The 47,012-nt window shown below is 70.4% G+C and carries 39 protein-coding genes and 2 pseudogenes; 19 read left to right on the top strand and 22 right to left on the bottom strand.

Annotated features, from left to right (window positions below):
* The 5 genes from FM051_RS45235 to FM051_RS45215 form a co-directional block, all read right to left on the bottom strand.
* On the bottom strand, positions 1 to 2,231 hold a 2,231-nt coding region (locus FM051_RS45235), incomplete at its 3' end, for a non-ribosomal peptide synthetase (RefSeq protein ID WP_238413135.1).
* Between the two features lie 42 nt (positions 2,232 to 2,273).
* The gene (locus FM051_RS45230) at positions 2,274 to 2,915 is read right to left on the bottom strand and encodes a class I SAM-dependent methyltransferase (protein WP_158853324.1); all 642 of its coding nucleotides are present in this window, start codon (positions 2,913 to 2,915) and stop codon (positions 2,274 to 2,276) included.
* Between the two features lie 5 nt (positions 2,916 to 2,920).
* A complete protein-coding gene (locus FM051_RS45225; protein WP_158853304.1) occupies positions 2,921 to 4,930 on the bottom strand; it encodes an amino acid adenylation domain-containing protein in 2,010 nt (669 codons plus the stop codon).
* 39 nt (positions 4,931 to 4,969) lie between these two features.
* Entirely contained in the window at positions 4,970 to 6,046 is a 1,077-nt protein-coding gene (locus tag FM051_RS45220; protein ID WP_202919392.1) for an ornithine cyclodeaminase family protein, read from the bottom strand.
* 27 nt (positions 6,047 to 6,073) lie between these two features.
* A complete protein-coding gene (locus tag FM051_RS45215; RefSeq protein ID WP_158853302.1) occupies positions 6,074 to 8,023 on the bottom strand; it encodes an AMP-binding protein in 1,950 nt (649 codons plus the stop codon).
* Positions 8,024 to 8,327: 304 nt separating this feature from the next.
* Here FM051_RS45215 and FM051_RS45210 point away from each other — a divergent pair, with 304 nt between their 5' ends.
* The 14 genes from FM051_RS45210 to FM051_RS45145 all read left to right on the top strand — a co-directional run bounded on the left by FM051_RS45210 (position 8,328) and on the right by FM051_RS45145 (position 30,774).
* A complete protein-coding gene (locus FM051_RS45210) occupies positions 8,328 to 9,092 on the top strand; it encodes a thioesterase II family protein (RefSeq protein WP_202919391.1) in 765 nt (254 codons plus the stop codon).
* Complete coding sequence (locus tag FM051_RS45205; protein ID WP_158853300.1) at positions 9,089 to 12,229, top strand: condensation domain-containing protein; 3,141 nt, start codon at positions 9,089 to 9,091, stop codon at positions 12,227 to 12,229. Before FM051_RS45210 ends, FM051_RS45205 begins: the two co-directional genes overlap by 4 nt.
* A 25-nt stretch (positions 12,230 to 12,254) precedes the next feature.
* A complete protein-coding gene (locus FM051_RS45200; RefSeq protein WP_158853298.1) occupies positions 12,255 to 12,458 on the top strand; it encodes an MbtH family protein in 204 nt (67 codons plus the stop codon).
* Positions 12,459 to 12,498: 40 nt separating this feature from the next.
* Complete coding sequence (locus FM051_RS45195) at positions 12,499 to 16,956, top strand: non-ribosomal peptide synthetase (protein ID WP_158853297.1); 4,458 nt, start codon at positions 12,499 to 12,501, stop codon at positions 16,954 to 16,956.
* 114 nt (positions 16,957 to 17,070) lie between these two features.
* On the top strand, positions 17,071 to 18,135 hold the full coding sequence (gene gntD / locus FM051_RS45190) for a guanitoxin biosynthesis L-enduracididine beta-hydroxylase GntD (protein ID WP_202919390.1): 1,065 nt from the start codon (positions 17,071 to 17,073) through the stop codon (positions 18,133 to 18,135).
* Positions 18,136 to 18,182: 47 nt separating this feature from the next.
* Positions 18,183 to 20,630, top strand: a complete 2,448-nt coding sequence (locus FM051_RS45185; RefSeq protein WP_238413134.1) for an amino acid adenylation domain-containing protein — start codon at positions 18,183 to 18,185, stop codon at positions 20,628 to 20,630.
* The gene (locus FM051_RS45180) at positions 20,627 to 21,922 is read left to right on the top strand and encodes a hypothetical protein (RefSeq protein WP_158853293.1); all 1,296 of its coding nucleotides are present in this window, start codon (positions 20,627 to 20,629) and stop codon (positions 21,920 to 21,922) included. The genes FM051_RS45185 and FM051_RS45180 overlap by 4 nt, the downstream gene beginning before the upstream one ends.
* Positions 21,919 to 22,803 carry a prephenate dehydrogenase/arogenate dehydrogenase family protein gene (locus FM051_RS45175; protein WP_158853291.1) on the top strand — a complete coding sequence of 295 codons (885 nt, stop codon included), beginning with the start codon at positions 21,919 to 21,921 and terminating at the stop codon, positions 22,801 to 22,803. Before FM051_RS45180 ends, FM051_RS45175 begins: the two co-directional genes overlap by 4 nt.
* A gap of 57 nt (positions 22,804 to 22,860) precedes the next feature.
* On the top strand, positions 22,861 to 23,208 hold the full coding sequence (locus FM051_RS45170; RefSeq protein ID WP_158853289.1) for a chorismate mutase: 348 nt from the start codon (positions 22,861 to 22,863) through the stop codon (positions 23,206 to 23,208).
* Between the two features lie 474 nt (positions 23,209 to 23,682).
* On the top strand, positions 23,683 to 25,833 hold the full coding sequence (locus FM051_RS45165; protein WP_338019535.1) for an AfsR/SARP family transcriptional regulator: 2,151 nt from the start codon (positions 23,683 to 23,685) through the stop codon (positions 25,831 to 25,833).
* A complete protein-coding gene (gene ssuE, locus FM051_RS45160; RefSeq protein WP_274383885.1) occupies positions 25,817 to 26,407 on the top strand; it encodes an NADPH-dependent FMN reductase in 591 nt (196 codons plus the stop codon). Before FM051_RS45165 ends, ssuE begins: the two co-directional genes overlap by 17 nt.
* Entirely contained in the window at positions 26,400 to 28,721 is a 2,322-nt protein-coding gene (locus tag FM051_RS45155) for a M28 family peptidase (RefSeq protein ID WP_158853286.1), read from the top strand. Before ssuE ends, FM051_RS45155 begins: the two co-directional genes overlap by 8 nt.
* The gene (locus FM051_RS45150; protein WP_238413132.1) at positions 28,718 to 30,145 is read left to right on the top strand and encodes an aldehyde dehydrogenase family protein; all 1,428 of its coding nucleotides are present in this window, start codon (positions 28,718 to 28,720) and stop codon (positions 30,143 to 30,145) included. Before FM051_RS45155 ends, FM051_RS45150 begins: the two co-directional genes overlap by 4 nt.
* Positions 30,146 to 30,252: 107 nt before the next feature.
* A complete protein-coding gene (locus FM051_RS45145; protein ID WP_158853284.1) occupies positions 30,253 to 30,774 on the top strand; it encodes a hypothetical protein in 522 nt (173 codons plus the stop codon).
* A gap of 57 nt (positions 30,775 to 30,831) precedes the next feature.
* On the opposite strand, the gene FM051_RS45140 is transcribed toward FM051_RS45145, so the two are convergent.
* Entirely contained in the window at positions 30,832 to 31,392 is a 561-nt protein-coding gene (locus FM051_RS45140) for a CGNR zinc finger domain-containing protein (protein WP_202919389.1), read from the bottom strand.
* 96 nt (positions 31,393 to 31,488) lie between these two features.
* On the opposite strand from FM051_RS45140, the gene FM051_RS45135 reads away from it, so the two are divergent.
* On the top strand, positions 31,489 to 32,355 hold the full coding sequence (locus tag FM051_RS45135) for an alpha/beta fold hydrolase (RefSeq protein WP_158853282.1): 867 nt from the start codon (positions 31,489 to 31,491) through the stop codon (positions 32,353 to 32,355).
* Positions 32,356 to 32,469: 114 nt separating this feature from the next.
* On the opposite strand, the gene FM051_RS45130 is transcribed toward FM051_RS45135, so the two are convergent.
* The 4 genes from FM051_RS45130 to FM051_RS45115 all read right to left on the bottom strand — a co-directional run bounded on the left by FM051_RS45130 (position 32,470) and on the right by FM051_RS45115 (position 35,302).
* Positions 32,470 to 33,552 carry a hypothetical protein gene (locus FM051_RS45130; RefSeq protein ID WP_158853280.1) on the bottom strand — a complete coding sequence of 361 codons (1,083 nt, stop codon included), beginning with the start codon at positions 33,550 to 33,552 and terminating at the stop codon, positions 32,470 to 32,472.
* 374 nt (positions 33,553 to 33,926) lie between these two features.
* On the bottom strand, positions 33,927 to 34,292 hold the full coding sequence (locus FM051_RS45125; RefSeq protein WP_238413131.1) for a DUF6092 family protein: 366 nt from the start codon (positions 34,290 to 34,292) through the stop codon (positions 33,927 to 33,929).
* On the bottom strand, positions 34,276 to 34,830 hold the full coding sequence (locus FM051_RS45120) for a nitroreductase family protein (RefSeq protein ID WP_158853278.1): 555 nt from the start codon (positions 34,828 to 34,830) through the stop codon (positions 34,276 to 34,278). Before FM051_RS45120 ends, FM051_RS45125 begins: the two co-directional genes overlap by 17 nt.
* Positions 34,831 to 34,993: 163 nt before the next feature.
* A complete protein-coding gene (locus FM051_RS45115; protein WP_274383884.1) occupies positions 34,994 to 35,302 on the bottom strand; it encodes a glycoside hydrolase family 6 protein in 309 nt (102 codons plus the stop codon).
* 83 nt (positions 35,303 to 35,385) lie between these two features.
* Here FM051_RS45115 and FM051_RS45110 point away from each other — a divergent pair, with 83 nt between their 5' ends.
* The gene (locus tag FM051_RS45110) at positions 35,386 to 35,628 is read left to right on the top strand and encodes a hypothetical protein (RefSeq protein ID WP_158853274.1); all 243 of its coding nucleotides are present in this window, start codon (positions 35,386 to 35,388) and stop codon (positions 35,626 to 35,628) included.
* A 198-nt stretch (positions 35,629 to 35,826) separates the two neighbouring features.
* Here the strand turns inward: FM051_RS45110 and FM051_RS45105 are convergent, their stop codons facing one another.
* From FM051_RS45105 to FM051_RS45070, 8 genes and pseudogenes are all read right to left on the bottom strand, one after another.
* Positions 35,827 to 37,287: a toll/interleukin-1 receptor domain-containing protein gene (locus tag FM051_RS45105; RefSeq protein WP_158853272.1), complete on the bottom strand. Its 1,461-nt coding sequence runs from the start codon at positions 37,285 to 37,287 to the stop codon at positions 35,827 to 35,829.
* A gap of 151 nt (positions 37,288 to 37,438) precedes the next feature.
* The gene (locus FM051_RS45100; protein ID WP_158853270.1) at positions 37,439 to 38,548 is read right to left on the bottom strand and encodes a glycoside hydrolase family 53 protein; all 1,110 of its coding nucleotides are present in this window, start codon (positions 38,546 to 38,548) and stop codon (positions 37,439 to 37,441) included.
* A gap of 227 nt (positions 38,549 to 38,775) precedes the next feature.
* Entirely contained in the window at positions 38,776 to 39,096 is a 321-nt protein-coding gene (locus FM051_RS45095; protein WP_238413130.1) for a zinc-ribbon domain-containing protein, read from the bottom strand.
* 41 nt (positions 39,097 to 39,137) lie between these two features.
* Positions 39,138 to 39,278 (bottom strand): annotated as a pseudogene (locus tag FM051_RS45090) (class I SAM-dependent methyltransferase); the annotation flags it as partial.
* A 451-nt stretch (positions 39,279 to 39,729) separates the two neighbouring features.
* The gene (locus tag FM051_RS45085; RefSeq protein WP_158853268.1) at positions 39,730 to 40,668 is read right to left on the bottom strand and encodes an SGNH/GDSL hydrolase family protein; all 939 of its coding nucleotides are present in this window, start codon (positions 40,666 to 40,668) and stop codon (positions 39,730 to 39,732) included.
* 238 nt (positions 40,669 to 40,906) lie between these two features.
* Entirely contained in the window at positions 40,907 to 41,089 is a 183-nt protein-coding gene (locus tag FM051_RS45080) for a hypothetical protein (RefSeq protein ID WP_158853266.1), read from the bottom strand.
* A 116-nt stretch (positions 41,090 to 41,205) separates the two neighbouring features.
* Positions 41,206 to 41,637 (bottom strand): GrpB family protein, encoded by a 432-nt coding sequence (locus FM051_RS45075; RefSeq protein ID WP_238413129.1) that lies wholly within the window; start codon positions 41,635 to 41,637, stop codon positions 41,206 to 41,208.
* 127 nt (positions 41,638 to 41,764) lie between these two features.
* On the bottom strand, positions 41,765 to 42,646 hold the full coding sequence (locus FM051_RS45070) for a hypothetical protein (RefSeq protein WP_158853262.1): 882 nt from the start codon (positions 42,644 to 42,646) through the stop codon (positions 41,765 to 41,767).
* A gap of 148 nt (positions 42,647 to 42,794) precedes the next feature.
* Here FM051_RS45070 and FM051_RS52615 point away from each other — a divergent pair.
* Positions 42,795 to 42,970 (top strand): annotated as a pseudogene (locus FM051_RS52615) (carboxymuconolactone decarboxylase family protein); the annotation flags it as partial.
* 143 nt (positions 42,971 to 43,113) lie between these two features.
* Here FM051_RS52615 and FM051_RS45060 read toward each other — a convergent pair.
* Together FM051_RS45060 and FM051_RS45055 are read right to left on the bottom strand one after the other, a co-directional pair.
* Positions 43,114 to 43,584, bottom strand: a complete 471-nt coding sequence (locus FM051_RS45060) for a ribonuclease domain-containing protein (protein WP_158853260.1) — start codon at positions 43,582 to 43,584, stop codon at positions 43,114 to 43,116.
* A gap of 501 nt (positions 43,585 to 44,085) precedes the next feature.
* A complete protein-coding gene (locus tag FM051_RS45055; RefSeq protein WP_158853258.1) occupies positions 44,086 to 44,274 on the bottom strand; it encodes a DUF5999 family protein in 189 nt (62 codons plus the stop codon).
* Positions 44,275 to 44,733: 459 nt separating this feature from the next.
* On the opposite strand from FM051_RS45055, the gene FM051_RS45050 reads away from it, so the two are divergent.
* Together FM051_RS45050 and FM051_RS45045 are read left to right on the top strand one after the other, a co-directional pair.
* Positions 44,734 to 45,108: a hypothetical protein gene (locus FM051_RS45050; protein WP_158853256.1), complete on the top strand. Its 375-nt coding sequence runs from the start codon at positions 44,734 to 44,736 to the stop codon at positions 45,106 to 45,108.
* A complete protein-coding gene (locus tag FM051_RS45045; protein ID WP_158853254.1) occupies positions 45,105 to 46,268 on the top strand; it encodes a sensor histidine kinase in 1,164 nt (387 codons plus the stop codon). Before FM051_RS45050 ends, FM051_RS45045 begins: the two co-directional genes overlap by 4 nt.
* A 165-nt stretch (positions 46,269 to 46,433) precedes the next feature.
* Here the strand turns inward: FM051_RS45045 and FM051_RS51085 are convergent, their stop codons facing one another.
* Together FM051_RS51085 and FM051_RS54255 are read right to left on the bottom strand one after the other, a co-directional pair.
* The gene (locus tag FM051_RS51085; RefSeq protein ID WP_202919388.1) at positions 46,434 to 46,754 is read right to left on the bottom strand and encodes an aldehyde dehydrogenase family protein; all 321 of its coding nucleotides are present in this window, start codon (positions 46,752 to 46,754) and stop codon (positions 46,434 to 46,436) included.
* 118 nt (positions 46,755 to 46,872) lie between these two features.
* The coding region (locus tag FM051_RS54255) for an IS3 family transposase (RefSeq protein ID WP_158853252.1) at positions 46,873 to 47,012 on the bottom strand (140 nt) is incomplete at its 5' end.

Raw genomic sequence — 47,012 nt, 5'->3', positions numbered from 1 at the left:
CTGGGTCCGTAGAGGTTGTGGATGGTGGTGAGGGTGGGGTGGTGGTGGAGTCGGGTGACGAGGGTGGGGGGTAGTGGTTCTCCGGCGAGGTTGAGGGTGTGGGTGTGGGGTGGGATGGAGTTGGTGGCGAGGAGTTCCTGGGCGATCGACGGGACGGTGTTGACCAGGGTGATGTGACGGTATTGGTCCGGATCGTGGATGAGGTCGGTCGCGTTGTTGGGGGTGAGCGTGATCGTGTTGCCGGTGATCAAAGGCGTGAAGATCTCGTAGATCGAGAGGTCGAAACACACCGACGTCGAGGCCAGGGTGTGGGCGAGGGTCTCGTCGGTGAAGGTGCGGGCGGCCCAGGTGAGCATGGCGGTGGTCTGCCGGTGTTCGATCATGACGCCCTTGGGGCGACCGGTCGATCCGGACGTGTAGATCGTGTAGGCGAGGTTATCCGGTTTGGCCCTATTGTCCGGCCGAGTGCTCGGGATATCCGTGGCGTCAAGCTCATCGAATTTCAGAACCGTGCGACCGGGTGCCACGTCGATCTGCAATTCCGTGGTGGTGATGAGAACCGGCGCGTCGGAGTCGTCGAGGATGTGCCTGATCCGCTCGGCCGGGTAGGCGGGATCGACGGGGACGTAACTGCCGCCCGATTTGAGCACGCCGAGAATGGCGACCAGCAGGTTGCTGGTGCGGGGCAGGCACACACCGACGCGCGTTTCCGGACCGACGCCCAGGCCACGCAGGTGGTGGGCGACGCGGTTCGCCCGCTGGTCCAACTCCCGATACGTGAACCTGCCGTCTGACGCGATCAAAGCCAACGCGTCCGGGGTCCGGTCGACCTGTTGTTCCACCATTTCGTGCACGCAGAGGTCCGGGACGGTGATCGGGGCGCCCGTCGACAGTTCCGCGAGCCGAGCCCGCTCCGCGTCGGTGCGGATGTCGAGATCGAGCAACGCGGTGTCCGGTTCGCGGGTGAGGCGTTCGAGCGTCACCGCGAGCCGATCCGCCATCAGCCGCGCGGTGCTCTCGTCGTAGAGGTCGCTGTCGTAGCCCAGAAACCCGGTGATCCCGCCGTCCCGGAGCCAGAGGTAGAACTCCCAGTCGTGCTGTATCGCCGCCGGCACTTGAGCCAGCGGCTCCAGCGCCGCTCCGCCGAGCGTGAACGCCGGCAGTTCGTCCTGCAGCACGCACAGCACGCGGAACAGCGGTGAGCCGCCCGTGTCCGCCTGGCCGACCACGGACTCGAACGGCACGTGCGCGTGTCGGTAAGCCCCGAGGCAGGTGTCGCGCACCGCCCGCAGCAGATCCCGCCCCGTGCCGAGCTCCGCGGAGTCGGTCCGCAGGACGAGCATGTTGACCAGTGGACCGAGCGCCATCGGCGCCCGGTGGCGTTCGCGGGTCCTCGTGGGTGCCCCGACGGCCACGTCCGATTGCCCTGTCACCGCGGCCACGACCCGGTGCAGTGCCGCGAGCAACACCATGAACGGGGTGGCGCCTTCCGCGGCGGCGATCTCCCTGATCCGCTCCACCACATCGCGCCCGAGTTCGACGGGCACCGTGGCCGAGGCGAACCGGGATCGGCCGGTGCGGGGGCGGTCCGTGGGCACCTCGGCGGCCACGTGCCCCTGCAGCCTGTCCCGCCAGTAGCGCAGGTCCTCCTCGGTGGCCTGCATCGCGGGCGGGGGCAACGGCTGCGCCGGGGGAAGCTCGCCCCCCGCGTACGCGGTCGACAGCTCGTGCAGGAAGACACCCAGCGACCACCCGTCGGCGATGATGTGGTGCGCGATCACCTGGATGACGGACTCCTGCTCGCCCACCGGCCAGACCGTCACCCGCCACAGCGGCGCGGTGGTCAGGTCCATGGGCCGTGCGGCCAGGTCCTCTGCCTGCGCCAACGCCACGTCGCGGCGCCGCTCGGGCGACACGTCGGCGAGGTCCACGACCACCAGCGGGACATCCAGGGAGTCCGCGACGACCCGCTGCACGGGTTCACCGGGGGAGAACGCACTGCGCAGCACCGAGTGCCGGTCCACGAGTTTGGCCAGCGCGGACCGCAGCAGCCGCTGGTCGAGTCGTCCGGAGAGGGACCCGACGAACGACAGCACGTTCACCGCGGTCCCGGGGTGGATCTGTTCGAACATCCGGATACCCAGCTGCGTCGGGTGCACGTTCGCCTCGGTCGTCGCCACAGCCGCACGGGCACGCCACCGCCGGACCAGTTCCCGGCCGCTGTTGACCATCTCGCCCACTGGAAAGCTCCTCGATCACTCGGTTGGCGGGTGTCAGTCGGTGTTCGGCAACCTGCGCAGCTCGTAGCGGCGCGCGCGGTAGGTCCCGTTCACCAGGGGGCGCTTGGCGAAAGCCGGACCGTCCACGTAGCGCACGATCTCCGCCACGGGAACCGGTGCGCAGGCGGTCACCTTCCACGCGGTGAACCCGGACACCACCTCGTCCTGGCTGACGTCCCAGCCCTTGGTGTTCTGCTGCTCGAACGCCACGAGCACCATCAGCGCGTCGGGTGCCGCCGCGGCGGTCACCTCGCGGACGTAGCCGGGACGCAGCTCCACCGGAAGTGCGTGATAGCACCCCGCGTCCACGACCAGCGAGTAGCCACCGCCCACACCGATCGCGGCCAGCCGCGTCACGTCACCGTGGACCACACGGAGACGCACACCGGCCTTGGCGGCACGTCGGCGGGCCCTCCGCACGGCGTGCCCGACCAGCTCCACACCGGTCACGTCCCAGCCGTGCTCGGCCAGGTAGACGGAGTTGCGGCCGGGCCCGCACCCGAGGTCCAGCGCCTTGCCCGGCGGCAGGGCTTCCGGCCCCTCGACGAGTTCGACCAGGCGGTCGTCCGGAACGGTCGACGGCGAGATGTTGAACGGCAGCCGGTGCTGCACCTCGTACGCGAAGCGCAGCAGCATGTTCGTCACCTGTGTCCTCCTTGGCGTACGGGGCGGTTGTGGTGCTCGATGCGGTCCAGGGCGGCGGCGAGCGCTTCGGGTGTCGGGTTGTCGAACACGGTCTGCATCGGCAACGGCACCGCGAACGCGGAACGCACCCTGTTCAGGAGCTTCGCGGCGAGCAGCGAGTTGCCGCCACGAGCGAAGAAGTCGTCGTCCGCCCCGTACTCCGGCGTGCCGAGCAGCTCACCGAACAGGTCGCACAACGTCCGTTCGGACTCCGTGGCGGGCGCACGCCCGGTGGGGGTGTCGCCGGGCTCGGGCAGGGCGGAGTGGTCGATCTTGCCGTTCATCGTGCGTGCCAACGACTCCACGGTGACGAACCGCGCGGGCACGTGGTGCGCGGGAACCCGCTGCGACAGGAAGTGGCGCAGTTCTTCGGCGGTCACGTCGCCCACGACGTAGGCCACGAGTTCCAGCCCGTCCCGCCCGGTCCGGGTGACCACGGCGGCCTGGGTGACGACGGGGTGCAGCAGCAACGCCGCCTCGACCTCGCCGGGCTCCACCCGGAAGCCGCGGATCTTGACCTGGTCGTCGGCCCGGCCGAGGAACTCCAGCTGTTCCTGCTCGTTCCACCGCACCAGGTCCCCGGTGCGGTACATGCGACCACCGGTCACACCGGTCGGGTCGGCCACGAACCGCAGCGCCGTCAGCTCGGGTCGGTTCCAGTACCCGCGGGAAACCTGCGCGCCACTGACGTACAGCTCCCCGACCACACCCGGCGGCACCGGGACCAGCCGCTCGTCCAGCACGTAGGCCCGCACGCCGGGGATGACCGGACCCAGCGGCGCGATGGCGGGCCAGACCTCCACCTCCGCCGGCGCCGTCCAGAACGTCACCACGTTGACCTCGGCCGGACCGTAGACGTTGTGCAACCGGAATCCGCTGCGCCGACCGAACTCCCGGATCCAACCGTTCACGTGCAGTGCTTCCCCGCCCTGGAAGACGTCCCGCAGCGACAGCAGGGAGCTGCCGCGCTCGGCGGCGGCGGAAAACAGCGCGTCGAGCACCGCGGTCGGCGCGTACAGCTCGTTGACCTGCCACCGGTCGATCCAGTCCACGAAGGCGTGCAGGTCCCGCCGCAGTTCCTCCGTCGGCAACACGAGGGTCTTGCCCAGCAGCAACGTGGACAGGATCTCCTCGACGGAGAAGTCGAACCCGATGGCGGTGAACTGCGCGGTCCGGGTGCCGGCCGGGGTGGGCAGCGCGGCGCAGTGCCAGTCCAGGAGGTTGACCAGGCCGCCGACCGTCATGCAGATGGCCTTCGGCACGCCGGTCGAGCCCGAGGTGAACACCACGTACGCCGGGTTCTCCGAGCACACCGGTGCGGTCCGTTCGGCGTCGGTGATCCGGTGGGCCGGCGCCGACGCCAGCGCCCGCGCGAGCTCCGGGTCGTCCACCAGCACCCGCTGACCGTCGAACGAACCCAGGCGCTCGGCTCGTTCGACGGTCGTCACCAAGGCGTGCGGTTCACACGCCGCGAGCATCTCCTCCACCCGCGGGTCCGGGTACTCGGGGTCGATGGGCAGGTAGGCGGCGCCCGCCTTGAACACCGCGAGCACGGCCACGATCAGCTCGACCCCGCGGGGCAGCACGAGGGCCACCACGCTCTCCGGGCCGATCGCCGCGGCGATCAACCGGTGGGCGAACCGCGTGGCCCGGCGGTCCAGTTCCGCGTAGGTCAGCTCCCGGCTCTCGAAGAGCAGCGCGGTCGCGGTCGGGCTGCGTCGGACCTGGTCCTCGAACAGCGTGGCCACGGCGCGTGGCTCCGGGGTGCCGCCGCGGTGGCTCAGGGTGTTGGGACGCAGGTCGGTCCAGTAGCGTGCGACGTGCTCCGCGCACATCTGCCGCGACCCCGGACCGAACGCGACGCGCCACCCGTCGGGGACCACCAGACCACCGGGCCACAGCGAGTGCCTGCCCTCGTCGTCAACCAGTACCCAGAACTCGCTGTCGACACGGTCGAACGGATTCATCGCACCTTCCTCGCAGGGATCCAGGCGTTCCGCGTCGGTTCAGTGGCCCTCTACGACCCGCTCGACGGACGCGGCGGAGCCGACGTGCTGTGAGTAGGGGTCCAGCGGATCGGCGGGCCGGTACTCCAGGCTGACCTGGGTGCCCGCGCCGATCTCGACCGCCGCTTCGATCAGCGCGTCGAGCGCCAGGTGGTCCTCCAGGGCGAACCCGGTGGAGTCGAAGACGGTCAGCGTCTCGCGCGCGTCCTGGAACCGGCCCGGGTCGTGGCAGAGCACGGCCAGCCCCGGTCCGATCCGACCGGGTGACAACTGTTGGCACTCGCCCTCCATCAGCGCCTGCGCCGGGTGGTCCGGGATGACCAGCGCCCGGTCCAGGAGCGGCTTGGGCAGCTCGGTCTTCCCGATCAGGTCCGAGCCGACGGCGTTGACGTGCAGGTGGGGACGGCTCTCGCCGTCGGGCAGCACCGGCCCCTCGCCGACGCCGACCGTCGTGGCGGTGGTGATCACATCCGACTCCGCCAGGATGGTCCGCGGGTCGGACTGCACCACGTCGATGCCGAGGAAGTCCGTCCGCCGCTCGAAGCTCGCGCTGTGACCGGGGTCGAGGTCCCACACCAGCGCCCGGTGGATCGGCAGCACGAGGCTCAGCGCGTGCAACTGCGTCACCGCCTGCGTGCCGGCGCCGATCAGCCCCACGGTGGAGCTCTCGGGGTGCGCCAGGATGCGGGAGGCGACGGCCGACGCGGCGCCGGTCCGCAGCGCGGTCAGCACGATGCCGTCGGCCAGCGCCACCATCGTCCCGGTCTTGTCGTCGAACCGCGCCACCGTGCCGGTGATCGTCGGCAGGCCGAACTTGCGGGGGTTGGCGGGGCTGTAGGAGACCGTCTTGATGGTTATCGACTGGCCGATGTCCTGGTGCGGCATCCACTCGGTGACACCGGGCAGAGGGTCCTGGCGCACGAACCCGCCACGCGGCGGCGACAACTCCTGGCCCTCCGCGTGCGACCGGGCGAGGCCCTGATCGAGTCGGGTGATGATCCGGCTCATCAGCTCGGTGCGACCGACGTGCTCTATGACCGCGAGCACGTCAACGGGAGTGATCAGCAAGGTGTCCAACGGACTGGTGTCCTTTCCTCGTCACGGTCACGAAGGTGGTCCGTCTGCGGCGAGCGCACCGATCCGGTCGACGACCTTGTCGCCTGTGATGCCCGCTCGGGCCCAGTCGGCCAGGAGTTGCGCGGTCAACGCACGGGGTGACTGGGCGCTCAGGACCGCGTCGATCGGGACCGGCAGGGTCAGCGCTTCCTCGGTCACGGCGGCGATCTCCGCGGCGCGGATGGAGTCCCCGCCGATCGCGCTGAGCGATTGCGTCGGCGGGCACTCGGGCACCTCGCACACCGCGGCGAACACGGAGGCGAGGAACCGCTCGACCGCCTCCGGCGCCCGACCGGCCGCCTCCGTTGCCCGACCGACCCGGCCCACGGCGTGCCCACCCAGTTCACCGGCCACGTAGCGGGTGCGCGTCAGGTTCCGCTGGATCTTGCCGCTGGTGGTGCGCGGGATCGTCCTCGGTGCGCACAGGACGACGGTGTCCACCCGCGCGCCGGTGGCGGCGAGGACGCGGTCGCGGACCCGGGCCGACAGCGCCTCCGCGTCGACATCGCGTCGGCTCGTCTCCACCACCAGCACGAGTTCCTGGGGGTCGCCGTCCACCGCGAACGCCGCCGCGCCGGGGCGCAACGACGGTTCGTCCTCCACCGCCGCGACCTCCAGGTCGTGGGCGTGGTGGTTGACGCCGTTCTGGATCACCACGTCCTTGCTCCGGCCGGTGACGAACAGGTGGCCGTCCCGGAGGTAGCCGAGATCGCCGGTGCGCAGGTACCGCCGGCCGTCCAGTTCGCCGAACAGTTCGGCGTCGGGTTGACCGGTGTCGTTCCAGTAGCCGCGGCTGATGCTCGGGCCGCGCAGCCAGATCTCGCCCTCGTCGCCCTCCGCGGCGCGCGTGGCGCTGCTCGGCGCCACGACAGCCAAGTCGTGGTCCGCGATGACCGGGCCGCAGTCGACCCGGCCCCGCCCGTCGACGCCGTCCGCGGGCGACCAGTGGCGACCGCTCACGATCAGCGTTGCCTCCGCCAAGCCGTAGCACGGCAGGAAGGCCGAGGAGCGGAAGCCGTTGGCGGCGAACCGGTCGGCGAACGCGGCGAGTGTCCGCGGCCGGATCGGTTCGGCGCCGTTGAAGGCGAGCCGCCAGCTGCGCAGGTCCACATCGGACAGATCGGCGGTCCGGGCACGGCGCACGCACAGGTCGTACGCGAAGTTGGGGCCGCCGGTGTGCGTGGCACCCAGTTCGCTCACCTGCCGCAACCAGTCCAAGGGGTTGCGCAGGAAGTGCACCGGTGACATCAGGCGCACCGGGAACCCGCCGTGGACCGGGGTCAGGATGAAGCCGATGAGCCCCATGTCGTGGTAGGGCGGAAGCCAGGACACGACCCGGGCGGTCTCGTCCAACGCGAAGACCTCGCTGATCGCCCGCACGTTCGCGATCAGGTTCCGGTGTTCCAGCACCACGCCTTTGGGTTGGCTGGTGCTGCCGGACGTGTACTGGATGAGCGCGACGTCGTCCGGGACCGGCGGGGTCGGCTCGTCGGTGGCGCCGGTCCCGTCGAGCGTGATCACCGGCGGCAGCGGTGGCGTGTCCGGGAACGCGGTCAGCGCACCGAGCACGGCCGGGTCGGCCAGCAGCGCGGTGGCCCGCGAATCGGCCAGGACGCGCGCGAACCGCCGGGTGACCCGGTCCGCCGGGCCGAACAGCGGCGGGTAGGCGGGCACCGCCGGAACGCCCGCCAGGAAACAGGCCCACACCGCCGTGACGAAGTCCAAGCCCGGCGGGTACAGCAACAGCGCCGGACCACCGGCGGTGTTCTCGGCGCGCAGTCGGTGCGCGACCGCACAAGCCCGGTGGAACAACTCACCGTAGGTCATCGCCTCGACGTGGCCGTCGTCGTGCAGGTACTCGTAGGCCTGCTGATCGCCGCGGTTCGACACGTGGTCGAGCAACACGTGCACCAGCGTGCTCGGACCGGGTAGGGGCATCTGCGGACTCCTCGCTGCTCGCGTCGCGCGGGGCTGCGCCCTTTTCGCGCGGTGCCCGGATAGCGCATGACGATTTGCACCCGGGCTGCCCGGCCGAATGTAAAGCGGTTCCCTCTCGTCGTGGTCTCACCTGCGTATTCGGATTCTCTCGCCTTTCCGGTAGTTCCTTGACCTGCCCACCAGAGCTGCTGGTAAGCATTGATTGCGGCCGGCGCCGGCGATTGCGATAGACGAGCTCACGGCGCCGACCGAAGCCCGGAACACGTTTTCCGTCCAACCCGATCGCCATCCGACGGAGGTGCGCGTGCGCGCGGCCAACGCCAGGTCGAACTGGCTGATGTCCTTCGCCGAGGTCCCGGATCCGGTGTACGAGCTGGTGTGTCTCCCGCACGCGGGTGGCGGCGGCTCCGTATTCGGCACCTGGCAGCAGCACACCGACCGGCTGCGCATCTCGGCGGTGCGGCTACCGGGGCGGGAACGGCGCTTCGCCGAGCCGGCCATCGCCGACCTCACCGAACTCGTGGAGTCGCTGGCGGGCGGCTTGGAACCGGTGGTCACCGCGACCCCTTATGCCCTCTACGGGCACAGCATGGGCGCGCTGGTCGCCTTCGAAGCGGCCCGCGAACTGCGCCGCCGCGGCCTCCCGCAACCCGCGGCCCTGTTCGTGGCGGGGTGCGAGGCGCCGCACCTGGTCGACTTCGAGCGCGTGCACGACCTGCCCCGCGAGGAGCTGATCGCGTGGCTCATGGCCACCGACGGCCTGGAACCCGAGGCGTTCCAGTACCCGGAGCTGATCGACATGATGCTGCCCACGATCCGAGCCGACCTGGGTGCCGCCGAGAGGTACTCCTACCGGCCGGAACCACCCCTGTCCGTGCCGATCCACCTGCTGCGCGGACGTGCGGACGACCAGATGAGCGTCGACGGCACCTCGGGGTGGGACGCGCACACCTCGCTGCGCTGCGCGGTCACCGACTTCGACGGCGGCCACTTCTTCGTTCGAGAGCACGAGCCCGAGGTCGTGCGGCTGATCGAAGCCGAACTGTGCGGTCGGGGAGGGGCCAAGTGAGCAGTTCGTCCTACGTGGGCGGTGTCGGCAGCGGGCCGGTGCGCGACTACAGCGCCTATTACGTCCTCCCCGCCGCACCGGCGCAGCGCCAACTGTGGTTCCTCTGCCAGCTGGAGGAATCCGCCAACGCCGCCTACAACGTGGTCAGCGCCGTGCGCCTGGCCGGTCGGCTGGACACCGTCCTCCTCCAGCGCGCGCTCAACGCGGTCGTCGCCAGGCACGAGAGCCTGCGCACCGGCGTAGGACTGGTGGACGGTGAACCGCACCAGCTCGTGGTGCCCGAGACGCTGGTGTCGCTGCCGGTGGTGGACTTCTCCGACTCCGCTCCGGCCGAGTTCGAGGCGCGTCTGCGCGGGTTGGCGCGGGAGCAGGCGGAGAAGCCCTTCGTCCTCGACGAACCGCCGCTGCTGCGAGTGGTGCTGGTCCGGGAATCCGCTGAGCGGCACACCCTGATCACCGTCATCCACCACGTGGTCTGCGACGGCTGGTCGACCGAGGTCTTCTACGCCGACCTCGCCCGCGGCTACCGGTCGCTGGTGGAAGGGCAGTCCGGAGCGCTGCCGGAGCCGCCGATCCAGTACGGCGACTACGTCGCCTGGCAGCAGGAGTCCCTCTCCGGCGACCGGCTGCGCGACCTCACGGCGCACTGGCAGCGCGAACTGGCCGGCACCACCCCGTTGAACCTGCCGGTTGACCGGCCTCGCGGCAGCGTCCGGCGCCGTGCGGCGGGCGCCCGGGTGGAGGCGCGGTTGGGCGCGGCCGAGGTGGCCGAACTCGCCGCTCTGGCGGAGAAGTGGGACGCCACGCCGTTCATGCTGCTGCTCGCCGCGTTCAAGACCACCCTGGCGCGGGTCACCGGGCAGTCCGACATCGCCGTGGGCACGCCGGTGGCGGGACGGCACCACCCCGACGCCGAGGAGTTGATCGGGTTCTTCGCCAACACGCTGGTGCTGCGCACCCGCCTACCGGTGGAGGGCGACTTCGGCGACGTGGTCGCCGCGATCCGGGAAACCTGCCTGAACGCGTTCTCCCACCAGCAGATGCCGTTCGACCGGCTGGTGGAAGTCGTAGGACAGGCGCGGGTGCTCGACCGCAATCCCCTGTTCGACGTCATGTTCTCCTTCCAGAACACGCCCGGCGTCGAGCTGGAGCTGCCCGACCTCAGCCTCTCCCCGGTCGCCCTGGACAACGTCGCGGCGAAGTTCGACCTGTGGCTGACCGTGTTGCCCGACGGCGACGGCCTGCTGCTGCGCCTGGACTACGACCGCGATCTCTACACCGTCGAGACCGCCCGCCTGCTGCTGGACCGGCACCGCGACGTGCTCGCCGAGGTCTGCCGCGACCCGCGGGTGCCGGTCGCCGCCCTGCCCGTGGCCGGCGCTGCCGAACGCGCCGCGATCGGGAAGTGGGGGCGCGGCCCGGAGACCGCGTTCGCCGGTACGGTCGCCCGACTGGTCGCCGACCGGGATGGCGCGCTCACCGCGGTCTCGGACGGGACGCGCACGCTCACCCACGCCGAACTGCGCGCCCGGGTGGAAGCGCTCGCCGAGCGGCTGCGCGCCGAGGGCGTGCCGCCCGGCACCGTCGTCACCGTGTCGCCGACACCCTCGGTCGACCTGGTGGTGGCCGTTCTCGCCGCGTTCGAGGTCGGCGCGGCCGTGGCCTACGGCGAGCGCCAGCACCGAGCCGGCGTCTTCGTCCGGAGCGCGGCCGACGAGCCGGACGGTTGGGTGGTGACCACCGGCCCCCGGTTCGATCCCGAGGAGTCGCACGGCCGCCCCGCGCCCGACCTCGCGGCGTGGTGGCTGGAAGCACCCGACTCGCCCGACACGGCCGTGCTGTCCCACCGCGCACTCGCCGCCGCCGTCGCCGCGGTGGCCGACCGGTTGGCCCTGTCACCGGCGGACGACGTCGTCCTGGTCGGCGCCACCCGACCGCACCCGGTGGAGTTGCTGCTCCCCCTGGCGCGCGGCGGACGCCTGATCTTCTCGCCCGACGGCGGCGCGACCGGCGCCGTGGCCGTGGCGACCGCGCCGGTCTGGCGGCAGGTCCTGATCGGCAACTGGGCGCCGCCGCCCGGTGTGCGCGTGGTGTGCCGCGGAGCGGTGCTCGCCGACGACCTCGCCGAGGCGCTGGAGCGCACCGGTCGGGAGGTCCTGTTCTGGCGGGAGACCGGCGGTTCGGCCGCGCCCGCGGGTCTTTCGCCGCTGGAGACGGCCCGTCTGCGACGACTCGGACCGCCGCCGGCCGGCACCACGCGCCAGGTGCTCGACGGAACCGGCGCGCCGACCGCGCTCGGCGTCGTCGGGGAACTGTTCCTGGCGGGTCCGGCGACCGCCTTCGAGCAGACCGGTGAATCGACTGCGCCGCAACGCGGACCACAGGGCATCGGCACCGGTGTGCTCTGCCGCTACACGGCCGTGGGCGAACTGGAGGAAGTCGGTTACACCGACGACCGCGTCGCGGTCGGGGACCACGTCGTCTCGCCGGTGCGCGTCGAACGGTTCCTGTCCCGTGTGGACGGTGTGCGCGCCGCGGCGGTGGTGCCGGGCGAGAGCGGTGGCGAGACCAAGCTGGTCGGTTGGCTGGTGCTGGACGCGGCGCTCGCCGGCGGGTCGCCGCGCGAGCGGGAGGAGTTCGCCGCCGGTGTGCGCGCCAAGGCTGCCTCCGCGCTGGCGCCGCACGAGGTGCCCGCCCTGTTCGGCACGCTCGACGTGCTGCCCCTCCTGGCCGACGGCACGCCCGACCGCGCCGTGCTGTCCGCGCTGCGAGGCCCCGCGCTGCTGGGCAAGGTGGACGACACCGCGCCGCGCAACCGGACCGAACGCGCGGTGATGGCCATCTTCCAGCAGCTGCTGCCGGTGCGGGGGTTCGGCGTGCACGCCGACTTCTTCGCGCTGGGCGGGCACTCCCTGCTCGCCGCCAAGGTCATCGGTCGGGTGCGGGACGACATCGGCGTGCTCGTCCCGGTCCGCGACTTCTTCGCCAAACCCACCGCCGCCGGTCTCGCCGAGGCCGTGGCCGCGGTGGAAGCGGCTCAGCGAAACCGATCTTCCGACAAGGCGAGCGCCCTGCGCGGCCAGCTCGCCGGAATGACCGACCAAGAGGTCGAGCGACTGCTGCGGCAGCTCGGTTGACCCACCACGCAGAGATGAGGAGCAGATGGGCATCGACGACGCCGACACGATCTTCCAGGTCGTGGTGAACGACCAGGACCAGTACTCCATCTGGTTCGCCGATCGCGAGCTGCCCACCGGCTGGACCGCCGTGGGCACCACCGGGACCAAGCAGGAGTGCCTGCAGCACATCGAGGCGGTGTGGACCGACATGCGCCCCCGTTCGGTGCGCGAACGCGTCGCAGGCTGACCACCCCGACCTGACGGCATCTACGAAGGAGTCTTCGAGTATGAGCCAGCAGCACGAGCTGGAATCCATGACGTCCGAGGAGAAGCGCGCGCTGCTCGCCCAGCTCCTGGACGGCTCGGCCGAGGCAACACCGAGCAACCTGTCGCTGGAACAACGCCGCCTCTGGGTCTTGCTCCAGCTCGACGAGAGCAAGCCGTGGCAGGTCAACTCCGCCGTGCGCCTGTCCGGGCGCATCGACCCCGCCGCGATGCAGCAGGCGCTCAGCGCGATCGTGCAGCGGCACGAGGTGCTGCGCAGCACCTTCCGGGAGGTCGACGGTCACCCGCTGGCGACCACCGCGCCGGCCGTCACCCTCCGGCTGCCGGTGGTCGACGTCTCCGCCGACGGCCTGGACGCCGAACTCGCCCGCATCGTCGCCACCGAGACGCGGACGCGGTTCGACCTGGCGAAGGGCCCGCTGGTGCGGGCATCACTGCTGCGCGTCGCCGAGGACGACCACGTCCTGCTGCTGACCCTGCACCAGATGGTCGCGGACCGCCGCTCGGCCAAGCTGCTCACCGACGAGTTGCTCACCCGCTACACCGACCTGGTCGGCGGCACGAGCCCGGCCGTCGACGCCGCGCCCGCGGACTTCCACGGCCTGGTCACCGCACAGCGGGAATGGGTCAACAGCGACGACGCCGTCAAGGACGTCGAGTTCTGGCGCGACCACATGGCCGCGTTGACCCCGCTGGAAATGCCGACCGACCGGCCCCGCCCGTCGATGAAGACCATCCACGGCGACGCGGTCACCGTGCCGGTGCCGGGTGACGTGACCGAGGCGGTCACGGCGTACTGCGACCGCAGCGGCCACGGCCTCTCCGAGGTGCTGCTGGCCACGTACGTCGCGGTCCTGTCGCGGTACTCGCAGCAGCGGGACCTCGCCGTCGGCATCAGCGTCCCGGCGGCCTGGCACAGCGACGGCGGCAACCTGGTCGGGCCGCTGGAGAACACCCTCCCGCTGCGGTTCGAACTCGGGGAGGACGACTCGCTGCCCCGGCTCACCGACCGCGCGCGGACCGTGCGGGCGGAGGCCATGGCGCACGCACGGCTGTCGTTCGACCGCATCGTCGAGGCGGCGCAGCCGCAGCGCGACCTGAGCCACACGCCGCTCTTCCAGCTGTCCTTCACCTTCGAGGACGAGTCGGCCTCGCGCGCACTGCCGGACGCCGTCGCCACCCCGCTCGACCTGCCGACGACCTGGACCCCGCACGACATCGACCTGTTCGCGATCCGACGCGGTGACGTGCTGAGCCTGCGGGCCCAGTACAACACCGACCTGTTCGACCGCGCGACGACGGAGCGGTTCGTCAACCACGTCATCCTGCTGTTGAAGGCGGCCGTGGCGGAGCCGGACCGGCCGTTGTCCTCGATCCCGCTGGTCGCGCCGCACGAGCGCGAGCTGATCGCGCGGTGGAACAACACGGCGGCCGACCACGATCGCTCCCGCACCCTGCACGGGCTCGTGGAGCAGGCGGCGAAGACCACCCCGACCGCCGTGGCCATCGCCGCCGGGGACGACGAGGTCACCTACGCCTCCCTCGACGCGCGCGCCGACGCGTTGGCCGCGGAGCTCGCCTCCCGCGGCGCGGGCCTCGGGACGAAGGTCGGTGTCGTGGTCGACCGCTCCGCGCACGCCGTGGTCGCTCTGCTCGGCGTGCTGAAGACGGGTGCGGCATACGTCCCGCTCGACCCGGGTTACCCGGCGGATCGGTTGGCGTTCATCGTCGGCGACGCCGACATCACCCTGCTGACCGGCCTGCCCGCCGCGCTCGACGCGGTACCCGGCGAGCTCGACGGCGTCGTGCGCGTGCCGATCCCGACCGCCGATCCGCAGGCGCCCGCGCAGCGCCCTGCCGTCCACGTGGAGCCCGACGACCTGGCCTACATCATCTACACCTCCGGTTCGACCGGCCGGCCCAAGGGCGTCGCGGTCGAGCACCGCCAGATCGTGCACGCCACGGCCGCGCGCACCGCGTGCGAGGGCCCCGGCCTGCCCGAGCGGTACCTGGTGCTCGCGCCGCTGACGTTCGACGCCTCCGGCGGCGGTCTCTACTGGACGCTCAGCCGCAGCGGCACCGTCGTGTTCCCCACCGAGCAGGAGGTGCTCGACCCCCGGCAGCTCGGCAAGCTCATCCGCACCCGCTCCGTGACCCACGTGGACGGTGTGCCCTCGCAGTACGCGGTGCTGCTGGAGACCGACCTGGAGGCGCACGACTCGGTGCGCACCACCATCCTGGCCGGCGAGACGCTGCCGCCGAACCTGGTCGCCGACCACTTCCGCCGCTCCCCGAACGCCGCGCTGTTCAACGAGTACGGCCCCACCGAAGCGACCATCTGGGCGTCGGTGCACCAGGTCGGCCCCGAGGAGGCCGAGGCGCAGCGGGTGCCCATCGGCCGGCCGATCCCCAACGCGCGCATCCACCTGCTGGACAGGTGGTTCAACCCGGTGCCGCCGGGCGTGCCGGGTGAGCTCTACATCGGCGGCGAGGGCGTGGCCCGCGGCTACGTCAACCGGGCCGCCATGACCGCCGAGCGGTTCCTGCCCGACCCGTTCTCCAGCCGACCCGGCGACCGGCTCTACCGCACCGGTGACCTGGCCCGCTACCGGGCCGACGGCGCGGTCGAGTTCCTGGGCCGGGCGGACAAGCAGGTCAAGATCCGCGGCTTCCGGATCGAGCTGTCCGAGGTCGAGAACGTCCTGCTGCGCCACCCGCTGGTGGCCGAGGCAGTGGTGACCGTGCGCGAGGACCAGCCGGGTGTGCCGCGGCTGATCGCCTACGTGGTCCCGGTCATCGGGCGCGTGCTGACCCAGGAGACGCTCGTCGGCCACGTGCTGGGGCAGATCCCGGACTACATGGCGCCCAGCCACTTCGTGACGCTGGAGCGGATGCCGCTGACCCGCCACGGGAAGATCGACACCAACGCGCTGCCCGCGCCCCAGGACATCGCGGTGAGCGGTTTCGTGGAGCCGCGCAGCCAGCTCGAGGCCGAGATCGCCGAGACGTTCGCCGCGGTGCTGGGCCTGCAGCAGATCAGCGCCACCGCCGACTTCTTCTCCCTCGGCGGCAACTCGCTGCTCGTGGCGAGGCTGGCGGCGCAGCTCTCCCGCGAGCACGACGTCGAGCTGCCGATCGACGAGATCTTCCGCGTCCCGACGGTGGAGGGCATCGCCCGCGCGGTCGAGGTGCACCAGCGGCAGCGGGACAACGTCGACAGCGCGGCGCTGTACGCCCAGCAGGTCGCGGACTTGCTGGCCGACGTCAAGCTCGACCCGAGCATCAAGCCCGACGGCCTGCCGCACGCCGACTGGTTCTCGCCGAAGAACATCCTGGTCACCGGTGCCACCGGCTACCTGGGGGCGTTCATCGCGGTCGAGCTCGTCGAGCGCACCGACGCCACGGTGCACTGCCTGGTGCGCGGCAGCAGCCCGGACGAGTGCTGGGACCGGCTGGAGGAGACCCTGCGCAAGTACCGCGCGTGGGACGAGTCGTACCGCAGCCGGATCAAGGTCGTCTTGGGCGACCTGTCCAAGCCGTACCTCGGCTTGTCGAAGGAGGAGTTCGAGAACTACGCCGCCACGATCGACTCGATCTACCACAGCGGCGCCATCGTCAACTTCACCTACCCGTACGAGGCCATGAAGGCCGCCAACGTCCTGGGCACCGAGGAACTGCTGAGGCTCGCGACCAAGACGACGCTCAAGGCGTTCCACCTGGTGTCCAGTGTGGACGTCTTCATGGGCACCGGCGCCGAGCGACCCTTCACCGAGGACGACCTCGGCGACCGGCCGGTCAAGGTGCCCACCGGTTACCCGCGCACCAAGTGGGTCGCCGAGAAGATCGTGGTCATGGCCCGTGATCGCGGCGTCCCGGTCACCGTGCAGCGGCCCTGGATGATCACCGGCCACACCAAGACCGGCGCCTCCCACGACACGGACTACCTCTACGTCTACCTCAAGGGTTTCCTCGACCTCGGCATCCTGCCGCTCTACAACGACGTGATCAACGCGGTGCCGGTGGACTACACCGCCCAGGCGATCGTCTACACCTCGCTGCGCGAGGAGAACCTGGGCAAGAACTTCAACATCACCAACCGCGAGCCGACCACGATGCAGCAGTGCTACCAGTGGTTGAGGTCCTTCGGGTACGACCTCAACGTCGTGGACGAGGAGGAGGCCCGCCGCAAGGCGCTCGCCGTGGACGAGGACCACATCCTCTACCCGCTCACGCCCATCCTCAGGGTCGCGTCGATGCGGCACGCCGCACTCGACCCGGACCTCCAGCAACAGGTGGACCCGCTGGACGAGTGCCGCGTGCTCAACGAGGCGCTGGAAGGCTCCGGCATCGAGTGCCCGCCGGTGAACGAGGAGTGGGCGCACTCGTGCTTCCGGTTCCTGGTGGACAACGGGTACCTGCCCGCGCCCGAGGAGGTCGCGAAGCAGAAGGCGCACAGCTGACCAGTGCACCAACCACGTCGGGTGCACCGCGGGCGGGCCCGAACCCGCCCGCGGTGCGCCCGCCCCGGACGGGCCCGGCCCGCGGCCGGAGCGAGCACCCGCACTCTGAGAGGGATGAAGATGAACGGCACCTCCACGACGACACGGCCCGGGGCCGTGCGGAACTCGTCGCACACCATCCGCTACCTCGACCTGGACCCCATCGACACAGCGCACGTCGATGCCCTCACCCGCGCCGTGCTCCGCGACCACGGGTCCGGCACCGCACCGTCCCTGCTGGCCGCCGCCGCGGGCCTGGCCCACCGGCTGCCGGCCAGGTTGGTGGACGAGGTCAGGGCGTTGCGGCTGAACGAGTCGGCGACCGCGCTCGTGCTGCGCGGTCTGCCGATCGACGACGTCGAACTCGGCCCGACCCCGCTGGACTGGCGCGCGGCGGAGGACACCTGGCGCACCGGGCACCTGGAGACCTACCTGGTGCTGGTCAGCGGTCTGCTCGGCGACATCTTCGGGTGGTCGACCCTGCAGGAGGGCAAGCTCATCCACAACGTGGTGCCGATGCCGACCGAGCAGCAGCAGCAGAGCGGGCACGGCACCGTCAGGCTGGAGTGGCACACCGAGGACGGCTTCCACCCGTACCGGTGCGACTACCTCCTCCTGCTGGGGCTGCGCAACCACGACTCGGTGCCCACCACGATCGCGAGCATCGACGCCGTGGACATCGACCCCCGGCACCAGGAGGTGCTGCGCCAGCCGCGGTTCCTGATCCGACCCGACAACGAGCACGTCAACCGGGCGCGTGCGCTGAACGCCGGCACCGGCGAGGTGCACGTCATGCAGCGGATGCAGGAAGACCCGCCGCCCAGCGCGGTCCTCTTCGGCGACCCGAACGCCCCGTACCTGCGCATCGACCCGGCGTTCATGAACGCCGTCGCCGGTGACTCGGAGGCCGCCGAGGCGCTGGAGGCGGTGATCGAGGCCCTGGACGCCCAGTTGACCGAGGTCGCGTTGGACGCGGGTGACCTGCTCATCGTGGACAACTACAAGGCCGTGCACGGGCGGTCCGCGTTCAAAGCCCGCTTCGACGGCACCGATCGCTGGCTGAAGAAGGCCGTCGTGACCCGCGACCTGAGGAAGTCGCGGGAGTTCCGGGGCGCGCCGGACGGACGAATCCTGCTTTAGCCCGCCAGAGCCGGCTTCGACTGACAGGAGGAGTGATCGTGCCCGAGATGACGTGGCCGGCGGTGGCGGCGTGGGTGGTGGAGGGGTTGCCGGACCCCGTTCGGACCCATCCATCGGTCGGCGTGCACGAGACCGCGCTCCCCACCGGGAACGGCGGGGAACGCGACGAACTCGTCCGTGACGCGGTGGCGGCGGCCAGGGTGGACGCGTTGCCGGTCCGCCTCGTCATCGCCGGGCTCGGTTCCGCGCGTGCCCTGGTCGTCGTGGTCACCACCAACGGCCTGGCGCCGCGCGACGTGCTGACCTGGCTGGTCGACCCGAACGCACCGTTCCCGGAGCCGGTGGTCCCCGCGTCGTCAGCGGGGCCACTGGTCGACCTGCCCGTCGCGTTGCGCGACGGCGGCGCGCCGTCGAAGTCCACCGGCACGGTGCGCCTGCCGTGCGACACCGCGGCGGTGGACCGGTTCGCGCGGACGACCGGCGTGTCGACCGAGGCGGTGCTGGCTGCCGCCGTGGCCGTCCTGCTGGACCGCTACCGGTACGAATCGGACGTCGACCTGCTGGTGGTGACACCGCGTCCGGTGATGGTCGTGGCCCGGACCGGCAGCGCCCTCCGCTTCACCGACCTGGCCAGGCAGGTCGAGAAGGACCTGGCTGCCGCCGATCCCGCTCCCGACGGACTCCACGCCACCGTGGCGGTCCGCCGGGAGCGGGAACCAGAGGCCGAGCGCATCGGACCGTGCACCGCGGTGCCGGTGCGGTTCCGCGACGGCGCGGCCCGGTACGAGCTCGACGTCGCGCTGACCGACATCGGCCTCCAGGTCGACCACGATGCCGGCCTGTTCTCCGAGCACGCGGTGGCCGCGTTCTCCGCTCGGCTGTCGGCCGTGCTCGACAAGGCGCTCGCCGACCCGAGGGTCGGCGACGTCACGGCCACCACCGCGGGGGAACGGGAAGAGCTCGCCCGGTGGTCGCACGGCGAGGCGCAGCCCTTCACCGACACCTGCCTGCACACCCTCGTGGAGCGGCACGCCCGCGTCCGGCCGGCCGCGGTCGCGGTGGTCTGCGGCGATGTCGAGCTGACCTACGGCGAGCTGAACGCCCGCGCGAACCAGGTCGCGCACCGCCTGCGGGCGGAGGGCGTCGGTACCGGGGACCTGGTGGCCCTGCTCGCCGACCGCGCGGTGCAATCCGTCGTCGCGATGTTGGGTGTGCTCAAGGCGGGCGCGGCCTACGTCCCGGTGGAACCGTCGTACCCGGACGAGCGGATACGCCACATCGTCGCCGACTCGGGCGCGCGACTGGTGCTCGCACGCGGCGAGCAGGTCGCGCCGGCGCTGCCCGTCCCGGTGCTGGTGGTGGAGGACGTGGCGGGCGAGCCCGACCACGACCCCGAGGTGCCGGTCACCCCGATGGACCTCGCCTACGTCATCTACACCTCCGGCTCCACCGGTGTGCCCAAGGGCGTGGCGGTGCACCACCGGGCGGTAGTGGTGTCGACGCACGCCCGCGGTATCGGTGGTCCGCCGCCCGAACGTGATCTCGTGACCATGCCCCTGTGCTTCGACGGAGCCGCGGGCGGCCTCTACTGGACGCTCACCGGCGGCGGCACCGCGGTGCTGCCCACGGAACTGGAGGCGCACGACCCGCTGGCGCTCGCGCGACTTCTGCGCCGTGCGCCTGTCACCCACATCCACTCGGTGCCCTCGCACTACGGCCTCGTGCTCGAAGCGACGGCGGGGGAGAGCCTCGAACGGCTGCGGCTCGTCTCGGTCGGCGGTGAGCCGATGCCGCCCAAGCTGGTCGCCCGACACCTGCTGGAGTGCCCGGACGCGCTGCTGCTCAACGACTACGGTCCCACGGAGTGCGCGGTCTGGGCGTCCGCCCACCGGTGCGGCGTCGTCGACGCGACCCGCCAGAAGATCCCCATCGGCCCGCCGCTGCCGAACTACCGGCTCCACGTGCTCGACGGGAGTCTGCGCGAGGTGCCGCCGGGCCTGCCGGGTGAGATCTACATCGGCGGCCCCGCGGTCGCGTGGGGCTACCACCGCAGGCCGGCACTGACCGCGCAGCGCTTCCTGCCCGACCCGTTCGGCGGTCCCGGGGACCGGCTCTACCGCACAGGGGACCGGGGCCAGTGGACGCCCGAAGGCGAACTGCTGATCATCGGGCGCGTCGACAACCAGGTGAAGCTGCGCGGATTCCGGGTGGAACTCGGTGAGATCGAGGCGGCCGTGCGCCGCCACCGCGCCGTGTCGGAGTGCGTGGTGCTGGTGCGCACCGCACCCTCGGGCACGGACACGGTGACCGCGTTCGTCGCCTCGGCCGACAAGCGGCTCGCCGAGGAGGAACTGCGCGCCGAAGTGGCGCGAACCCTTCCCGCCTACATGCACCCGGACCACTACGTCGTGGTGCGGCGGCTGCCGCGGGCGCCGAGCGGGAAGATCGACGCCCAGGCGTTGCGCGCGATGGAAACCGCGCCCGGTGGGCCGTGACGACCGTGGTCACCGACAGCGCGTTCACCGCGTTCACCGCGTCCGACGCCGGCCGCACCGGCGACGGCGAGGTGCTGCCGGTCGAGGTGGGTCGCTCGACCCGCCTCGGCGTCCGGGTGCGCCGCGGTTCCGACGGCAGGCTGGACCTGGTGCCGGACGGGACCACTTCGGGACCGGTGCGGGCAGCCCTGCTGGCCCACGGGTCCGTGGCCCAGGTGGTGGTGCGTCGCCACCGGGGCCGGCTCGTCGCAGTCGTGCTGCCACGCGACGACGAGCACTTGGCGCGGCGTCCGGCCACGCCGACCGAACTCGCCCTGGACCGGGTGGCGCGGTTGGCGCCCCGCCGGGTGCTCCACATCGGAATCGGCGGCATGGAACTGCCGACGGCGCTGTCCGCGCAGTGCGTGGGCTACGACCTCGTCGACCCGTCGGTGCCCAAGGTCTGCGAGGTCCTGGCCGGGCGGCCGGACCTGAGGCAGCGGCTGCGGCTGTTGGCGGCGCCCCCGACGGTCGACGTGTTCGCCGACGAGGAGCCGTACGACGTCGTGCTGTTGGACATGGCGGCCCCCTCGTTGTCCGTCCTGGACGTGCCGACCACCGCCGTCGACCTGCTGCGGCTGGTGCACACCGCGGGCGCGGTGTTCGTGGCGAACCTGCGCGACCCGCGGTTGGAACGCCTGGCGAACCAGCTGCGCACCGGGCGGGCGAAGTCGACCCCGGACGCCGCGGGTTGGTCACCGCCCGCGGTGCTGCGCGCGATCGCCCAGCGGGCGCCGTGGACGGAGGCGCACGCCTACCCCCTGCTGGGACCGTTGCCCGAGGCCGCCACCTACGGCCTGCTGCTGCGACCCGCGCGCACGGTGGTGAAGGTGCCGTTGCTGAGGTGGGGGAGGGACCTGCACTCGACCGCGCAACTCGCCCAACTGCTCGCCGGGCGCGGTGTCGAACGCCTCCGCCTGATCGGCATTCCGCCGGCCGGCGTGGCTGACATCCCCGCGGCCCGGCGGCCGGGGAGCGGACGGCCGCGGGCCGCGGTGGACTGGCGCGAGATCGACGCTGTCGCGGCCGAGCACCGGTACCGCGTGACACCGGTCGCTTCGCTGACCGGGGCCGAGGACCGTTTCGACGTGCTGGTCGAGCGGAAGACCGAGCAGGATGGACGGCGACCGGGCGGAGGGCTCGCGGCGCGGCTGCGGGCCTGGCTGGCGGTGCGGCTCCCCGAGCACAGCGCCGCGGTCGACCTCGTCGTGCTCGGCGACGACGCGAATCGGACCGAGGAGGCCTCGCCGTGACCGAGGGAACTGCCGTCGTGCTGGGTGGCGCGGGCGCGGTGGGCGAGTTGTTCGTGCGCCTGCTGGGCGCCCACGTGCCCACGACCGTCGTGGATCGCACGTCTTCGCCGATCGCGCCCACCGTGATCGGGGACGTGTGCGATCCGTCGCCGGAGGTCCTCGACGCCGTGCGCACGGCCGACACCGTGGTGATCGCCCTGCCTGAGGACGTCGCCCTGCACGCCCTGTCCGCCTGCGCGCACGCCTTCCGCGCCGGCTGCCTCGTCGTGGACACCCTGTCGGTCAAGCACGCCGTGGCGGTCACCCTCGCCCGGATCGCGGCCGAACGCGGAGTGGAGGCGCTGAGCCTGAACCCGATGTTCGCCCCGGCGTTGGGGTTCCGCGGCCACGCCGTCGCCGCGGTGCCGGTCGTACCCGGCCCGCGTGCGGCGTGGTTGCTGGAGTTGATCACCGCGGTGGGCGCGCGCCCGGTAGAGCTGACCGCCGAGGAACACGACCTCGTCACCGCCGTGGCCCAGGCCGCCACACACGCGGCGGTGCTCGCGCTCGGCAGGGTGGCCGCCGAGCTGGGTGGCGGCATCGACCGGCTCGGCGAACTCGCCCCGCCGCCACACCGGGCGCTCCTGGCGCTGCTCGCCCGGATCACGGGGGCCAACCCGGACGTCTACTGGGACGTGCAGGCCGGGAACCCCGCGGCGGCGAAAGCGCGCGCCGCCCTGGCCGCGGCGTTGACCGACCTCGACTCGTTGGTCGCCGCGGACGACCGCGAGGGGTTCAGCCGCCTGCTGGGCGACCTCGGCACCTGGCTCGGTCCCCGGGGCGATGACCTGCGGGCCCAAGCCATCCGACAACTGGAGGCGCTGCGCCCCTCGACCGGCTGACTCCGGTCGGTTCGAGGTGATACTGCCTTGATACCCGGTCCGCATACTGTGCGTTATATGTCGATTGTGGACATATATGACGTGGTCGGAGGCAATGAAAGGGTTTCGAGGATGGATGTTCTGCGCCCTTATCGGTCCCGGATCGAGGAGTTGGACGAAGCGCTCGCCGGCATCGTGGCCGAGCGGCTCCGGGTGTGTGCCGAGGTCGCGGTCGTGAAAAAGGCGGAAGGGATACCGATGATGCAGCCGCAGCGCGTCGAGGCGGTCTGCGCCGCCTACGCCCTCCGAGGCAGGGAACTGGGTGTCTCGGAAAGTTTCATGCGCGGGTTGGCCATGCTGCTCATCGATGAGGCGTGCCGCCTGGAGGACGAGATTATCGAAGCCGGCGCACCACCGAGCCGGTGACGCCGAGTAGTTGCCTGCGTGATGGAGCTAAGCGACTCGGCCTAGTCTTGTATCGCAGTGTGTCACTGACCGTAGTTAAATCTCCTGGTTTCGTCGTCGATGTCCTTTTTGGTGTTGAGTTATGGACTCCAAGGTGTAGTGATGTAGGTATGGATTGCGCGCAACCCGTTGCTACGCTCCGTGTCCGGAGACGATGGCAACACGGCGACCAGTCCGGTGGGGCAACCACCTGGGGTGGTCCTGGTTGGGCCGCCGTGGCGCTTCGCCCACCGCCGGCCTGTCGCCGCGGAAATCCTCGCTTAATGGCTCCCCTTTGTCTGTCGTAAATATCGGGCAGGGCTCTGTCGGAGGGCGGAATATCGTCGTGGACCGAAGGGGTGATCCTGTTCTCGGCCGTTGCCGGGAGGTTGGTGCTGTGGTTGACTCGGGCGAAGATAAAACGTGCGGAAGTCGTACTGCGAACGAGTGCTGGTGATGCGGGCTGCGTCGGGGTGGCCGACGCTTACCGACTTGGGGGCGGCAGTGGTTCTTGATGGTGTGAATATGACTGAAGGAGACGGTAGGATCGTTTTCAGAATTCTTGGTCCATTAAGTGTCACGGTCGGGCGTAAGCAGGTTCGAATCGGTAAGAACCGTCAGCTGACCATTTTGGCGCTGCTGCTGATCAACGTCGGCAAGTTGGTCCCGGTGGGCAGGCTCATCGACGCGGTGTGGGGCAGCACCCCGCCGGCGACGGTCGAGAAGCAGATCCAGACGTGCGTGTGGCGCCTGCGCCGGGCCTTCGAGAAGGCGGGCGCACCCGAGAACGTCATCGAGACCGGGCAGGGCGGTTACCGCCTGCACCTCGCGGGTGGGGTGCTCGACGCCCAGCTGTTCGAGGAGCACGTCCGACGCGGACGCACGCGGGCGGAGGCCGGCGACCTCTCCGGCGCCATCGCGGACTACCTCGACGCGCTGTCGCTGTTCCAGGGCGCGCCGCTGGCCGAACTCAACAGCGGGCCCATCCAGGCGGTGGCGGCGCACTGGGAGGAGCGGCGGCTGGCGGTCCTGGAGGAGCGGCTCGACATCAGGCTGGCGATGGGGCAGCACGCCGAACTCGTCAGCGAGTTGAAGATGCTCGTCGCCGAGTACCCGCTCCGGGAGCAGCTGCGCGCTCAACTGATGACCGCGCTGTACCTGTCGCACCGGCGCGCCGACGCACTGTCGGTGTACCGCGCCGGCCGCGCGATAATGATCAACAACCTGGGCCTGGAACCCGGCGCACGGCTCCAGGACCTGCACCGGCGGATCATCGCCGGCACGCCCGTGCCGTCGACACCGCACCAGCGGGGTCGGCGGGTGGCGAAGTGCCCGGCCCAACTCCCGCTCGACGTCGGCGACTTCACCGGCCGCGCGGACGAACTCGACTGGCTCACCGGCCTGTGGACCAAGGAGCCCACCAGGCCGCAGGTGGTTTCGCTCGTCGGGCGCACCGGCGCGGGCAAGACCGCGCTCGCGTTGCACGCCGCGCATCGGGTGCGGGACCGGTTTCCCGACGGCCAGCTCTACGCCAACCTGCGCGGCTGCACATCGTCCCCGACGCCCCCGATGGAAGTCCTGCAGTCCTTCCTGCACGCGCTGGGCGTGTCCGATCAGCGGATCTCCGACGACCTCACCGGGCGCGCCGCCCAGTTCCGCAGCGCCATCGCCGGCCGGGTGATGCTCATCGTGCTGGACGACGCGCCGAACGCCGCGGCGGTGGAGCCGCTGCTGCCGGGCGGCAAGGACGCCGCGGTGCTGGTCACCGGTCAGACCAGCATGATGGAGCTGCCCGGTGTGGTGAGTCGGCGGCTCGACGGCCTGGAGACCGACGACGCGGTGCGGCTGCTCGCCAAGGTCATCGGCGCGGAGCGGGTCGAGCGGGAGCGGCACGCCGCTCGTGCCATCGCGGAACTCAGCGGAAGGCTGCCACTCGCCCTCCGCGCGGCCGGCGCGCGGCTGCACGCCCGCCCACAGCTGCGCCTGGACCGGTTCGTCGAGCGGCTCGCCGACGAGCACCGGCGCATCGCCGAGCTGTCCTACGGGTCGCTCGACCTGGCCGCACGGCTCGACGCGGCGGCCGACCGCCTGCCGCCGTCCACCCGGTCGCTGTGGTTGATGCTGAGCCTGCCCGAGCTGTCCCACATCCCCGCGTGGGTCGCCGCCGCGGCGGGCGACCTCCCCGACAGCGAGGCGCAGCGCCTGCTCGACCTCCTGGTCGACCACCAGGCGCTGGACATCACGGGCGAGGACGTCGGCGGCGGTGCCTGCTACGTCTTCCACCCCCTGGTCCGCATCCACGCCCGGCGACTCGCCCACGCCGAACTCGACCACGAGACCAGGTCGCGCACGATGGCGCGACTGGTGGAGGTCGGACTGGGGCTCCAGGACTTCGCGACGGGCGTGTTGGAGAACCGGATCCCCGCGCAGACGACTTCCGAAGTGGGTGCCCGCGTCGGCCGTTCCATGCTGCGTGACGTGGCCAACCAGCCCCTGGCCTGGCTCGACCAGGAGCGCTCGAACATCGCCGCCCTGGTGCAGGCCGGGCGGACGGGGTGGACGCGATCGAGCGAAGACCAGGTTGGCCGCCGTGTCCAGAGCGCCTGAACCGGGTCCGGTCCTCGTGCTCTCCGCCAGTCCGCACCCGGGCTCCCGACCGGACTGGCTCGGTGAACACGTGGCCGGGGTCCTGGCCGACCGCAGCTGTGACGCCCGGCACCTGCGGGTGCGCGACCTGCCTCCGGAGGCGCTCATCCGCGCCGACCCCGGTGATCCGGACCTGTCGGCGGCCCGTGCCGCGGTCGAGTCGGCGGACGGCTTGGTGCTGATCACGCCCATCTACCGGGCGGCGTACTCGGGGCTGTTGAAGGTCTTCCTGGACGTGCTGCCCCGGCACGCGCTGGCAGGCAAGACCGTGCTGCCGCTGGCCACGGGCGGGAGCCCGGCCCACGTGCTGGCGCTGGACTACGCACTGCGCCCGGTCGCCCAAGCCATGGGCGCGCGGCACGTCGTGCGCGGGCACTTCGTGCACGACGACGAACTGCCCAGGCACGAAGGTCGCATCGAGCCCGGCGCTCGGACCGAGGACGCCGTCGGGACCGCCGTGTCGGCGTTCCACAGCGCACTGGTGCAAGGTGCGCAGCCGCTGCCGGTGGCGCAACCGTGGAACGTCGGTGTCTGACCGGGTGGTCACGCGGTGGCCGGTCCGCCTCGCGGTGTTGTTGTTGGGCACCGCGTCCCTGGCACTGACGTTGTGGACCGCACGGCCACCGGCCGCCGTGCCCGCGGACGCGCCGGTGGACCGGTTCTCCGCCTCGCGAGCCGTGGAGCACCTGACCACGATCGCCGCCCGGCCGCGGCCCACGGGGGCCGCGGCGCACGCCGACACCCGGCAGTACCTGGTGGACCGCCTGACCGCGCTGGGAGTGGAGACGCGGGTCCACACCGGGGCGGCGGTCAACCTCCTCGGTCCCGCCGAGCTGGGTGGTCAGGCGCGGTACGCCGGCGCCGACCTGCGCACGGTCGTGGGCCGGGTGCCCGGCACGGCGAGCACCCGGCCGGTCGCCCTGATCACGCACTACGACTCGGTCGCCGCAGGTCCGGGCGCGAACGACGCGGGTGTGCCCACCTCCGTGCTGCTGGAAACGGCACGGGCGGTGATGGCGGGTCCGCGACCGCGCAACGACCTGCTGTTCGTGTTCACCGACGCGGAGGAAATCGGTCTGCTCGGCGCCAAGGCGCTCGTCGAGGACCCCGGCGGGCTGCCGGACTCCGCGCTGGTGCTGAACTTCGAGGCGCGCGGCAGCAGTGGGCCGACGCTGATGTTCGAGACCGGCGCGGATGCGGCGTGGCTGGTCGACCTGCTCGCCGAGCACGGTGTGCGTCCGCAGACCAGTTCCCTGTTCGGGGAGGCGTACCGGTACCTGCCGAACCTGACCGACTTCACCGTGTTCAAAGCGGCGGGCCACCAGGGGATGAACTTCGCGTACCTGGAGGGGTACACCCACTACCACGGTCCACACGACACGATCGCGAACGTCGACCCGGACACGGTGCAGCACCAGGGCGAGTACGCCCTGGGCCTGGCCCGCGCACTCGGCGGGATCGATCTCACCGCGACGCCCGCCGGAGACGCGGTGCACTTCACCGCCCTGTGGTGGGTGGTGTCCTACCCGGACCACCTGGCGTTGCCGTTGGCGCTGGCGGTGACGGCACTGTGCGCGGGTCTGCTGGTCGTGGCACGACGACGCGGTGAGGTGTCGTTGCGCCGGATCGGTGGCGGTGCGCTCGTGGCCCTGGCGCACCCGATCGTCGTCGGCGGGATCGCCTGGATCGCCGCTCCCGTCGTGGCGAGCAGACATTCCGAGTTGGCCGACTACGGCGACATCCCGGGCAACCGGTTGGCGTTGACGGCCTTCGCGCTGCTCGCGTTGGCGCTGAGCGCGGCGCTGGCGCTACTGGTGCGCCGATGGGTCGACCTGCGACACCAGATGATCGGCGCGGCGGTGTTGTGGACGTTGTCGGCGTCCCTTGCCGCGGCCGTGGTGCCGGGGGTCAGCTACGTGTTCACGTGGCCCGCGCTCGGCGCGCTGGCGGCGTGGTCGGTGCTCAGGTCGGCGCCCGGCCCGGTCGGTCAGGTCCTCGCGGCGGCACTGGTCGTGGTACCGGTCGTGGTGATCGTGGTGCCGCTGGTGGGACTGCTGTCCAGCGCCCTCGGCGTCGCCCTGATCGCCGTCGCCGTCGCGGTGCTGGCGCTGGCGTTCACCTTGCTGCCGCAGGTCGGCTCGCTCCTGGTGCCACGCGGGCAGCGCATCGTCACCCGCGTGGCCGCGCTGGCGGCCGTCGTCGTGGCGTTCGTGGCGTCCATCCCGGCGGGGGAGCCGCCCGCGCACCGGGCAGTCGCCTCGTACTTCCTCGACACCACGACGGGAACCGCGGCCTGGCTGTCGACCGAACCGGGTGGCGTGCCGTCACCGGACGACGCGGAGACCACCGCCGCGGCTGACCTGTGGCCTGCCTGGACGGCTCCCGTCCAGCGCGCGCCCGCCGCGGTGCTGTCACTGCCGCCGCCGACCGTGGAGGTGGTGTCCGAACCGGGTGGCCGCATCCGGATCACCACGGCGTCGGCGCGCGGTGCCACGGAACTCGCCTTCGTGGTGACCGGTGCCCGGGTGCGCGGTTACGAGGTGGAAGGGGCGGTGCCCGGCGGCTTGAGCCTCATCTCCGACGAGCCGCGTTCGGGGCCGTGGGAGCTGTGGGTTCGCGGTGTGCCGTCGACCGGCGTCACCGTCGAGCTCGACGTCGAACCGGAATCGGGCGAACCGACCGTCCAGGTCGCGGACCGGACCGGGGGACTGCCCGACGCGGTGGCGTGGCGCTCCGGCGGCGCGGCCCCGCCTGCCATCGGAGAAACGCTGTTGGACAACGCGACGTTCGTGAGTGCCCGCCGGTCGTTGCCGGTCGGCGGGACGGGACTGCTGGGAGGTGAGCGGTGATCCGGGTGGGGAACGTGGTCGCGGGCCGGCGCGACGAGTCCGCGTCCGAGTGGACCGGACTGGTCGACCCGTGCACCGGTGAGACCGTCGGCCACGCGCCTGACTCATCGCCGGAAGAGGTCGCCCGAGCCGCGGTCGCCGCACGGGCGGCCACCGCACCCTGGCGTGATGCCACCCCGGGGCAGCGGCAGCGCGCTCTGCTGCGCCTGGCCGATGTGCTGGAGGACGAGTCGGACCGGTTCGTCGAGGCCGAGGTGATGACCACCGGCAAGCCGATCGGGACCACCCGCGACGAAGAGGTCCTGGCCGCCGCCGACCACCTCCGGTTCTTCGCCGGGCTCGCTCGTTCGCTCGACGGGATCGGCGCCGCCGAGTACCTGTCCGGCTGCACGTCCTACGTGCGGCGGGAGCCGATCGGGATCACCGGGCACCTGCTGCCGTCGAACTACCCGTTGCTGATGGCCGTCTGGCACGCGGCACCGAGCCTGGCGATGGGCAACGCGGCGATCCTCAAACCGGCGCCACCCACCCCGTCGACCGCCTCCCTGCTGGCCGAAGCGGCGGCGGAGTTCCTCCCGGCGGGCACCCTGTCGGTCGTCTGCGGCGGAGCGGCGACCGGCCGTGCGCTCATCGACCACGTCGACGCGGTGGCGCTCACCGGCAGCACACGCGCCGGTGCGGAGGTCGCGCGCGCGGCGGCCGACTCGATCACCAGAGTCCACCTCGAACTGGGCGGCAACGCCCCGGCCGTGGTGTTCGCCGACGTCGACCCGGTCGCCACCGCGGTCGGCCTCGCCGAGGCCGCCTTCTTCAACGCGGGCCAGGACTGCACGGCGGTGACCAGGGTGCTCGTCGAGGAGCCGATCGCCGCCGAGCTGACCGAAGCGCTCGCCGCCCAAGCCGCCGCGACGGTCGTCGGGCCACCGGCGCGCGCGGACGCTTTCTGCGGTCCACTCACCACCCGCGCGCATTTCGAGCGGGTGCTCGCGGTGCTGGAACGCCTGCCGGAGCGCGTGCGCGTGCTGGCGGGTGGCAAGAGGGTGGGCGATGCGGGCCACTTCCTCGCGCCGACCGTCCTCACCGGTGTCGAACAGCGGGACGAGGCCGTCACCGAGGAACTCTTCGCCCCGGTGGTGACGGTGCAACCGTTCACCACCGAGCGGGAAGCGCTGATCCTGGCCAACGGTGTGCCCCAGGCGCTGGCCGCCAGCGTGTGGACGGCGGACCACGACCGCGCCCACCTGTTCACCAGGGCGCTGGACGCTGGCTGCGTCTGGGTCAACACCCACATGCGCTTCACCCCGGAGATGCCTCACGGTGGCTTCAAGTCTTCGGGCTACGGCAAGGACCTGTCCCGCTACGCCTTGGACGAGTACACCCGCGTCAAGCACGTGATGCACCACTTCGGTGGTCCGCTCGCCTGAAGGCAGCGCAAGAGTGGGCAGTGCGCGTGATCGGCGGATCGGGGTGTGCGCTCCGGCAGGGGTCGGTAGCCTCCCCGTGCCGGGGATGTCAAGGGTGGGGTGCTGCGGTGGTGGATGGGCAGCAGCGGCTGCAGGCGATGATGCGCTCGTTCCAGGAGCAGGCGGCCATGTCCCGGTCGCACGTGGCGTTGCAGCACGAGATCCTGGACGCGATCCGGATGGCCACGCAGAACGCCGCGCAGCAGCTCGACGCCCAGCGACCCGACCAGGCGGCCGTCCGCTGGGCGGACCTGTTCACCGCCGGCCGCGACGAGTGTCGGCTCCTGCTGACCAACCGGCGGCTCGCGCTGGTCGTGGAAGGCGAACTGACCAGGCCCGCCGCGCCCGTGTCGGGCGGCCTGCTCGGCCGCGTCCGGTCTCCGGGCCAGTCGCAGTCGCAGCCCGACGTCCCACCGCTGGTGACCTGGTGGGAAGCCCCGGTCGGCACAGCCCGGTTCCTGGCCGTGCCACTCGGGCGGCAGGTCCAGCCGGAGTGGTTCGTGCGGGTGGAGTTCTCCGACGGCTCGGCGTTCGAGTTCCGCGATGCCCAAGCCGAACAGTCGGTCCGCACCGCGTACGCCAACCTCTGAACTGCGCCGGCTCAGCTCTTGTTCACCACCTGATCCGGCAATCGGTCATCCACCCGCTCAGGCGTGCGTGCGGGAGTGGTGGCGGCGCGCCTTGAACCGGTTCCCGCACACGCTCATAGAGCACCACTGCCGCTTGCCGGTCCGCGACGTGTCGTGGAAGTGCAGCGTGCAGTCGGGGTTGGCGCACTTGCGGACCCGGTCCGGCGTGGTGCTCTCCAACGCCAGGTAGTCGCGCAGGCATGCCCACGCTGCCCGCCACGCCGGGTCGGGCACGTCCTCCTCTTCGGCCGGTCCGTCGACGGTCAACCGCAGGCGCAGGCGTCCGTGGTCCAGCAGCGTGTCCAGAGTGGACGGTTCCAGGTCGCCTGCCACGACGGCGGCGAGCGCGGAGCGCGCGTCGAGGAGGTGTCGGCGCACCACGTCGACCGGTGCCCCGGTGTCCAGGGAGCGGTCGACGAGCCAGGCGGAGGTCAGGTCGTCGTGGTCGAGCAGGTCGTAAGGGGTGGTCCCGGTCAGCCAGCGGGTGTCGAGCAGGTCGACGGCGAGCGGCTGGTCGGTGAGCGGGCGCGGCGGCCACCCGCGGGCGCGCAGCGCGGCTGCCAGCTCGTCGTCGGACACCGACTCTCCTAACCGTTCAGGACTACTTGACAGGTTAGCACGTTCTGTGATCCGCTATACCTAACCGTTCTCACGGCTTTGAAGGGTTAGGTTCTCATGGTCACGTACCACCACCTCGACGTCGACGGGCAGCGCGTCTTCTACCGCGAAGCGGGCCACGCCGATGCGCCCGTGCTCGTGCTGCTGCACGGCTTCCCGACCAGCTCGCACATGTTCCGCGAGCTCATCCCGGCACTGGCCGACCGCTACCGGCTGATCGCCCCGGACCACATCGGGTTCGGGGAGAGCGCGGCCCCGTCGGTCGACGAGTTCGACTACACCTTCGACCGGCTCACCGACATCACCCTGGGCCTGCTCGACAAGCTCGGCGTGCGCAGACACGCGCTCTACATCCAGGACTACGGCGCACCGATCGGGCTGAAGATCGCGTCCCGGCACCCCGAACGTGTCTCGGCGATCATCACCCAGTCCGGCAACGCCTACACCGAAGGCTTCACCCCGTTCTGGGAACCCCTGTTCGCCTACGCCACCGACCCCGGCCCGCACACCGAACCCGCGGTGCGCGCCCTGCTCGCCTCCGAGGCCACGCGCTGGCAGTACACCCACGGCGTCAAGGACCCCAGCCGCGTCAGCCCCGACACCTGGAGCCACGACCAGGCGCTGCTCGACCGGCCCGGCAACGCAGAGATCCAGCTGGCCCTGTTCCGCGACTACAAGAACAACATCGACGCCTACCCCGCGTTCCACGAGTACTTCCGCGCGTCGCAGGTGCCCCTGCTCGCGGTGTGGGGCCGCCACGACGAGATCTTCGGGCCCGCGGGCGCGGAAGCGTACCGGCGCGACCTGCCCGACGCCGAGATCCACCTCCTCGACACCGGCCACTTCGCACTGGAGGACCACCTGGACACCATCGCCGGCTACATCCGCGGCTTCCTGGGCCGGGTCCTGCCGCATGACGACTGAGCCGACCGCGACGAGCAGCTGAGGCTGGAACGGGCCGTGGCCGCCATTGACAGCCCCGCGTACTTGTGGCTCAGCGCGGTGAAGTGCGATGGCGCGGTGAGAGGTTGCCGGCTCTCACGCGTACAGGTGGTCGATCAAGTCGAAGAGGTCGACGGTGGAGCCTGACTCGTCGGCCACGTACCGGCCGGGGTCGAGGAGGTAGGGGGTGGTCGGCTGACCTTGGGAATCGACGTTCAGGAGGCGCTCGGCGGCGTAGATGCCCAGCACCGGTAGCTGTCCGGGAGGTCCCACTTCGTCCATGACCCGCTGGGCGTGCTCGCGGCGGGGGAATTCCTCGTAGCTGTCGACCGTGATGGCCAGGTTCTTTCCGTCGTCCTGGTGAATCGCGACACTGCGCAGGATCTCCACGGTGTAGCTCGCGTCGTTGAGCTCGGTCGAGGTCGTCGGCGATTCCAGCCGCAGCAGCAGGTCCCACACCGGGTCGCCGCTGCCCGCGAGCAGGTCCACCAGGTCCTCGTGACGCGGTGGCACACCCTTCGACACGGACTCCCTGATGGGCTCGGCGAGCAGGTCCAATCCGGGAGCGGGACACACCACGGTGGTGGAACGGTCACCGCAGGCGGTGGCGAGTTGGGCCTGCACGCGATCGTGGAACAGCCGGCTGATGCGGGTGTGGCGGGCATCGACCAGGTCGAACCACTCCAATGCCAGTTCGCCGGTGGCCAGTCCTCGCCGGAAGGCGTCGAGCAGGTAGCCGTAGTACTGCACACGCGGAATGTCGATCACCACGGTCAAGGGCAGGTCCGCGGGCAGTGCGGTAGCCACATCTGCGATCGCGCGGGGAAGGTGAGCCAGGCTGGTGTGCTCGTAGAGCGAAAGCTGGTCGTCCGTCGTGATGCGGGTGAGCCGAGACGTCGGGCCTTCGGCCAAGTGGCGCAGCAAGGACGGGTTGTCGCCGTTTTCGTCCCAGAACCGCAACGCCCCCTCGCTGAACAGGCACATGCCGGAGTGGACGGACACGGTGTCGGCGTCGTTCAGCGTGTCGGGCAGGTTCTTGGCGCCTCGCAGGTGCACGTAGTGCTTGTCCTTCCCGAAGCGGGCCTCCACGAACACGTCTGTGGTCTTGAACTTGCCGGTTCGGATGGCCAGTGCACGGACTCCGGGCTCCGGGCTCCCCGCGCCGAAGAAGGTTCCCATTCCAGCTGCCCGCTTCGCCGCTCGCGAAACGGCACGTGGAACGGCGGGTCTCGCAGCAGGTGATTCTTCTCTTGTCGCAAGGGGGATGCACTGCACGCCGTCCACCCCGGGAACCCGGCGTTCGGCCTCGTCGTCGGCCACGGCGTGGCGGCGGAGCACGGGGCGGCCGCCGGGCTCCTCCCCGTGGTGCACTGCGAAGATCACGGCCGCAGCGTCGGCGGACTGCTCGACGGTCGCGGTTCCGTCATGACGGGTGGACTCGACCCCGGTGCGCATGTCTCGGCGAGCCATGACTACCTCCAGTTGGTCTCGGATTCTCTACGTCACGTGGCACGGCCTGTGGGAAGCACTTCTGCCCCGGTTGTCGTACGGCCTCAGGGAGAAGAGTCCGCCGGAGTCGACCTGCTTTGGAAGGTGATGGGGCAGTCGGGCGCCGAGCACACCTCGGCCAGGTCGCCGCACAGTGCGTCCAGAGTGGACGCCAGTTCCACCGGATCGCTCGGGTTCATCGGCGCGTAGAGCAATTCCTCCACCTGTGCGCGAACCGCGGACAGGCGCGGATCCTCGGCCCAGTGCTCCTCCAGCAACTGCAAGGCTCGGCGTGCGCCGTCCATGCAACGACTGGGAGAATATTCAGGCGGCTCGTCCAGCAATCCCCTGGCGGAACTCAACAGATAGCAGGCCAACAGGAAAATTCCTTCTTCGAGCGGCACGTGTGTCGAGTCATTCCCAGGATTCATGACGCAGCACCTCGCGCCTGCCCCTTCGGCGAGTGGGTTCGGATTTCCCGGCTGGGCACCCCGCAGGCACCACGAGCACCGGTTCGAGATGAGCGGGCAATCCGGTCAGCATGCGCACGGGGTTGGGGCGAAAACTGGTGACCGGACACCCGCCGAGCCCCAGCGCATGCGCCGCGAGCAGGAAGTTCTGCACTGCCATGGCGATGCACATGCTTCCTGAACGCCTCGTCACTTCGTCAGTCGCTCTGGACGTGTCGAAACAAGCGATGAGGAGGAGCGACGGCACACCGAGTATCCCAGGACAGAACGCCCTGATGTGCCGCAACCTCACCGGGTCGCGCACAACGACAAACGCCCAAGCCTGCTTGTTCCCGCCAGAGGGCGCGGCCAGCATCGCCTTCAGCATCTCTTCCAGGAGATCATCGTCGATCGACTCCGCGGCGAAGTTCCGGACGACACTTCGAGTCGTGATCAGACGCAAAAATCCCGCGGCCACCGGTGGCAGTGCGGGACTGCCGCGAGGGGAGCTTTCAGCCATGGGCTGCGGGTACCACCGCAGTCAAGCTGCCATACCGCCGCCTGACGAATATTGTGTCATTCACCCTTCCGGTGAAAACTTTCACCCGAAGGGTGACACGCAAGATCGTGTTCGACGGGGAAAGGCTGAAGCTGCCGGTCGAGATCGTTTTGTTGAGCCGAGACTATTCGGTTTCCTGCATGATCCCGTAGCGGGCGTGGAAGTAGCCACGGCCGGCCGTCGGGCGCTGGGAGCCGCCCCAGCCGTTGCGAGAGGTGTCGATCAGCATGCCGGTGTTCGACGGGAACCCGGCGCTGATCAACTGCGTCCGGAACGCCTGGGCGAACGACAGTTCGTCCACGTAGTGGTTCCAGTCGACCCACTTCGACTGGCGCACGGAAGTTCCGTTCACGGTGTCGTTGATGGTGAAGTGCTCTTCTTTGAGGACACCGAAGTTCGCCGTGTTCGCGATGAACCCGGTGACGTTGTTCACCGTGCTGCCCGAGGCGCCGGCAGTTCCGCGGGCTGACCGCGACCCATGGTGCCCGGCTGCACGCGGCCGGCACGATCGTCGGCATGGACCGGCCACCGCAGTACGTGTCCGTCAACGCGGTCAACACGAGGACCGGCGACTGGGCGGCGCCCGACGGCAGGGTCACCTCCGCCGGTGTCTACACCCTGTCCGGTCTCAACACCCAGGCGATCAGGATCTCGTTCGTCGCCACCAGAGCCACCCACGACCCGGCGTGGCACCCGGACCCGGTGTCGGTCGTGGCCGGAAGCACCAGGAACCTGGACCTGCACGTGCCCACGTCCTGACGGCGGACCGACCGCGCCGCCCACACGGCTCCCGCCACCGGTGACTGCGGCTCCCCGCCGTCGCCGGTGGCGAATCCCCGTCACGCAGTGAAGGCGGAGTGACTGCACAAGCCTCCGACCCGTGCTCCCCACGGCGAGGTCGACAACTTGCGGTGACCGATGGACTCCGGTGCCCCGTCCGCGCGCTGCCGCACGTGCCTAGCGGCAGAGCTGGTGGAATGGCGCGTCCGGGATCAGGCGCTCCCACTCGGCTCGGGTGAGCGTGCGATTCACCATGGCGCACAACGACTTCTCGACGTCCGCCGCGTAACCGACGTCCCACAGGCGCACGGCCATGTCCTCGCCTCCGGTCGCGAGCCACCTGCCGTCCGGGCTGAACCGGACACTGCGAACCGGCCCGCGGTGCGCCAGGAACGACTCGCTGACCTGGGTGCGGGTCGCGATGTCCCACAGCCGCACGGAGTTGTCGCCGCTGCCACTCGCGAGCACGGTGCCGTTCGGGCTGAACGCCACGGAGTACACCGGCCCGGTGTGGCCGCGCAGCGGTTCGCCGAGTTGGGTGCGGGACGCCGTGTCCCACAGCCGGATCGTGCCGTCATCCCCGCTGCTGACCAGCGTCGCGCCGTCCGGGCTGAACGCGAGCACCGGGCCGATCATGCCCTGGGGGTCCGGAGTGTGTGCGGCCAGCGGCGGGCCGATCTGCTGGTACGTCTTCGTGTCCCAGAACCTGACCTTGCCGTCAGTGTCGGCTGCGGCAATGGCCCTGCCGTCGAGCGCGTAGGCCACCGAAACGACCGGCGCGCTGTTCACGGAGAGCGCGGCGACGCCAGGGCGTGCGGCCGCCCGCAGCATGCCCGCCTTCGCCTGCGGGGTCGGGCTGATCCGCCACGCGGCGACGCTGAGCAGCTTCGCCACCGCCGGGTCGTGGTCGCCGAGTTCCGCCCCACGGGCCGCGAGCTCGCGGGACAACGCCTGGTCGCGCTGCCGGTTCGACTCGGTGAGCTGCTGCCACGTCACGCCCGCGAGCATGGTCACCGCTACCAGCAGCACCACCAGCGCAGAGGTGCCGAACCGCCTGGTGCGCACCGCGGATCGGTGCAGCCGCTGGTCCTCCCCGTCCAGGAAGTCCTTCGGCAGGCCACGAACGGGCGCCGCGAGCGTCGCCACGTCGGAGCGGAACCTGTCGTTGCGCAACGACAGGTGGTTCACCTCGCGGGTCCAGCCCAGGTTGACCCACTGTGGTTCGGCCCGGAAGTAACCGCTGAGCTGCCGCGGCAGCGCGGTGGTCCGCGTCCAGTCGAAGTCGTTCGCCTCGTCGTCCCACACGATCGTGCCGCTGGTGAGCGCGATCAGGAACGTCTCCGGCTCACGTTCGGCCTGCCAGTACTCGACTTCCTGGCGCACCCAGCTCGATGCCGCGGACTGTTCGGAGGCGAGCAGCACGAACCACCGCGAGTCGACCAACGCGTCCCGGATCGCGCCGGCGAGGTCGCTCGACGCGGGCAGGTTGCTGAGGTCGCGGCAGACGCGCAGCACCCGTGCCTGGTACCAGGCCCTGGCCAGTCGGTGCAGCCCCCGTTGCAGCGCATGGGCAAGCTGCCGGTCGGCCGCAAAACTGTAGGACAGGAACGCGTCGAAACGTCGCTCAGTGACAGACACGGTGCACAATGTAGCGGTCAGTGCTGGGGCCGACCGCGCGTTCCCGATCGGCCTGTCCACGGTGTCGACCACGAATACGTCGCGGTGGGATTGCGTGTCTGTCCGACGCCTGGGGCGGGACCGGTGTCGTGGCGGTCCCGCCCCAGGTCGGTTACGGGACCCAGCGGACGTTCGGGTTGATCTGGCCGGTCCAGTTGAAGATCGCCATGTTGTCCCAGCCGTTGCCGCTGCCGTTGATGTCGGCCGGGTCCCAGCCGTTGCCGGGGACCGCGTACCAGGTGGGTTCCCAGTAGAAGACGCCGATGGCGCCCGCGTTGCGCGCGGTGTTCTGCACGTGGGTGAAGTTCGTGGCCTGGCCCGCCCAGGTCAGCGGGTAGCCCGAGCAGCCGGTGTTGATGGAGTTGCTGGTGCCGTCCGCGTTCTGCGTGGTGAAGGGGTATGCCGTCTCCGCGAGCACCACGTCCTTGCCGTACCGGGAGCGCATGTCGACGATGACGTTGTAGAGGTTGGACAGCGTGCCGTGCCACATGCAGTAGTACGACAGCGCTGTGATGTCCCAGGCGACGCCCTTCGACCTGATCCCGTCGTAGAACCAGCGGGCGTGGTCGAGGCTGTCGGCGTTCGCCGTGTGGATCATGACCCTGGTGCCGCTGTTGCACGCCTTGGTGGCGTTGTAGCCGGCCTTCAGCAGGAGGCTGAGGTTGGTGAAGTCGTTGTTGACGACCTTGCCGTCGTTCCACAGCATCCCGACGTTGATCTCGTTGCCGATCTGGACGCTGTCCGGCGTGGTGCCCTGGGACTTGAGGCTGTTGCACACGTCGTAGGTGTAGTTGTAGACGTCGGTCTGCAGCTGGCTGATGCCGTGGCTCGACCAGGCCGCCGGTTTGTACTGCTTGCCGGGGTCCGCCCACGTGTCGGAGTAGTGGAAGTCGATCAGCAGCTTGAGGCCCTTGGCCTTCACGGTCTTGGCGTACGCCAGCACCTTCGACTTGTTGTTGTAGCCGCTTCTCGGGTTGTTCCAGACGCGCAGGCGGACGTAGTTGACGCCCGCGCCCTTGAGGATGTCGAGCGGGTCCCGGGCGGTGCCGGACGCGTCGTAGTACTTCGCGCCCAGGTCGAGGGAGCGCTGCGCCGTCGAGACGTCGGCCCCGAGCATGCTCAGGGACGTCGCCGCGGACACGGTCGGGGTGAGCGTTGTGCAGGGGAGCGCGACGGTCGCCAGGACGAGGGCGACCTTGGTCGCCCGGCCGGGTCCGGACATTCGATCTCCTTTGATCGAGGTGTGCGGTGCCCACGTGGCGGAAGCGGGCTCTGCTGTGAACGTGCACAACATGAAACCGCAGATCTGTAGCGGGTTCAAGATCTCATTGACGGCCTTGACTGGGAGCGTGCACAAGAGGTTCGCCCCTGATGAACCTGGCACCGGTTGGCGTCACCGGTGCCACGCGCACGCGGGGCTGTGTTTCAGGGGTGATCGTGGACTGGTGGTCACGTACGGGGCGGGTACTGGTGTTGCTGGTGCACGCCGTGTCCCTGGGATGACCGGGGCTGTCCACTCGCCTGTTGGAGCAGTTGCGTCGCCTGATCCTTGGACAGGCGGTTGGTGACGCCGCAGAAGGTGCACTGCGTGGTGTACTTGATCTTGATCGGGAACAGCGGGATGAAGAACAGCGTGAACTTCGTGACCGACTTGTGCAGGGGGTGCGCCGCCGGGTTGCCGCACCTGGGGCACAGCAACGTCAGCATCGTCAGGACGAAGACCTTGGTCCGAAAGCCGAAGATCACCACGTTCGTCACACTCCCCGTCAACTCGTCCTGCTTACAGGGTCGCACAGAGCCGGGCGGGCGGCGGGTACGGCGCTGAGCGGCACCGGGCCCACCTCGAACCGCAGGCCGGGGTGGTCGCGCCGGGCCACGTCGATCATCCCCGGGGAGAGGTCGATGCCGAAGGCGTCGATACCGAGCTCGTGCAGGTGGGCGGTGACGTATCCGCGGACCGCAATGCAGGGGCGCACATCATGCCGCTGACCGTCGGACAACTCAAAGCAGCACCGCGACACGACAGCACACGTTCACCGTCCGCAAGTCTCATCGTCCAACGTGGACATCCACGGCGCGGATGACTCTCCGTCACCCGAACCCTGCCGTCCACTGCCGACGAACGCCGCACGGAAACGCTTGCGGGGGCAGCATGAGTCCGAGTGGGATACTCATGTTCCGTCATTCGACCACATTCGACCGCATTCGACTTCGAATGGCTTTCGAACGGCGTGTGTCGTTCTGTGCGGTCGCGCTCGCGGGGCGTCCTGTCCGATTCGGGTAGGTCCACTGGCCAAGCGAGGACATGACAACGCCCGGGCTCCCGATGTGGGAACCCGGGCGGACTGTCAGCCGGTCACCGTGATGATCCAGCCGTAGAAGTGAACGGTCCTGGTGTAGATGTCAGGCGAGCTGTGCCTCCGCCCCGAAGTGGAGGCGGCGCGCGACGAGGCCGGCCAGCGTGGCCTGGCCCGTCTTGTTCAGGTGCAGGACCGCTTCCTGCCCCTCCTGGCCGGGGGCGAGCGCGTCGAAGCCGCGGTAGTAGGGCTCGGTCGACTCGCACAGCGAATGCCCGGCGAATGCGGGGTCGAGGTCGACCGAGTTGATGTACGGGCTGACGAACGTGACACCGGCCTGTCGCGCGGTCCGGCGTAGCGTCAGGTCGAGCGCGCGGCTCACCTGATTACCGTCGATCCTCTCCTGGCTGGTGAAGTACGCCGGCCCGCAGATGGGGTCGAGCGGGACGTCCGCAGCGTTCTCGCCCGCGGTGAGCTGGCTGCCGTAACCGGTCAGCACGATCCGTGCCCGCGGGCTGCGGGCCTTGATGTCGCTCAGCAGAGTGGCCACGTTCTGGCCCATGGCCGGCAGCTTGGCGAGCTCGTCCTGCGTGGCCGCGCCGCTGCAGTCGCTCGCGATGCACAACCCGCCGTAGGCAGCGAAGTCGATGTCGTTGGTGCCGATGCTCAGGAACACCAGGCCGGTGTCCGAGCGAAGCGCGTCCAGCTGCGGCGGCGCGCCCTTGAACTCCCGGCGCAGGTCGCTGGTCGCCGCGCCACTGCAGGTGGCGTTCGTGAACGTCACCTGCCGCCCGGCGGCCCGCAGTCCCGCGACGAGGGTTTCGGAGTACGAGTTGGCGCTGCGCCAGCAACCGTTCGTGACACCGGTGCCGTCCAGGTAGTCACCGGCACCGGTGCCCGAGCCGTAGGAGTCGCCCAGGGCGACGACGTTGAGCGTGGGTGCCGTTTCGGCCTGTGCCGAAGCGGCACCGAGGACGATCCCCGACACTGCCAGCGCCGCAGCCACCGCGGAAGCCGCGGCCGACTTGACGAAGTTGCAACGCACGAAAGAACCCCCAGATTAAGTTGGTGGACCTCCGTTGATCATGGCACGTTCGCTGACACCGTGCGGAGGTGTCATCGCCGGTTCCCGGTGGTCGCAACGCGGTCGGGTCTTGCCGGTCAGGCTGCGTCGGCTGCGTCGACGTCACGGGAGTTGAACGCATCCACGTGCCTGCGCATCACACCGGCGGCATCCAGTTCGAACATGCCGATCATTATCCACAAAGGACTCATGGCGTGGTTCACACTCCGGCGAACAGCGGGGTGAGGGCGGCTACCAGCTCGGTCACCAGCGGGGCGACCTGGGCGTAACCGGTGGAGCGGTCGTGCTCGGTCAGCACGACCACGACGTAGCGGTGGTCGACCACGCCGGTGGTGCTGAGCACCCGCAGACCGTCGTAGCAGCACGACCAGCCCTGCTTCACGCCCCACTGGTGCGGACTGACCCATCGGCGTCCCGCGAGAACGCCGGACGCGGAGACCAGCCGTTGACCCCGGCCTCCCGGCTCTCACGCCTCCCGACTCCCACGCCTGCCGCTCGTCAACGAGGGAGGTCGGAGTGATCGTGCTTCCCCAGGACGCTCGCCACGAACTCCGCTTTGCCTTCCGTGTACGCCTCACGGTCGTGTCCGCGCTGCTCCGCCAGCCGACGTTTCAGGTCCTCGTACCTCTGCGCGAGCCGGCCGTCGCGGCGTAGCGCGTCCCGAAATCCGATCTGCTCGGCCCATCGCGGGTGCCCGGCCTGGATCAGGTGCAAATGCGCCTCGCGTCGCTGTCCCGAAGCGTCCGGCTTGACGAAGAAGCGCCGCCACGGTCGGCAATCCAGTTCCGGGGGCACATAGCACCAGCCGTCCGCAACAAGTCGCTCCGACGCCTGATCGACCACGACGTCCAGGCCGGCCACGGAGGCCATCAGGTCGACGATCGGCTTGGCGGCAAGCCCGGGGACAGCCGTCGACCCGATGTGCTCCACTCCATGCTCATCAGGCCACACTAACGAGACTGGACGACAGTCAGAGGTCATCGGAACGGCGAGAGCGGCTGATCCACCACCGGCTCAGGCTCCGCAACCGTCGACGCCGAGGTGCGGCACTTTCGCGTCAGGCGGGCGAGAGGCTCAGGACCGCCTTCCCGTCGCCCACGGCCACGGCTTTGACCTCGAGGCCGTTCATGATCGTGGACCGGCCGGTGTCCAGCGGCGACGTCATCGCCCCGCCTTCGAGCTTCGCGCCGATCTGCATCACGCCGCCGGTGATGCTCCGCACCCGAATCAGGGTGAACCCGTACCACCGAGGCGCTGGGACCACGGCCGAGGGAGATACCAGCACCTCGCACGTCCCGTCCTCGCAGGCGGCCAGGTTCTCGCCGTCCCTGGCCGCGGGCAGGGCGACCGGCGCGGCCGAAGGCGTGCCCTGGTCCTTCGCGGGGCGGCAGTTCTCGGCCTTCTCGTGCGCCTGGGCGACGGTGCCGTCCGCGGCCATCAGCGCGGCCAGGTCGAGCCCCTCCGGCTTGAGCGTCTTGAGCGCGGAGGAGGTCTCGGCGACGAACCCGCGCAACGCGTCCTCGGCGGCGTCGTGCCGGCTCGTGTACCCGTCGACCTTGGCGCCCAACCGCTCGGCCGCCTTGGCGTAGGAGCCGATCAGCTCCACCCCGCGCGGGAACGCCTCCGGGGTCAGGGTGGTGGTCTGGTACCTCACGTCGTCCAGCGCGGTGTCCACCGAGCTCAGGTACGAGTCCAGGTCCATCGAGACGAACTCGTCACGCAGGTCCGGCGGCGGCTCCGGGGGAGTGGTGAACACCCCGGTCGCCTGGCAGAACCGGTTCAGCCACTCCACCTGATCAGGGGTGGGTGGCGGAGCCGGGGTGCTCGGCGCGGACGAGGGCGGGCCGGCCGGTGACGCCGCTGTCCCGCCCGGAGCCCCACAACCGGCGAGGCTGCACAGGACCAGGGCCGCGGCGCCGAGCCGCACGTCTTTCCGCATGCCCTCTTCCTACTTGCCGGAGCGGAGAGGTGGCCCGCATCTGGCAGGTACAGGACTCCGGATCGCCCGGTTCGTCCTCGGACTTCTTGGGCAGACGCCCGCGAGACCGCATCGGGCGCGCGTCCGGACCGCCGTCATGTTCCTCCGCCGGCTCGCCGACGCCCACCACGGCGTGTCCGACGAGAGGTGGGCCCGGGTGCGCAAGCACTACGACGACGACCAGATCGCCGCGCTGGTCTCCCTGGTCGCCCAGATCAACGCGGCCAACCGGCTCAGCGTGATCGTGCGCCTCCAGGGGGTTCCTACGAGCCCGGCATGTTCGCCGGCACGTCACCGCGACCTGGCTCGGCCCGGACGGCAACCGTCCGGCGTGACGTGTGTCAGCGGCATGGACACCGTCCGATCCACCGGGAGTTCCCCTGTCTCCTCGCCAAAACCCTCACCCCGCCCCGGTCCGGAACGAGCGCTCAGGCTCTGGCGCAATTTGTGTAATTGCCCAATCGCTCGAAGGTCCTGTAGTGGTCCGCGGTGTAGGAGATGCAAGCCGGTTCACCCATCGGCCTGTCCTGGAATCCGGCGACTATTCGTTTCGTTCCGAGGTCGGGGTCGGTCTGTGTTTTGTGGCAGATCACGTCGTACTCGTAGAACTTGCCGTATTTGTCCTTGAGCTGGCTCCTCCGGTCCATGAACTCGCCGTTCGTGCGGCACCACATGCCGCCGATCAGGTACCAGCGCTCGGCGTCGACAGGCGCCTTCGGCCAGCCCTTCCCCCTCCACCGGTTCACGGCTTTGACGTACTCGTCGTCGGTCGTGGTCACCGACCCGGTGGACGAGGTGGTGGCCGGTGCAGCGCCTGCTGGGACGGGACACAGCAGGCCCGTCACGGCGACAGCTCCGATGACGCACAGTCGTCGGAAGGGGATGCGTTTGCTGGACACAGGTGCTCCTGTCAACATCATCGACATGAATACCGCACGGTCTCCGGGACAGTATTCCGACGGGCAGTGTGGAAAAGGAACGCCTGCAACTCGATGGAGTGCCGGAATCAACTCCCGCGGGTGAGTCTTGTCGAGCTCGCATCACAGTCGTGGCCGGCATGGTCAGTGTGATGTGGCTGCACCACGCGCACGGCCTGCCGTTGCTCGGAAACCATGGCCAATGACGGCAAGCCGGGCAACGCGGTCACGGGTTGCGCGCGTCGACGTCCTCGGGCTGGAGCGGAAAAGGCAAAAGAAAACGGGACGGGCGGCGCGTGAGTGGCATGAGGGGATGTCACTCGCGCGCCGCCTGTCCCGTCGGGGACCCGGTGCACTGCGTCGTCCAGGCAAGACGTCGAGTAGGGGAAACCACCGGGTACGCGGAGGGTGACCGTCGTGGGCACCCTGGGCGGTCGATCGGCGGGCGGTTGGGGTCGCTCGGCGACCGGAATCCTGGGTTGGTCAGGCCGCGACCAGCTCGTAGACGGGGGCGACGACGCGGTGGTCGGACAGCATCAGGCCGCCGTCGTCGAACAGCACCACGCCGTTGCACAGCAGGTACCAGCCCTGTTCGGGGTGCGAGGCGACGATGCGCGCGTTCTGGCCGTTGGCGTCCGTTCCGGACGGGCACGGGGGCTGGTGCTGGCACATGGTTGACGCTCCTGGTGGCCCATCGGTCGATCCCTCAACCAACCTGTATGCGCTGGGTCACATACGACTAGCCTGCGCCTCCCGCGACCCCCGGACATCCGGAGAACTACGTAGCCGACGCGTAAGTCCGTGGGATAGGTACCGAGGCGACGGGAGTCGAACGGTGGTCGTCGCTGGACCGCACGGCGTCACCGGCTGCCACCTGCCGTGCCACCCGCCGTGCCACCCGCCGTGTCACCTGCTGTGTCACCTGCTGTGTCACCCGTCGGGATGTCACCGGTTCGTGGTAACACCTGCCGGGGATCCCCAAGTTCCACCGCGAGTTGGACGATTGGTCGGCCGCACGCTGCTTTCCTCGTTCCTGGCCCGAATGGACCGACCAAGGGGGTAATCATGTCGGCAGCAGACCTTGCCGTTTCCATCGAGGCTGAAGGTGCGGAGCAGCCGGAGGGAGGTCACGTGGCCTCCGGGTGGCTCGTCGCGCCGGACCGCGTGATGGTGCCCGAGCCGCCGCCGGGTCTGCTCGACGGGAGCCTGGAGGTCGCGGTCCTGCTGGCGTCCGCGGAAGAGGACGAGGTCGAGCGGATCGCGCCGATCGGGGTGAACGCCGTGCGGCTCGCCGGGGCGGAGTTCGCCGTGCTCGACCTGACGTCGGCGTCGCGGCACGCGCCGAACGCGGTGATGCCCGAGCCGGTGGTGCTGGAGGCCGCGATCGCCGCGCACGACGGTGACGTGCGCAAGGCGTTCGAGTCCGCGGGCGCGCTGGCTGTGGTGACCCCGCGAGGCAGGGCCTGCCGGGCCCACAACATAGTCGACCACGGGTGCGGCACATGACGTCGAGCCGTCTCAGATCGGTCGCCGCGGACGTCGCACTCGCCTTGGCGGCGTGCGCGCTGGACATGGTCCTGTTCTCCCACGTCCCGTTGCGGCCGGGGGAACGGCTGTTCTGGTTTGCCGTGGGCTACCTGGGGCTGGTGTTCGTCCTCCTGCTGGCGCGGCGCCGGCACCCGGCGGCGGTGTTCGCCGCGGTGCTGGCGCTGGTCGCGCTGGCCGAGCCGGTGAGCGGCCACCCCTTCCGGGCCGAGATCGTGGTGTACGTGGCGCTGTTCACCGTCGCGGTGCGGTGCCGGGTAGAGGTCGCGGGCGTGGCGCTCGTCGGTGCGCTGCTGTACGGGATTCGGAGTTCGACCCCCGAGTTCGACCCCGCCCAGCCGGAGGAACTGGTGGTGGATCTGGCCGCGGCGGCGTACCTGACCGTGCTGCCGCTGTCGGTGTGGGTGGCGGGCCGGGGAGTGCGGGCCAGCCGTGAGCACGCGCAGGTCCTGGAGGCGCGGCGGGAGTTGGAGGCACGGCAGGCCGTGGTGGAGGAGCGGGGACGGATCGCGCGCGAGCTGCACGACGTGGTCTCGCACGCGGTCACCGTGATGGTGTTGCAGGCCGCCGGCGGGCGACGGGTGCTCGACCGGGACCCCGCGCGTGCCGGGCGCGCGTTCGACACCATCGAGCAGGTGGGGGAGGACGCGATGGGGGAGCTGCGCCGGATGCTGGACGTGCTGCGCACCGACGTGGACACCGCCGAACTGAGGTCCGGTGTGGACGACGTGCCGGGCCTGCTGGACTCGTTCCGCGCGGCGGGGGTCCAGGTGGTGCTGCGCGTGACCGGGGAGCCGCGGGTGGTCGCGCCGAGCGTGGACCTCGCGGTGTACCGGGTGGTGCAGGAAGGCCTGACCAACGTCACCAAGCACGCGGGCGCGGGTGCGTCCGCCGAAGTCCGGATGACGTGGACGGCGGACCGGGTGGAGATCGAGGTCACCGACGACGGCGGGGGCGACGCCGCACCCCGCCGCGGGCTGTCCACCGGACACGGCCTCTCGGGCCTGCGCGAGCGGTGTGCCGCGCTCGGCGGCAACCTGACCACCGGCCAACCACACGGCGGCGGCTTCCGCCTGACCGCCGTGCTGCCGGTGGCGGACCGGCTCGTGGTGTCGGGCTGACCCGTAGCGCGCCGCCGCTCCACCCCGAACCGACTACCACCCTGGCCGCAGGTGTTCTGAGCGTTCAACTCGGGTGTTCTGAACGTTGGACACTCGCGTTCCGAACGTAGGACACACGCGTTCTGAAGGTAGGACACTCGTGTGCTGGGGGTAGGACACACGGGGTTAGAAGGGGTAGTGGCCGGGGGTGGCGGCGATGGTGAGCCAGCGGGTGGTGGTGAAGGCTTCGACGCCCCAGCGGCCGCCGAAGCGGCCGTAGCCGCTGGCCTTCACGCCGCCGAACGGCGCCTGCGGCTCGTCGTCCACGGTCTGGTTGCCGATGTGCACGGTCTGGTTGCCGATGTGCACGATCCCGGTCCGCAGCCGGCGCGCTACGGCCAGGCCACGGCGGGTGTCCTCGGTCAGGACTCCGGCGGTGAGGCCGTACTCGGTGTCGTTGGCGACGGACACCGCCTCGTCGTCGTCGGCCACCGCGATCACGGCCATTGGCCGCGTGCAGCAGGATCTCCTTGGCCAGCAACCCGCCCATGCTGTGGGTGACGAAGCACAACGGCCGTTGCCCGATGTCCCGGTTGTCAAGTACCGGGTTTGATGGAGGGTGTGATTACCCGCTCGGTGCCGAGACGGGTGCGGTTGTGTGGTGATGGTTGGTCTCGTGTTCCACAGGCGGGATCAGACCGAGTTCCCCGTGTAGCCGGCGGTGGTTGTACCAGTCGATGTACTCGGCGACCGCGAGCTCGAGGT

This window comes from Saccharothrix deserti, assembly GCF_009769385.1.
Classification (GTDB): domain Bacteria; phylum Actinomycetota; class Actinomycetes; order Mycobacteriales; family Pseudonocardiaceae; genus Actinosynnema; species Actinosynnema deserti.
The sequence above is the reverse complement of the archived record's forward strand: the minus strand, read 5'-3'. Positions and strand labels throughout refer to the sequence as shown.

Coding starts and splice junctions, on each gene's coding strand:
- FM051_RS45230 (WP_158853324.1), bottom strand. CDS start 2,915: ATGCTGCTGCGCTTCGCGTACGAGGTGCAGCACCGGCTGCCGTTCAAC.
- FM051_RS45225 (WP_158853304.1), bottom strand. CDS start 4,930: ATGAATCCGTTCGACCGTGTCGACAGCGAGTTCTGGGTACTGGTTGAC.
- FM051_RS45215 (WP_158853302.1), bottom strand. CDS start 8,023: ATGCCCCTACCCGGTCCGAGCACGCTGGTGCACGTGTTGCTCGACCAC.
- FM051_RS45200 (WP_158853298.1), top strand. CDS start 12,255: ATGGGCATCGACGACGCCGACACGATCTTCCAGGTCGTGGTGAACGAC.
- FM051_RS45195 (WP_158853297.1), top strand. CDS start 12,499: ATGAGCCAGCAGCACGAGCTGGAATCCATGACGTCCGAGGAGAAGCGC.
- gntD (WP_202919390.1), top strand. CDS start 17,071: ATGAAGATGAACGGCACCTCCACGACGACACGGCCCGGGGCCGTGCGG.
- FM051_RS45185 (WP_238413134.1), top strand. CDS start 18,183: ATGACGTGGCCGGCGGTGGCGGCGTGGGTGGTGGAGGGGTTGCCGGAC.
- FM051_RS45170 (WP_158853289.1), top strand. CDS start 22,861: ATGTCGATTGTGGACATATATGACGTGGTCGGAGGCAATGAAAGGGTT.
- FM051_RS45165 (WP_338019535.1), top strand. CDS start 23,683: ATGCGGGCTGCGTCGGGGTGGCCGACGCTTACCGACTTGGGGGCGGCA.
- FM051_RS45135 (WP_158853282.1), top strand. CDS start 31,489: ATGGTCACGTACCACCACCTCGACGTCGACGGGCAGCGCGTCTTCTAC.
- FM051_RS45130 (WP_158853280.1), bottom strand. CDS start 33,552: ATGGGAACCTTCTTCGGCGCGGGGAGCCCGGAGCCCGGAGTCCGTGCA.
- FM051_RS45125 (WP_238413131.1), bottom strand. CDS start 34,292: ATGAATCCTGGGAATGACTCGACACACGTGCCGCTCGAAGAAGGAATT.
- FM051_RS45120 (WP_158853278.1), bottom strand. CDS start 34,830: ATGGCTGAAAGCTCCCCTCGCGGCAGTCCCGCACTGCCACCGGTGGCC.
- FM051_RS45110 (WP_158853274.1), top strand. CDS start 35,386: ATGGACCGGCCACCGCAGTACGTGTCCGTCAACGCGGTCAACACGAGG.
- FM051_RS45100 (WP_158853270.1), bottom strand. CDS start 38,548: ATGTCCGGACCCGGCCGGGCGACCAAGGTCGCCCTCGTCCTGGCGACC.
- FM051_RS45070 (WP_158853262.1), bottom strand. CDS start 42,646: ATGCGGAAAGACGTGCGGCTCGGCGCCGCGGCCCTGGTCCTGTGCAGC.
- FM051_RS45055 (WP_158853258.1), bottom strand. CDS start 44,274: ATGTGCCAGCACCAGCCCCCGTGCCCGTCCGGAACGGACGCCAACGGC.
- FM051_RS45045 (WP_158853254.1), top strand. CDS start 45,105: ATGACGTCGAGCCGTCTCAGATCGGTCGCCGCGGACGTCGCACTCGCC.
- FM051_RS51085 (WP_202919388.1), bottom strand. CDS start 46,754: ATGGCCGTGATCGCGGTGGCCGACGACGACGAGGCGGTGTCCGTCGCC.